At 37.3% G+C, this 57,671-nt stretch carries 50 protein-coding genes, 2 pseudogenes and 1 other annotated feature (2 of these 53 running past the window's edge); of the genes and pseudogenes, 21 read left to right on the top strand and 31 right to left on the bottom strand.

The window, feature by feature from the left end; translation table 11 throughout:
- Positions 1-915 carry the 3' portion of a DUF2252 domain-containing protein gene (locus tag CSE16_RS07560; RefSeq protein WP_099423341.1) on the top strand. It extends 375 nt beyond the left edge of the window, so only the last 915 of its 1,290 coding nucleotides appear in the window; its start codon lies off the left edge, out of view; the stop codon is at positions 913-915.
- 458 nt (positions 916-1,373) lie between these two features.
- On the opposite strand, the gene kdpC is transcribed toward CSE16_RS07560, so the two are convergent.
- The 3 genes from kdpC to kdpA are packed head-to-tail and all read right to left on the bottom strand — an operon-like array spanning position 1,374 to position 5,894.
- Positions 1,374-1,982 (bottom strand): potassium-transporting ATPase subunit KdpC, encoded by a 609-nt coding sequence (gene kdpC, locus CSE16_RS07555; RefSeq protein WP_099423340.1) that lies wholly within the window; start codon positions 1,980-1,982, stop codon positions 1,374-1,376.
- Positions 1,983-2,000: 18 nt separating this feature from the next.
- The gene (kdpB, locus tag CSE16_RS07550) at positions 2,001-4,064 is read right to left on the bottom strand and encodes a potassium-transporting ATPase subunit KdpB (RefSeq protein ID WP_099425781.1); all 2,064 of its coding nucleotides are present in this window, start codon (positions 4,062-4,064) and stop codon (positions 2,001-2,003) included.
- Positions 4,065-4,079: 15 nt separating this feature from the next.
- Positions 4,080-5,894 (bottom strand): potassium-transporting ATPase subunit KdpA, encoded by a 1,815-nt coding sequence (kdpA, locus tag CSE16_RS07545; RefSeq protein ID WP_099423339.1) that lies wholly within the window; start codon positions 5,892-5,894, stop codon positions 4,080-4,082.
- A 429-nt stretch (positions 5,895-6,323) separates the two neighbouring features.
- Between kdpA and CSE16_RS07540 the strand changes: the two genes are divergently transcribed.
- A complete protein-coding gene (locus CSE16_RS07540) occupies positions 6,324-9,020 on the top strand; it encodes a sensor histidine kinase (RefSeq protein ID WP_099423338.1) in 2,697 nt (898 codons plus the stop codon).
- On the top strand, positions 9,013-9,714 hold the full coding sequence (locus CSE16_RS07535) for a response regulator (protein WP_099423337.1): 702 nt from the start codon (positions 9,013-9,015) through the stop codon (positions 9,712-9,714). The genes CSE16_RS07540 and CSE16_RS07535 overlap by 8 nt, the downstream gene beginning before the upstream one ends.
- A gap of 183 nt (positions 9,715-9,897) precedes the next feature.
- On the opposite strand, the gene CSE16_RS07530 is transcribed toward CSE16_RS07535, so the two are convergent.
- The 6 genes from CSE16_RS07530 to CSE16_RS07505 all read right to left on the bottom strand — a co-directional run bounded on the left by CSE16_RS07530 (position 9,898) and on the right by CSE16_RS07505 (position 15,096).
- Positions 9,898-12,309 (bottom strand): heavy metal translocating P-type ATPase, encoded by a 2,412-nt coding sequence (locus CSE16_RS07530; RefSeq protein ID WP_099423336.1) that lies wholly within the window; start codon positions 12,307-12,309, stop codon positions 9,898-9,900.
- A gap of 78 nt (positions 12,310-12,387) precedes the next feature.
- Positions 12,388-12,594 carry a copper chaperone CopZ gene (gene copZ, locus CSE16_RS07525; protein WP_099423335.1) on the bottom strand — a complete coding sequence of 69 codons (207 nt, stop codon included), beginning with the start codon at positions 12,592-12,594 and terminating at the stop codon, positions 12,388-12,390.
- 97 nt (positions 12,595-12,691) lie between these two features.
- The gene (locus CSE16_RS07520) at positions 12,692-13,021 is read right to left on the bottom strand and encodes a metal-sensing transcriptional repressor (RefSeq protein WP_253896197.1); all 330 of its coding nucleotides are present in this window, start codon (positions 13,019-13,021) and stop codon (positions 12,692-12,694) included.
- A gap of 132 nt (positions 13,022-13,153) precedes the next feature.
- Positions 13,154-13,471, bottom strand: a complete 318-nt coding sequence (locus CSE16_RS07515; protein ID WP_099423334.1) for an ArsR/SmtB family transcription factor — start codon at positions 13,469-13,471, stop codon at positions 13,154-13,156.
- A gap of 236 nt (positions 13,472-13,707) precedes the next feature.
- The gene (locus CSE16_RS07510; RefSeq protein WP_305849723.1) at positions 13,708-14,040 is read right to left on the bottom strand and encodes a metal-sensitive transcriptional regulator; all 333 of its coding nucleotides are present in this window, start codon (positions 14,038-14,040) and stop codon (positions 13,708-13,710) included.
- A gap of 102 nt (positions 14,041-14,142) precedes the next feature.
- Entirely contained in the window at positions 14,143-15,096 is a 954-nt protein-coding gene (locus CSE16_RS07505) for a cation diffusion facilitator family transporter (RefSeq protein WP_099423333.1), read from the bottom strand.
- Between the two features lie 401 nt (positions 15,097-15,497).
- Between CSE16_RS07505 and CSE16_RS07500 the strand changes: the two genes are divergently transcribed.
- Both CSE16_RS07500 and CSE16_RS07495 read left to right on the top strand, forming a co-directional pair.
- Positions 15,498-15,719, top strand: a complete 222-nt coding sequence (locus CSE16_RS07500) for a heavy-metal-associated domain-containing protein (protein ID WP_099423332.1) — start codon at positions 15,498-15,500, stop codon at positions 15,717-15,719.
- 72 nt (positions 15,720-15,791) lie between these two features.
- Positions 15,792-16,418, top strand: a complete 627-nt coding sequence (locus CSE16_RS07495) for an NAD(P)/FAD-dependent oxidoreductase (RefSeq protein ID WP_099423331.1) — start codon at positions 15,792-15,794, stop codon at positions 16,416-16,418.
- 207 nt (positions 16,419-16,625) lie between these two features.
- Here CSE16_RS07495 and CSE16_RS07490 read toward each other — a convergent pair whose 3' ends face one another.
- From CSE16_RS07490 to CSE16_RS07475, 4 genes are read right to left on the bottom strand one after another with little or no spacing between them, the layout of a single operon-like run.
- On the bottom strand, positions 16,626-17,633 hold the full coding sequence (locus CSE16_RS07490) for a FecCD family ABC transporter permease (RefSeq protein WP_253896196.1): 1,008 nt from the start codon (positions 17,631-17,633) through the stop codon (positions 16,626-16,628).
- Positions 17,626-18,627, bottom strand: coding sequence for a FecCD family ABC transporter permease (locus tag CSE16_RS07485; protein ID WP_099423330.1), 1,002 nt, complete (start codon positions 18,625-18,627; stop codon positions 17,626-17,628). Before CSE16_RS07485 ends, CSE16_RS07490 begins: the two co-directional genes overlap by 8 nt.
- Before the next feature lie 24 nt (positions 18,628-18,651).
- Entirely contained in the window at positions 18,652-19,578 is a 927-nt protein-coding gene (locus CSE16_RS07480; RefSeq protein WP_099423329.1) for an iron-hydroxamate ABC transporter substrate-binding protein, read from the bottom strand.
- A 14-nt stretch (positions 19,579-19,592) separates the two neighbouring features.
- Positions 19,593-20,384, bottom strand: coding sequence for an ABC transporter ATP-binding protein (locus CSE16_RS07475; protein ID WP_099423328.1), 792 nt, complete (start codon positions 20,382-20,384; stop codon positions 19,593-19,595).
- A 146-nt stretch (positions 20,385-20,530) separates the two neighbouring features.
- On the opposite strand from CSE16_RS07475, the gene CSE16_RS07470 reads away from it, so the two are divergent.
- The 6 genes and pseudogenes from CSE16_RS07470 to CSE16_RS21775 form a co-directional block, all read left to right on the top strand.
- On the top strand, positions 20,531-21,592 hold the full coding sequence (locus CSE16_RS07470) for an NAD(P)/FAD-dependent oxidoreductase (RefSeq protein WP_099423327.1): 1,062 nt from the start codon (positions 20,531-20,533) through the stop codon (positions 21,590-21,592).
- 329 nt (positions 21,593-21,921) lie between these two features.
- Positions 21,922-22,611 carry a response regulator transcription factor gene (locus CSE16_RS07465; RefSeq protein WP_099423326.1) on the top strand — a complete coding sequence of 230 codons (690 nt, stop codon included), beginning with the start codon at positions 21,922-21,924 and terminating at the stop codon, positions 22,609-22,611.
- The gene (locus CSE16_RS07460; RefSeq protein WP_099423325.1) at positions 22,608-23,603 is read left to right on the top strand and encodes a sensor histidine kinase; all 996 of its coding nucleotides are present in this window, start codon (positions 22,608-22,610) and stop codon (positions 23,601-23,603) included. Before CSE16_RS07465 ends, CSE16_RS07460 begins: the two co-directional genes overlap by 4 nt.
- A gap of 99 nt (positions 23,604-23,702) precedes the next feature.
- A complete protein-coding gene (locus tag CSE16_RS07455; protein WP_099423324.1) occupies positions 23,703-24,464 on the top strand; it encodes an ABC transporter ATP-binding protein in 762 nt (253 codons plus the stop codon).
- Entirely contained in the window at positions 24,454-26,298 is a 1,845-nt protein-coding gene (locus CSE16_RS07450; protein ID WP_099423323.1) for an FtsX-like permease family protein, read from the top strand. The genes CSE16_RS07455 and CSE16_RS07450 overlap by 11 nt, the downstream gene beginning before the upstream one ends.
- A gap of 322 nt (positions 26,299-26,620) precedes the next feature.
- Positions 26,621-26,740, top strand: a pseudogene (locus CSE16_RS21775) (transposase); the annotation flags it as partial.
- A gap of 81 nt (positions 26,741-26,821) precedes the next feature.
- Here the strand turns inward: CSE16_RS21775 and CSE16_RS07440 are convergent.
- From CSE16_RS07440 to CSE16_RS07425, 4 genes and pseudogenes are all read right to left on the bottom strand, one after another.
- Positions 26,822-28,543 (bottom strand): FTR1 family iron permease, encoded by a 1,722-nt coding sequence (locus CSE16_RS07440; protein WP_099423321.1) that lies wholly within the window; start codon positions 28,541-28,543, stop codon positions 26,822-26,824.
- The gene (gene efeB / locus CSE16_RS07435; RefSeq protein ID WP_099423320.1) at positions 28,518-29,777 is read right to left on the bottom strand and encodes an iron uptake transporter deferrochelatase/peroxidase subunit; all 1,260 of its coding nucleotides are present in this window, start codon (positions 29,775-29,777) and stop codon (positions 28,518-28,520) included. The genes CSE16_RS07440 and efeB overlap by 26 nt, the downstream gene beginning before the upstream one ends.
- Positions 29,778-29,783: 6 nt before the next feature.
- Entirely contained in the window at positions 29,784-30,647 is an 864-nt protein-coding gene (gene efeO / locus CSE16_RS07430) for an iron uptake system protein EfeO (RefSeq protein WP_099423319.1), read from the bottom strand.
- Positions 30,648-31,095: 448 nt separating this feature from the next.
- Positions 31,096-31,388, bottom strand: a pseudogene (locus CSE16_RS07425) (alpha/beta hydrolase); the annotation flags it as partial.
- Between the two features lie 226 nt (positions 31,389-31,614).
- On the opposite strand from CSE16_RS07425, the gene CSE16_RS07420 reads away from it, so the two are divergent.
- Positions 31,615-33,216, top strand: coding sequence for a glycosyl hydrolase family 18 protein (locus CSE16_RS07420; RefSeq protein WP_099423318.1), 1,602 nt, complete (start codon positions 31,615-31,617; stop codon positions 33,214-33,216).
- A 374-nt stretch (positions 33,217-33,590) separates the two neighbouring features.
- Positions 33,591-34,757 (top strand): solute carrier family 23 protein, encoded by a 1,167-nt coding sequence (locus CSE16_RS07415; RefSeq protein WP_099423317.1) that lies wholly within the window; start codon positions 33,591-33,593, stop codon positions 34,755-34,757.
- A gap of 173 nt (positions 34,758-34,930) precedes the next feature.
- Here the strand turns inward: CSE16_RS07415 and CSE16_RS21770 are convergent, their stop codons facing one another.
- The 7 genes from CSE16_RS21770 to CSE16_RS07380 all read right to left on the bottom strand — a co-directional run bounded on the left by CSE16_RS21770 (position 34,931) and on the right by CSE16_RS07380 (position 41,404).
- Positions 34,931-35,077, bottom strand: coding sequence for a Dph6-related ATP pyrophosphatase (locus CSE16_RS21770; RefSeq protein ID WP_253896193.1), 147 nt, complete (start codon positions 35,075-35,077; stop codon positions 34,931-34,933).
- A gap of 20 nt (positions 35,078-35,097) precedes the next feature.
- On the bottom strand, positions 35,098-37,149 hold the full coding sequence (locus tag CSE16_RS07405; RefSeq protein WP_099423316.1) for a GAF domain-containing sensor histidine kinase: 2,052 nt from the start codon (positions 37,147-37,149) through the stop codon (positions 35,098-35,100).
- Between the two features lie 755 nt (positions 37,150-37,904).
- Complete coding sequence (locus tag CSE16_RS07400; RefSeq protein WP_099423315.1) at positions 37,905-38,123, bottom strand: methyl-accepting chemotaxis domain-containing protein; 219 nt, start codon at positions 38,121-38,123, stop codon at positions 37,905-37,907.
- Positions 38,080-38,610: a methyl-accepting chemotaxis protein gene (locus CSE16_RS07395; RefSeq protein ID WP_099423314.1), complete on the bottom strand. Its 531-nt coding sequence runs from the start codon at positions 38,608-38,610 to the stop codon at positions 38,080-38,082. The genes CSE16_RS07400 and CSE16_RS07395 overlap by 44 nt, the downstream gene beginning before the upstream one ends.
- A gap of 32 nt (positions 38,611-38,642) precedes the next feature.
- Complete coding sequence (locus CSE16_RS07390) at positions 38,643-38,948, bottom strand: methyl-accepting chemotaxis protein (RefSeq protein WP_099423313.1); 306 nt, start codon at positions 38,946-38,948, stop codon at positions 38,643-38,645.
- A 105-nt stretch (positions 38,949-39,053) separates the two neighbouring features.
- Positions 39,054-40,748: a methyl-accepting chemotaxis protein gene (locus CSE16_RS21765; protein WP_099423312.1), complete on the bottom strand. Its 1,695-nt coding sequence runs from the start codon at positions 40,746-40,748 to the stop codon at positions 39,054-39,056.
- Positions 40,749-41,251: 503 nt separating this feature from the next.
- On the bottom strand, positions 41,252-41,404 hold the full coding sequence (locus CSE16_RS07380) for a YpzG family protein (protein ID WP_099423311.1): 153 nt from the start codon (positions 41,402-41,404) through the stop codon (positions 41,252-41,254).
- 625 nt (positions 41,405-42,029) lie between these two features.
- Here CSE16_RS07380 and CSE16_RS07375 point away from each other — a divergent pair.
- The 7 genes from CSE16_RS07375 to CSE16_RS07345 all read left to right on the top strand — a co-directional run bounded on the left by CSE16_RS07375 (position 42,030) and on the right by CSE16_RS07345 (position 48,159).
- Positions 42,030-42,350 (top strand): PadR family transcriptional regulator, encoded by a 321-nt coding sequence (locus CSE16_RS07375; protein WP_099423310.1) that lies wholly within the window; start codon positions 42,030-42,032, stop codon positions 42,348-42,350.
- Positions 42,343-42,945, top strand: a complete 603-nt coding sequence (locus tag CSE16_RS07370) for a DUF1700 domain-containing protein (RefSeq protein ID WP_099423309.1) — start codon at positions 42,343-42,345, stop codon at positions 42,943-42,945. Before CSE16_RS07375 ends, CSE16_RS07370 begins: the two co-directional genes overlap by 8 nt.
- Complete coding sequence (locus CSE16_RS07365; RefSeq protein WP_099423308.1) at positions 42,942-43,778, top strand: DUF4097 family beta strand repeat-containing protein; 837 nt, start codon at positions 42,942-42,944, stop codon at positions 43,776-43,778. Before CSE16_RS07370 ends, CSE16_RS07365 begins: the two co-directional genes overlap by 4 nt.
- A 220-nt stretch (positions 43,779-43,998) precedes the next feature.
- Positions 43,999-44,346, top strand: a complete 348-nt coding sequence (locus CSE16_RS07360) for a PadR family transcriptional regulator (RefSeq protein ID WP_099423307.1) — start codon at positions 43,999-44,001, stop codon at positions 44,344-44,346.
- Positions 44,333-45,340 carry an HAAS signaling domain-containing protein gene (locus tag CSE16_RS07355; RefSeq protein ID WP_099423306.1) on the top strand — a complete coding sequence of 336 codons (1,008 nt, stop codon included), beginning with the start codon at positions 44,333-44,335 and terminating at the stop codon, positions 45,338-45,340. The genes CSE16_RS07360 and CSE16_RS07355 overlap by 14 nt, the downstream gene beginning before the upstream one ends.
- Positions 45,341-45,685: 345 nt before the next feature.
- Positions 45,686-46,870, top strand: coding sequence for an MFS transporter (locus tag CSE16_RS07350; RefSeq protein WP_216641142.1), 1,185 nt, complete (start codon positions 45,686-45,688; stop codon positions 46,868-46,870).
- Between the two features lie 5 nt (positions 46,871-46,875).
- A complete protein-coding gene (locus tag CSE16_RS07345) occupies positions 46,876-48,159 on the top strand; it encodes an alkaline phosphatase family protein (RefSeq protein ID WP_099423304.1) in 1,284 nt (427 codons plus the stop codon).
- A 42-nt stretch (positions 48,160-48,201) separates the two neighbouring features.
- Here the strand turns inward: CSE16_RS07345 and CSE16_RS07340 are convergent, their stop codons facing one another.
- Positions 48,202-48,744 carry an ATP-dependent exonuclease gene (locus CSE16_RS07340; RefSeq protein ID WP_099423303.1) on the bottom strand — a complete coding sequence of 181 codons (543 nt, stop codon included), beginning with the start codon at positions 48,742-48,744 and terminating at the stop codon, positions 48,202-48,204.
- Between the two features lie 55 nt (positions 48,745-48,799).
- A complete protein-coding gene (locus CSE16_RS07335; protein ID WP_157764760.1) occupies positions 48,800-49,273 on the bottom strand; it encodes a DUF3021 family protein in 474 nt (157 codons plus the stop codon).
- A 565-nt stretch (positions 49,274-49,838) separates the two neighbouring features.
- Positions 49,839-50,067: a binding site (T-box leader), on the top strand.
- 77 nt (positions 50,068-50,144) lie between these two features.
- On the opposite strand from CSE16_RS07335, the gene CSE16_RS07330 reads away from it, so the two are divergent.
- Positions 50,145-51,506, top strand: coding sequence for a sodium-dependent transporter (locus CSE16_RS07330; RefSeq protein ID WP_099425777.1), 1,362 nt, complete (start codon positions 50,145-50,147; stop codon positions 51,504-51,506).
- A gap of 82 nt (positions 51,507-51,588) precedes the next feature.
- Here the strand turns inward: CSE16_RS07330 and CSE16_RS07325 are convergent, their stop codons facing one another.
- The 5 genes from CSE16_RS07325 to CSE16_RS07305 all read right to left on the bottom strand — a co-directional run.
- Complete coding sequence (locus CSE16_RS07325; protein WP_099423301.1) at positions 51,589-52,767, bottom strand: MDR family MFS transporter; 1,179 nt, start codon at positions 52,765-52,767, stop codon at positions 51,589-51,591.
- Between the two features lie 386 nt (positions 52,768-53,153).
- On the bottom strand, positions 53,154-53,357 hold the full coding sequence (locus tag CSE16_RS07320; protein ID WP_099423300.1) for a hypothetical protein: 204 nt from the start codon (positions 53,355-53,357) through the stop codon (positions 53,154-53,156).
- Between the two features lie 17 nt (positions 53,358-53,374).
- Entirely contained in the window at positions 53,375-54,889 is a 1,515-nt protein-coding gene (locus tag CSE16_RS07315) for an NCS1 family transporter (protein WP_099423299.1), read from the bottom strand.
- A 258-nt stretch (positions 54,890-55,147) separates the two neighbouring features.
- The gene (gene preA, locus CSE16_RS07310) at positions 55,148-56,410 is read right to left on the bottom strand and encodes an NAD-dependent dihydropyrimidine dehydrogenase subunit PreA (protein ID WP_099423298.1); all 1,263 of its coding nucleotides are present in this window, start codon (positions 56,408-56,410) and stop codon (positions 55,148-55,150) included.
- Positions 56,411-56,422: 12 nt separating this feature from the next.
- A protein-coding gene (locus CSE16_RS07305; protein WP_099423297.1) for an NAD(P)-dependent oxidoreductase crosses the window boundary here: on the bottom strand, positions 56,423-57,671 show its 3' portion. The gene runs 119 nt beyond the window's last position; the window shows 1,249 of its 1,368 coding nt (coding positions 120-1,368); its start codon lies beyond the right edge, outside the window; the stop codon is at positions 56,423-56,425.

The following is a 57,671-nucleotide window of genomic DNA, read 5'->3' as shown; positions in this document are numbered from 1 at the left end:
GTCAGTATCGCGCTATATATCGAAGAACAAGGTTTACATAATGGCGCTCAAGAAATGGCCATCCATCATTTCCTGCGTAGCTATATCAGTCAGTTAACACGATTCCAACGCAAACAGGACGACCCGCTTACATTGACGTTTACGAAAAACAATACAAAAGGTCCAATAAAAAAAGTGTTGAAAAAGCTCGAAAAAAGACAGCATTCGCATCTATTACAAGATATTACGCATATCAATGAAGATGGAAATCGTGTTTTCTTATGGAATGATGAAGTGCAACCTGTATCTAATGAAGAAATTGCAGCCATCACAAAGACTTTACCAAACTATTCCATCAAAGATATCGCTATTAAATACGGTTCCGGAACAGCTTCGATTGGTTTAAAACGCTATTATATTTTAGTAGATGGTGCGACTGACGCACTTGGCGTAGGAGATTTAGTACTTGAGATGAAAGAGGTACGTACAGCTATTCCTGCATATTTCTTACCGTATCATAAAACATTTTGGACCCATTATGAGCACCAAGGCGCACGTGTTGTCGGGACGCAAAAGGCCATGCACCATTTAGAAGATCCACATTTAGCTTATGTCACAATGGATGGACAGGAATACTATATTCGAGAGCGTTCTCCATATAAGAAAAAAGTAAAGCCGAAAAACTATACGGATCTGGACGATTATTTTGTGACAACCTCGATTATGGGACAAATTGCTGCTAAAATTCATGCACGTGCAGATATCGATTATTCTGATGTATTTACTTACCATAGTGAAGATGCGATTTTAATCGCAATCGGCAAACACAAAGATTATTTTATCGAAAGCGTAACTTTACAAGCGATGCACTATAAAGAAATTGTCTACTCCGACTATGAGTTATTTAAAGAGTGGGTAAATGACACATTTAGTTAAAAAATAACAGAGTGAACATCGTTTTTCGTTCACTCTGTTTTTTTTAATCTATAGATGGAAAATTGTTTGTGCACCCCTTGCAAGATTTTTTTTGAATCACAATTGAAAAATTCAGGCTTGCTTCGCATAAAGCACACAGCTACGTCGTACAGGTTTATGCAAAAGAAGCTGTGCGCCTCATTCGCTTACCCTGCCTAACTTCCCCACACCTTATAAGAATCTTTGTTAGTAACTCTACATTGGCTTAAGCTTTTTTAGGAAATTACTTGAAGAATTTTTGCCCATTAAAAATGATGAGTAGACGCATCCACCAAATAAACCCTAAATTTATTTATTTTCATTAATTAAAGCGTTAATTATTAAATTAAACGTTTTACTAGCTTCCTTTTTCTCCTCACAATTCAATATCTGGATTTAATAACACCGAGACGAAATTTATTTATTTAATTTTCGGGTTTTTAATACTCTAGAATCCCATCTAGCATTAAATTCACTTTTAAAACATTAACAGTTACTTCACCGAAAACACCTAAAAATCGAGATTCGCTACATTGTTCAATAATGAATTTCACTTCCTCAATTGATAGATTATTATTTTTGGCTAGTCGCTCTATCTGATAATTTGCTGCAGCTACAGAAATACTTGGATCCAAGCCACTACCTGAGCTTGTAACTAAATCAACAGGAATCCGCATAGTTGCTTTTTCTGGGTGAGCTGCTTGAATTTTTGTAACTCTTTCAGCTATCAATTCTCCATATTCTTCACTCGCGGGACTTAAGTTAGCAGGAAATGCATACATTAATGGATTCCCTTCTGCGTCTTTATAGGTTGCGGTATCAATCTGCATAATACGCCCCCACATATGTGTATCCCCTGTAAATTGTTGGCCTAGTAATGCGGAGCCATAGTTCTTACCTTCCACTTCAATAATACTTCCATTCGCCTTTTCAGGAAAAACAATCTGCGCCATGCCCGTCATCGTTACTGGATAAACAACTCCACAAATAAAGGTGAAGATAAAGAAGAATACAATCGAACGGGATAAAGTACCTTTTAAAAGCTTCAATTAAAGCACTCCTTTCTTTTATATGCCCAACACTACAAGCGCAATATCAATTAACTTAATGAAAATAAATGGTGTAATAATACCCCCTAGCCCATAAATAAGTAAGTTACGAGATAACAGTTTTCCAGCAGGCACTTCACGATATTTTACACCACTTAATGCAAGGGGTATTAACGCAATAATGATGAGTGCATTGTAAATAATGGCTGATAATATGGCACTTTCTGGACTGTGCAACTGCATAATATTTAACTTACTAAGCTCTGGATATAATCCGATGAATAATGCAGGAATAATAGCAAAGTATTTCGCTAAGTCATTCGCAATTGAAAAGGTTGTTAAACTTCCTCGCGTCATAAGAAGTTGCTTACCAATACGAACAATTTCAATTAATTTCGTTGGCGAGGAATCTAGATCTACCATGTTACCTGCTTCTTTAGCTGCTTGTGTACCAGTATTCATCGCTACGGCTACATCTGCCTGGGCAAGCGCTGGAGCATCGTTTGTTCCATCTCCTGTCATCGCCACTAAGTGACCTTTCCGCTGAAATTCTCGAATTTTTTGTAATTTTGCTTCTGGTGTCGCTTCTGCCAAGAAATCATCAACGCCTGCTTCTGCTGCAATTGCGGCTGCAGTCAATGGATTATCGCCTGTAATCATAATCGTTTTGATGCCCATTTTACGTAAGTCCGCAAACTTTTCTTTCACACCTTGCTTGATAATATCCTTTAAGTAAATGACGCCTTGGACACGGTAATTTTTCGTAACAACAAGTGGCGTACCACCTTTTTTAGCGATTTTCTGTACTGTTTTTTCACAGTGTTTACTATAAGTCCCGCCATTTTGCTCCACATACGCGCGCATCACATCCGCTGCACCTTTCCGAATTTCATTGCCTTCAAAATTTACTCCACTCATCCGTGTTTTTGCTGTAAATGGAATGAAATCGAGTGGGGAGCCTTTCATCGAGCGCCCTCGAATATCGAACTCTTTTTTGGCTAAAACAACGATGCTTCTTCCTTCTGGCGTTTCATCCGCTAAAGATGAGAGCTGTGCGGAATCTGCTAACTCTTTCGCTGTTACCCCATCAACTGGGATAAATTCCGTAGCTTGTCGATTTCCGATTGTAATCGTTCCAGTTTTATCAAGCATTAATATATCTACATCGCCCGCTGCTTCAATTGCGCGCCCACTCATTGCCAATACATTCGCTTGATTTAACCGACTCATTCCCGCTATTCCAATAGCAGATAGCAAAGCACCAATCGTTGTTGGAGCTAGACAGACAAGTAATGCAACAAGTGTTGTAACAGATACCGGATTTTCTTTATTAGCCAAATTAGCTGAAAAGCCTGCAAACGCATAGAGTGATACTGTCACTAAAATAAAGATGATTGACAATGCGACAAGTAATATTTGCAGCGCTAATTCATTTGGTGTTTTTTTACGGGATGCCCCTTCGACCATGGCAATCATTTTATCTAGAAAACTCTCACCTGGAATACTTGTTACACGGATAATTAAAGCATCTGAAATAACCGTTGTACCACCTGTAACTGCACTTCTATCACCACCACTTTCTCGAATAACTGGTGCTGATTCACCTGTAATCGCACTTTCATCAACAGATGCCGCGCCTTCAATGACTTCTCCATCTGCTGGAATTTGTTCCCCAGCCTTCACAATGACAAAATCACCTTTTTGAAGTGTTGCTGATGAAACAACCGTGACATCTTCTAAATTATCTAGACTACGAATCTTGTTTGCGGGCACATCTTTCTTTGCTGCACGTAAAGAATCGGCTTGTGCTTTTCCTTTCCCTTCTGCAATTGCTTCTGCAAAGTTTGCAAAAAGAACTGTAAACCATAAAATCACCGCAATCGCAAAGGTGTATCCTGAAGAGGCATCTTGAATGCCAAACAGCGAAATCGCAAATAACGCTGATGTTAAAACTGCCGAAATATAAACTAGTAACATAACCGGATTTTCTGCTTGGTATTTGGGACTTAATTTAACAAAGGAATCTTTTATTGCTCTCATAAGCATCGTTTTATCAGTTAATGCACTTTTTGATGTGGTCATCATCTCTACTACCCCCTAGTTCACCATAATCATAAATTCAGCAATCGGTCCTAGTGCAAGGGCTGGAAAGAAGCTTAATGCACCGACTAAAATGACAACAAAAATTAATAAGAAAATAAACAATCCATTGCTCGTTGAAAGAGTTCCAGCGGTTGTCGCCATTTTTTTCTTTTGAATCAAACTTCCTGCAATTGCTAGTGTACAAAGAATTGGTACAAAGCGAGCAAATAGCATAGCTAAACCTAAACTCAAATTGATAAATGGTGTGTTCGCTGCCAAACCTGCAAAAGCTGATCCATTATTTGCCCCTGCTGAAGTAAATGCATAAAGTAATTCTGAGAAACCATGCGGTCCAACTTCATTTAGACTATTCGTAACACTTGGCACCAACGCTGCAATTCCACCACTTACTAAAATTGCAATTGGGGTTGCTAAACAGCAAAGAACAGCCCATTTCATTTCATACGGTTCGATTTTCTTTCCTAAATATTCAGGAGTTCTTCCTACCATTAACCCAGCAATAAATACGGTTAAAATTACGAACGACAACATACCGTATAGCCCACTACCGACACCTCCAAAAATTACTTCCCCGAGCTGCATTAATAGCATTGGTACCATACCGCCAAGTGGAGTCAAACTATCGTGCATTGAGTTTACAGAGCCATTTGATGCTGCGGTTGTAAATGCAGTCCATGTTGTGGAAGCTGCAATTCCAAAACGAGATTCCTTCCCTTCCATATTTCCTCCTGCTTGGGCTTCAGTTGAAAGATCGACCATTCCATCTTGAGCAAGTTGAGGTGTGCCCAATTGTTCATTAACAGCAAGCGCCGCCATTGCCAGCATTAGTATGATGAACATCGCTGAAAAAATTGCGTAACCTTGCTTTTTATCCTTTATATTTCGTCCGAAAGTAAAACATAGCGCTACTGGAATTAATAAAATAGATAACATTTCAATCAAATTTGAAAAGGCAGTTGGATTTTCGAATGGGTGGGCAGAATTTACGCCAAAGAATCCACCACCATTTGTTCCTAATTGCTTAATTGCAATCTGACTTGCTGCGGGTCCCATTGGTACAAACTGCTCCGTAACAATTTGTGCATTCGCAACCAACTCCCCATTCACAAATACTTCCTTCGATTCCACATCAATTTGTGCTGAGTCAATAATTGTTCCATCCTCAGCAATCGCAATCGGTTCGAGTAATTGTACCGTTTCTGCAGGCTTTAGATTTTGCACGACACCTTGAGACAATAAACAAAGCGTAATGACAAAACTGATTGGTATAAGTACGTATAAATTGACTCTTGTGACGTCAATCCAAAAACTGCCGAGCCCATTACTTTTCACATTGATAAATGCTCGAATAAGTGCAAATAATACAGCAATTCCGGTCGCGGCAGATACGAAGTTTTGAACCGTTAATCCCAGTGCTTGCACTAAATACGTAATTTGAGCTTCGCCTGTGTAGGACTGCCAATTTGTATTCGTAATAAAGCTAATAGCATTATTGAATGATAAATGCCAAGACATATTTGCAATCCCTTGTGGATTTCCAGTCAATGCCCCCTGCACTAATTGAAGTACGAATAAAAAAATAAAACCTATACCACTAAATAACAGAACCGAGGTGGCATATTTTTTCCACGACATTTGTTCTGAAGCTTCAATTTTCATTACTTTATATATCATTTGTTCGAGTGGCTTAAGTAAGTTCGATAGAATTACCTTTTCTCCGTTCATCACTTTCCCAATATAATGCCCTAAAGGGATTGCTAATAAGACGAGAAAGCCTAAGTACAAGCCATATTGCAAAATTAAGTTCATCAACTAACATCACCCCTTAACAAAATCACCATATAGTAAATGAGTAAAATAACAGCGATTCCCCCAATGGTACTGATAACTATTTGCATCACCATTCCTCCTTCTAATACAACAATACAAAATTTGGAATTAAAATAGTGTTAGGAAAAAGGTTTTTCCAATTAAGAAAGCATTAAGATTTGACTTGCGTCTGCAGTAGTCACAGTTTTTTAAAGGAGCTTTTCTAGCATGCTGAAAAAAATCAGGACAAGAGTTAGCGGAGGCGTAATTAAAAAAAGGAAGTAGTAATTTCAGTCAAAATAGAATAGTAGGTTCATACAAACAAAAATCTTTATACTATCTTAATGTCAGACAGATATATACTAATATTGAATGAATTTTTACTAGGCTGTGTTAATGAAAATCTTGAAATAAAAATGAGGGATAATAATGAGCTTCGAGAGAGAAGATCCTGATGCAATTTTAAAAAAAATCCAAATGATTAAAAAAGAAAAACATCAAGGTCATTTAAAAATCTTCTTTGGCTATGCAGCTGGTGTTGGTAAAACGTACGCAATGTTAAAAGCAGCCCATTTAGCAAAAGAACACGGCATTGAAGTAGTAGCAGGCTATATTGAACCCCATGCACGCCCTGAAACAATGGCGCTCTTACAAGGAATTGAGCAATTGCCTTACCTTCAAGTGCAACATAAAAATATGCTCTTGCATGAACTTGATTTAGATGCAGCTATAGTTAGAAATCCGCAGATAATTTTAGTTGATGAACTAGCCCATACGAATATAGAACAAGCAAGACATTTAAAACGCTATCAAGATATTCAAGAGCTTTTGAAGGCAGGTATCGATGTTTATACAACAATTAATGTGCAACATATCGAAAGTTTGAATGATTTAGTCGCATCGATTACAGGTGTCGTTGTTCGTGAACGCATTCCAGACTATGTATTTGATGAAGCCAATCTAGTAACACTTGTAGATATTGAGCCGGCAGATTTACTTGAACGCCTAAATGAAGGGAAAATTTATAACCATGACCAAGCAGAAAAAGCAATGAATCACTTTTTTACTTTGGAAAATTTAGTAGCATTAAGAGAAATTGCGTTAAGACGAACTGCTGACAGAGTTAATCGTGTTGCAGAAAAGAGTAATATATCGTCGAAAAGCAGTTTAAATGCAGGGGAACATATTTTAGTTTGCCTTTCTTCTTCCCCGTCAAATGCGAAAATTATTCGAACAGCTGCGAGAATGGCAAGTGCATTTAAAGGGAATTTTACTGCCTTATTTGTAGAAACAGCTTCCTTTGGTGAGTGGTCGGATATAAACAAAGCAAGACTGCAAAAAAATATGCGTCTTGCGGAACAATTAGGGGCGAATATTGAGAAAGTTTATGGCGAGGATGTTGCCTTCCAAATATCCGAGTTCGCCCGTTATATCCGTGTTACAAAGATAGTCATTGGACGCTCAAACACCAAACGAAATTTTCTTAGCATAAAAAAATCGTTTACCGAGCAATTAACAAATTTATCACCAAATCTAGATATATACGTCATTCCAGACCAACAAGCGGAACCATATAAGAAGAAAACAACTTTGAAAAAATCATCATGGTGCAGTGGAATGGACTTATTGAAAGTAGCCCTAACATTAGCAATCACAACGGCTATCGGCTTTGTATTCCAAACCTTCAATTTCAGTAACACGGACATTATCAATATGTATATACTTGGTGTACTCGTTACAGCAATCATAACAGCGAATCTCTTTTGTAGTATTTTAATGGCTACGCTTAGTGTAATTGCGTTCAATTTTTTCTTCACCTATCCGATTTTTTCACTTGAAGCCAATGATCCGAGCCATCACATCACATTTTTAATTATGTTTATTACAGCCTTTATTATTGGCACGTTAGCAAGTAAATTAAAAATCCAAGCACAACATTCCGCGGAAACGGCTTACCGAACAAAAGTGTTACTTGAAACGAATCAACTGCTTCAACAAGAAACTCAACAAGAGGGTATTTTAGCGACAACAGCTAAACAGCTTGTCAAATTACTGAATCATAGTGTCGTATTCTACCCAATTCATGAACAAAATTTAGCTCAACCAATTGTATTTTTTGAACAAGACGAAACAGACAGCACTGAATTCACTACAGACAATGAACAAGCGGTTGCTGCTTGGGTATTTAAAAATAATAAACATGCCGGTGCAACGACAAATACGCTTGGCAGTGCGAAATGTTTGTACTTAGCTATCCGAACAAATCTTCGTGTGTATGGAGTCATTGGCATTGCACTAAAAGAAAATAAAACGCTAGATACATTAGAAAATAACTTAGTTTTATCAATGCTTGGGGAATGTGCCCTCGCACTAGAAAAGGAGCACTTCATACGTAAACGCGAAGAGGCCGCAACTCAAGTTAAAAATGAACAATTAAGAGCAAATTTATTACGTGCTATATCACATGATTTACGTTCCCCACTGACTACGATTTCAGGGAATGCGCATATCTTATTGAGTAACGAATTCAGTATAGACGAAGATAAGAAAATGCGGTTATTTGAGGATATTTATAATGATGCACAGTGGTTAATTAACTTAGTTGAAAATTTACTTTCTATAACTAGTATTGAAAATGGTACTATGAATATCCAAATGGACGCTGAATTAATCGATGAGGTCATCAATGAAGCTCTTCTCCATGTGAATCGGAGGAGTCGTGACCATATCATAAAAGTCGATTATGCAGATGGTATTTTAATAGCGAAACTCGATCCACGATTAATAGTTCAAGTGCTAATTAACCTGATTGATAATGCGATAAAGTATACACCTGTTGGCTCTGAGATTACGATTTCTACGAAGAAAGAAAACGATTGGATTGTAGTTGACATCACGGATAATGGCGACGGTATTCCAGATACAGCAAAAGAGAAAATCTTTGAAATGTTTTATACAGTCCACAAAAGTGTATCAGATAGCAGGCGTGGTATAGGTATTGGTTTAGCTTTATGTAAGTCGATTATTTCTGTACACGGTGGTTCATTAACAGTACACGACCATTATCCAAAAGGAACTATTTTCCGATTTACATTACAAGCTAAAGAGGTGAAAATTTATGAGTAAACCGTTCGTCTTAGTCGTGGAAGATGATGAAGCAATCAAAAATTTAATATCAATAACTCTGGAAACTCAAGAATATAAATTTCATACTGCATCTCGTGGAAGCCAGGCAATTTTAGAAACGATTTCTCATAATCCTGATATCGTTATTTTAGATTTAGGGTTACCTGATATGGATGGCATTGAGATAATAAAAAAAATCCGTTCCTGGTCTACTATGCCTATTATCGTCGTAAGTGCTCGAAGTATGGATCAAGATAAAATTGAAGCGCTGGACGCTGGTGCAGATGACTATTTGACGAAGCCCTTTTCAATCGAAGAATTACTTGCAAGATTACGAGTGGCGATTCGTCGTATTCACTATCATAAATCAGACAGTCCACAACAAAACCTTCACTTTACAAATGGAGACTTAAAAATCGATTATGTGGCTGGATGTGCCTATTTAAAAGATATGGAACTGCATCTTACACCAATTGAATATAAACTGCTCGTGCTACTATCTAAAAATGCGGGAAAAGTACTAACTCATAACTACATTACAAAGGAAATTTGGGGTAGTACGTGGGAAAATGATGTCTCTTCTTTACGTGTCTTTATGGCAACATTACGGAAAAAAATTGAATTAAATTCAACGCAACCAAAGTATATCCAAACACATATCGGTGTTGGATATCGAATGTTAAAAAATGAATAAATCATTTCATAACAGCTTTTTATTTATTTTCCTTTCAAGAAATAGTCTCTAGTTTAAGGGGCCTTGATAGTCTAATTAAAATCTTACCTACTAATTTGAGTAAGATTCTACAAAATTACTTGAACTTGAAAACGCCGAAACATTGTTAATTCAATGTTTCGGCGTTTTGTATTTTTCACCTAATTATTTTAGCTTCACTCGTTGTAAACGAAGGGCATTTAACACGACCGATACAGAACTGAATGCCATCGCAGCACCTGCTACCCATGGTGCTAATAATCCTATTGCTGCAATCGGAATTCCCATTACATTATAGGCAAATGCCCAAAATAGATTTTGTTTAATGTTGCGCATTGTTTTACGGCTCATTAATATGGCATCCGCAATGCTGTTAAGGTCACCACGAATTAATGTAATGTCCGCAGCTTCCATCGCCACATCTGTTCCTGTTCCAATAGCCATCCCGATGTTGGCTGTCGCTAATGCTGGTGCATCATTGATTCCGTCACCAACCATCGCAACTTTTTTCCCATGTGCTTGCAGTTTTTTCACTTCTTCTGCTTTGCCCTCTGGTAATACTTCTGCAATAACCGCATTTACACCCACTTGTTTACCAATGGATTGCGCTGTACGTTCGTTATCACCTGTCATCATTATAACGTAGATGCCCATGTCTTGTAGACGACGAATTGCTTCTTTCGATGTTTCTTTCACCGTATCAGCAACCGCAACTAAACCTGCGTATTGACCATTAATCGCTGCAAGCATCGCTGTTTTCCCATTGCGTTCTAGCTCTTCCATCTGTGGTAGAACCGCTGTAATATCAATACCGTATTGTGCCATTAATTTTCGTGTACCAATGACAACACCTTGCCCTGAAACTGTTGCCTGGATTCCGTACCCTGGAATCGCTTCAAAAAATTGTACTTCGCCAAGTTCGATGCCACGATCTACAATCCCCGCCACAATCGCCTCTGCTAATGGGTGCTCAGATTGTTTTTCTGCTGCACCAATGAGTGATAAGAATTTTTCCTCTTCTCCATTTACTACAATAACATCTGTTAATACTGGTTTACCATGTGTTACAGTACCTGTTTTATCAACAACAACTGTATCGATACTTTGTGTTTGTTCTAAGTGCTCGCCACCTTTGAAAAGAATTCCAAATTCAGCTGCACGACCAGAACCTGCCATAATAGATGTTGGAGTTGCAAGACCAAGTGCACATGGACATGCAATGACTAACACGGCAATAAACACTTCAAGTGCTTTTGTAAAGTCACCTGGTGTAACCCATAAAATCCATGCTAAGAACGTAATAGCCGCAATTGCGACAACAATTGGTACGAATACGCCTGAAATTTGGTCAGCTAATCGCTGAATTGGCGCTTTAGACCCTTGTGCATCTTCTACAACTTTAATAATTTGAGCTAAAGCTGTATCGCGCCCTACTTTCGTTGCCGTCATTTTGATAAAACCATTTTTATTTATTGTTGAACCATATAAAACGTCACCCGTTACTTTATCTACCGGTAAACTTTCACCTGTTAGCATCGATTCATCAATAGCTGTTGTACCTTCTAATACTTCACCGTCTACTGGGATTTTTTCACCTGGTTTTACTAATATCGTATCACCTATAACGACTTCTTCTAGCGGAATTTCTTTTTCGATGCCATCACGCACGACAATGGCGGTTTTCGCTTGCAGTCCCATTAATTTTTTAATAGCTTCTGAAGAGCGACCTTTTGCTTTTGCTTCAAATAATTTACCTAGTAAAATTAATGTAATTAGCACCGCACTTGTTTCGAAATAAAGATGGGGTCCGTGATGTGTACCTGCTGTAATGATTGCTTGATATACACTGTAAAAATAAGCAGCCGATGTCCCCATCACAACTAAAACGTCCATATTGGCACTGCCATTTCGTAGTGCTTTATAGGCACTCACGTAAAACTGTTTCCCAATAATAAATTGCACAGGTGTTGCTAATACCATTTGTACCCAAGGATTCATTAAAAACTCTGGTACGTATAAAAATGATGTAAACGAGAAATGTCCTACCATCGTCCACAATAATGGTAATGAAAGAATCGCTGATAAAATAAATTTATTTTGCTGTTTTTTTATTGCTTGCTCACGATGGTCAGCTGTTTCTTTTTCATCTTGCTTTTGATGTGCACCGTAGCCCAATTTCTCAACCTTTGCGATAATGTCTGAAATCGTTACCTCAGAAGGATTGAACTCAATTGTTGCTTTTTCTAGGGCTAAATTTACGTTCGCAACCGCAATACCTTCCATCTTATTTAACCCTTTTTCAATACGTGTCGAACATGCTGCACACGTCATCCCCGTAATATCGAACTCTGCTTTTTGCTTTACAACACCGTAGCCTAATGCTTCAATTTTTTTCTCAAAATCCACTTCACTTAGTTTAGATGGGTCATATTTGATCGAGGATTTTTCCAGTGCTAAATTGACATTTGCCATTTCGACACCATCCATTTTATTTAAACCCTTTTCAATACGTGTTGCACAGGCCGCACATGTCATTCCGGTTATTTGTAAATTCACTTCTTTTTGTTCTGAACTCATGTTGTTATCCACCTCTCTGTATACCATATAGGGGTATATATTTTTGAAAAGAAGAGAGTGCTGCGAGAGCACCCCTTATTATTTAATATCGTAGCCTTGGTCGTCAATTGTTTCTTTAATTTGATCTAGTGATACTTGTGCTTCATCAAAAGCAACCTCCACTAATCCTTCTGCTAAATTTACTTTGACTTCGTTAACGCCTGCTAGTGCACCCACACTACCCTCTACTGATTTAACGCAATGTCCACATGACATGCCTTCAACATTTAATGTTACGTTTTGCATAATATTTTCTCCCCCTTGATTTTTTTATAAATTAATTTATACAACATAGGGGTAGTTATAATTTAAACACACCGCTATATTCTATAAGTTTTCTCCCTTATTTTTTCATCAGTTTCTGAATGGTCACCACAAATTCGTCTAATACTAAATCGTCACCTTCTGACAAACGATCGACCACGCAACCCTTTAAGTGCCCTTCAAGTAAAATTTTCGCTACACTATTTAAAGCAGACTGAGTGGCAGATAATTGAGTAATAATATCATCACAATAAACATCCTTTTCAATCATACCTTTTATACCTCGAACTTGGCCTTCAATGCGATTTAATCGATTGGATAAATCTTTTTTTACTTTTTCAGGGTGATGACTTTTTCGACATGATGCTTCTACAGCATGACAAGTAATATCTTCTAATGGATTTTTCAATTACTCGCCCCCTAACCTTGTTTTCATAATACCATACCTATGCAGGGTATGTAAAGTGGTTTTGCTTTTTTTTACAATTTTTCTAGTACGCTTTCCGAGCCTTGCTATTACTGACGACTTTAGCCATAACAATTATTCATGTTTTGCATGATCTATTGCTTGATGCAATAAGTTCATTACATGGGAATCATCACTTGAATAGTACAAAGTGGTTCCTTCACGACGAAATTTAACTAATCGTAAATTTTTTAAAAATCGAAGCTGATGGGATACGGTAGACTGTCCCAAATCCAGAGCTTCTGAAATGTCATTCACTGAATGTTCCTCACAGCATAGTAAATTTAGTATACGAATACGTGTTGGATCACTTAACGCTTTAAATGTTTGTGATACAACAAATAGTGTTTCTTCATCTAATACATGTGAAGTAGTTTGTGGTTTTTCTTTCATTTAATACGACGCCTCCAGTTATAATCATTTAATAATATGAGCATATGTTCATATAACAATCAATATAGAAACTGTACCATAGAAAGTTAAACTTAACTACTTTAACTGGTTGATTTTAAAATCAAATTAGCCTGGTATAGGAAACAAATAAAAAACAGGTGAAAAAACATTATTGTTTTCTCCCCTGTTTTGGTAGCTCTACTTATTGAATCGTTCGGCGAATCAAAAAATAGACTTCACTTTTTCATTAACTTTTGAACTGTGACAAGCAATTCATCTAACACTTCTTCATCACCTTCTGACAAACGATCAACCACACAGCCTTTTAAGTGACCTTCTAGTAAAATTTTTGCCACACTATTTAATGCCGATTGCGTTGCCGAAATTTGTGTAATAATATCGTCGCAATACACATCTTTCTCGACCATCCCTTTGATGCCACGAATTTGGCCTTCAATACGATTTAAACGCACCGTTAAATTTTTCTTCACGTGCTCTGGGTGATGACTTTTACGACACGTTACAGATTCTACTGTCGACTCATTCAATTCTTCAATATTTTTTTCCAAAACAAAAGCCCCCTCACTGACTACTAACCTTATTATACACAAATTTATTGGACAAAATAGTCACAGGCTTTAAGCTTTTTGGGAACGAAAACTGTTACCGCTTTAATGATGATGGTGTGCATGTGCATCTGGTGGGTCAGCTTTCGCAGTACATAAAATCGAATGATCATGTTGATGGGCCTCGGATTCTAGTTGAATTGTAACGTGCTGAATATTTTGATGCTGTAAATCATGTTCAATTTTACGTAGTAGTTTTTCGCCTTCTGCAATCGTTAATTGATCATCTACTACCACATGGCAAGAAAGTGCATTCAAACCACTTGTAATTGACCAAATATGCAAATCATGTAGCCCTTTAATACCGTTCGTCTGTTCAATTATTTTTACAACATCGTCTACGATTACATTTTGTGGTGTTCCTTCCATCAATACGTGTATCGAAGCTTTTGTTACATAATAGCCACTTCGTAAAACAAGAATTGCTACAATGACACTTGCCAATGGATCCGCCCAGCCCCATCCGAAAAACAGAATGAGCAAGGCTGCAAGTATGGCACCAACTGAACCCAGCATATCACTAATAACGTGAAGGTAAGCCCCACGCATATTTAAATTTTCTTCCGTATCCCCACCGCGCGTCATAATCCAAGCGACGACAATATTCACCGCTAAACCAATAGAACTAATAACAAGCATACCTGTCGTCGCAACTTCTGGTGGATTCGCAAAGCGTTCAATTGCTTCAAAGAAAATGAATAGCGCGATAAGTATAAGTGTCACACCGTTAAAAACCGCTGCTAACACTTCAAAGCGTTTATAGCCATAGGTTTTACTATAATTGGCTGCCTTTTCCCCTAATGTAAAAGCAAGTAAAGCAATTCCAAGTGAAATGGAATCACTGAGCATATGTCCTGCATCAGAAAGTAGGGCCAAACTGTTCGTCACATACCCCCCTACCGCTTCTACAACCATATAACTCGTAATGATTAAAAAAGAAATGAGTAGCACTTTTTTATTTGCACCATGTGCGTGATTATGATCATGATGACCCGACATAATTATCACTCCATCTAATTAATTTTCGTATATAACCAATATATGATTATATGTTCATATATAGATGATAAATTGGTTTTTATTTTTTGTCAACACATAAAATCCTAGGGGTATATTGTTAGTCACAATAAAATAAGGTCATCCAATAGGTAAAGACCCTTTATTAGTAGTTATTCTTAAAATAATTATTAACCCGTCATTTACATACCATACTAAGGTATAGTAATATGATTACATTAGGAGATAAGTAAAGATGTTCCATTTACATAGTAGCTAGTACACACTTTTTTGCAATGTACTATTTTTCATGCTGAATTCAACCTGTGTACTGTGTATGAATTTTTTTATCTATCTTATACCCCCTATATGTATAAAATCACAATAAAAGGAGTTTTTAAATTATGCAAAATGTAACATTTAACATACTAGGCATGTCTTGTGGTAGCTGTGGAAAGAAAATTAACAATAGTCTTCACCAAATTGATGATACGATGGCAATCGAAATCAATGTAAGAGATGGTGTTGTAAAAGTGGCGTATAACGATAACCGCGCATCAATTGAAAAAATGATCCAAGCGATTACCTCACATGGGTATACAGTTGTTGACACAAACACCTACTAGATGATATCCCACATAAAAAATAATGAAAAATACACTTAATAGTGCTTTTTCAGTAGAAAGGTAAGTATTGTTATGTCTGAAATCGAAAAAAATATAAAGTTAGCTGTAAATGGAGGCATCGGCTTTGGTTCAAAATTGAATGCAAAGCAGCTTTTATTACTTGTTGAATATTTAGGTGATGAAGAATTGGAATTGACAACGTTTCAACAGCTATACATTCAAGTAGCTGAAAATGAAGTTGAAGTCATTACGAAAAGGTTCAATGAAGTCGGATTGTCTGTTTATCCCGTCGGAAATTACGTAAAAAGTCTGCGTCACTGTAATTTTTGTAAAGGAGAAGAACAAGAAGGAATGCCCGTTGCTAAGGAAATCAATCGGCGAATTGCTGGCAGGCCTGTTCCTTTCACTCTTCGCCCTGCATACACTGGCTGCCCTGTTGGATGCGGAGAACCTCTTGTAAATGATATTGGAGTGTTAAAAGTAAAAAATGGCTATGATTTATACATTGGCGGTAGTCCTAAGGGGGCTAACGCACAAGTTGGCAAGCTCGTAAAAGCGCAATTACAGCCTGAAGAACTCTATACCCTTATTGACAAAATTATAGCTATTTATTCGGAGCATGGTAAGAAGCGTGAATCCTTTTCTAAATTCCTAAATCGATATAGTTTTGACACACTTACCGAACAGATTTTGGATTAATGAATCTAAAAGAAATGCCTACACGAGGGATGTATTTTACCTTGTGTAGACATTTTTTAATGGAGAAAGGATAGTGTACATAGCTTGCCATTATCCATCAATTTCGTTGTTCTATACACCAGTATTCCGTTTCTATCCGTCACTTAGCGAATTCTATCCACCTATTCAGCCCTTTAACTACAGAAAACGACTGAACGAAACATCCATTCAGCCGTTTTTGCGTAGTAAATATAAAAAGTAAGGTGCACCAATACATGCTACGACAATTCCTGCTGGCACCGTTGCCGTTGAAATGATAACTCTACCAATCGTATCAGCAAACATTAATAGACTCGCACCGATACATAGTGTTAACGGTAAAAAGAATTGATAGCGCGGGCCCACTAGCTGTTTTGCAATATGTGGTGCCATTAAACCGATGAAGGCAATTCCACCGGTAACTGATACGGCTGCAGCAGCAAGTGCCACAGCTACGACTAATAATTGTAGACGTTCCCGTTGAATATTCATCCCCAAACCAATTGCCGTTTGTTCGGTCATAGCTAACACATTCAAAACATTAGCCTTATAGAAAATAAACGGTATTCCCACCACTAACCATGGCAACAACGCCCATAAAAATGGCCAGTCCGTGCCCCATACACTTCCGGCAAGCCACTGAGCGATAAACTGCACATCATTTCGCTCAGCAGATGAAATTAACATCATCATTACACCCGATAATGCAGAAGCGACACCAACTCCAATTAAAATAAGCTGCACAGGCTGTACACCCTGATTTTTCTTATACGAAAAGAAGTAAATACATAATGCAGTTATCATCGCGCTGACAAAGCCGACGACAGGTAAAACATAAGCAAAATTCGGTAAATCTCCTTTTACAAATAAGTAGAACAGTGTAATCCCGACACCTGCACCAGCATTAATCCCAATAATCCCGGGATCGGCTAAGTCATTTCGTGTTACGCCTTGTAGCACAGCACCAGCAAGCGCTAATGCCATTCCAGCCGCTGCTAACACAAATAATCGAGGTAAGCGTATTGAAAATAACACGAATGATTCTTTAAAACTACCATCTCCGAGTAATATTGGTATAATTCGGTCAATTGAGATGGATGCTGCACCAAGTGAGATACCCATCACGAAAACAGCCAACGTTAACAGTATCCAAATAGCGAGCCACTTCCGTTGTTTTTTCCGCTGTCCATTAAGCAAATTGACGACCTCCCTTACGCACTAAAAGTAAGAAGAATGGAAGGCCAATAATCGAAATAATTGCCACAACCGGAGTTTCGAACGGTGCATTAATCATACGTCCCACAAAATCTGCTAACAGCATAAACCAACCACCAACTAAAGCACTCATTGGCAATACAAAACGATAATCAGTTCCTACAAAAGCTCGCACAATATGAGGTACCATTAAGCCGACAAATGCTAGATTTCCAACAAGTGCCACAGCAGCTCCTGCCAACACAACAACAGTACTCATCATAATCATTTTAATAACCGTAGTATTTTGGCCTAAGCCGACTGCCACTTCTTCGTTTAAACTTAATATTGTTAACTGACGGCTAAAAATAAATGCCACCACTAATCCAAGAACGATAAATGGCACGATAATAAGCGCATTCCATGTTGTACCAATTAAGCCACCACTTGTCCACATCGAGACATCTTTTGAAATATTAAATAAAATACCCGTCCCATCAGCAATCGCTTGTAACAAAGCAGAAACGGCTGCTCCGGCTAAAACTAGTTTTAACGGAGAAAAACCGCTCTTTGTTGAAGCACCAATGCCAAATACAATAACCATGCCTATACCCGCACCAATAAAGCATGCAAAGATAAGCATAATATACGAAGTGTTTGGCACAAATGCTAGCGTGAGGGCAAGTGCCGCATTCGCACCTGCCGTAAGCCCAAGAAGTCCTGGATCGGCTAAGGGATTCCTTGTTACCCCTTGCATAATTGCTCCCGCTACTGCTAATGCACTCCCGACAAAAATTGCTGCAATGATACGTGGAAATCGAATTTCACGTAAAATAGAATAATGCTTTCCACCACTCTGTCCAAATATTGCTTCATAGACATCTTTCATAGACGTATTTGCTGCCCCAAAACAGAGAGAAATACTAGCTGTACCAACTAATAGGATGAATACTAGTAACACTTGAAGCCAAAATGGTAACTGTCGAAACTTTGTCATTGCTTTTGCTTCCTTTTTACTCGCTTATTTTAAAAACTTTTCTTCAAAGAAATCTAGTTGATAATCTAGTGTCATTGCATCATTGAAGTAGAATACTTTTGAGTCTGCTTCGAATAATTGACCATTTTTCACCGCTTCGATTTCGTTATACCAATCCGCATTTAAGAACGCAGAATCTTGTTCTTTCGATAAACTTAAAATAACGTAGTCTCCTGTGTACTCACCTAACACTTCTTGTGAGATTGCAAAATAACCTGGCTCTAGTGCTACTTCTTTAACTTTTTCAGGCATTTTCAAGCCCATTTCTTGATATAAAATTTCTGTTCCTCGACCCCAGTTATCGCCAAATAAATAGAATTGTTTTTCATAGTTTTCCACAACGGTAACAGTTGCATCTTCACCGATTTTATCTTTAATCTTTGTGCCTAAATCAGCAGCACGTACTTTGAAATCTTTTACCCATGCTGTTGCTTCTGCTTCTTTGTTCACCACTTTACCAATTTCGATATGTTGTTGTAAGTAATCAACTTTGCCATACGTAAATAATACGGTTGGTGCGATTTCCGCTAGTTTATCTGCATTTTCAATATTATTTAAACCAATGATTAAATCAGGATTAAGTTCTATAATTTTTTCGATATCCGTATTCGCTACGATTTCAGCATCTTTAATTCCTTCTTCAAAATTCGAGTTATTGGCAGACCAAGAATCGACCCCAACCATATTCACACCAAGCTTCATTAAATCCCCTACATATGAAGACAAGACAACAACACGTTCTGGATTTGCGGGTACTTCAATAGGACCTGTTTCAGATTGATACGTAATTGTTTCGGGTGAAGGTTCTTTTCCAGCATCCTTACCTGTTTTTTCTTCACTTTTCTCGCTATTGCCGCAAGCTGCAAGCACTAATACGACCATCATAAACATTGGTAAAAGCCATTTTTTCATTTTGAGTATCCCCTTTAATTTGTTTGTAATAAGTTATATGTAATGCACATCGGCTTGTTTGTTCGTGGATCCTTACCGATCACTGCATCAATATTAAATACTTCCTGTAAAACTTCTGGCACAATCACTTCCTCAGCGGTACCAAATTTCACAAGGTGCCCTTTTGAAAGTGCCACAATGTAATCTGAGAATCGTGCTGCCTGATTTAAATCATGGAGCACCATGACAATTGTACGCCCTTCCTTTATATTGAGCTCACGCAGTAATTCTAATACTTCTAATTGATGCGCCATATCCAAATAAGTCGTCGGCTCATCTAAAAAGATAATGTCAGTTTCCTGCGCTAATGCCATAGCAATCCACACTCTCTGACGCTGTCCACCTGATAATGCATCGACTGTTTGCGACCGATACGTATCCGTTTTTGTTACATGTAAAGCCCAGTCAATGACGTCCTTATCCTTTTGTGATAAATTGCCAAAGCCCTTTTGATATGGAAATCGACCATAGGATACGAGTTCTTCCACAGATAAACCATGTGCACTTTCCGGACTTTGTGGCAGAATTGCTAATTCTTTTGCTAATTCCTTTGTTTTTAACTCTGAAATATTTTGTCCATCCAAAATAACCTGTCCGCGCTCATGCTTCAAAATTCTCGTAATCGCTTTTAACAATGTGGATTTCCCACAGCCGTTCGAGCCAATAATTGTCGTGATTTTCCCATCAGGAATTTGTAGCGATAAATCGTGCACAATGGTTTTATCGTCGTAACCAACACGAATCGATTCAATTTGTAAACGCAAAATGTATCCTCACTTTCTTTTTACATGTATCCATGTTATGATAACCCCACCAAACAGTGTTGATAATCATTATCACTAAAGTTAGTCTAGTTATCATATAAGTATTTGTCAATATATTTTTATTATTTTTTTAAAGGTGAGGGTAAAAAATGCAAGATGTTTACGATGTAACAATTATTGGTGGTGGGCCTGCTGGACTATATAGCGCTTTTTATAGTGGTTTACGAGGCTTGAAAACAAAGCTAATTGAAAGTCAAGAATCACTTGGTGGTAAGGTTTTACTTTATCCTGAAAAGTTGATTTGGGATATTGGTGGCCATCCCCCAGTATCAGGCGAGCAATTTGCAAAACAATTAATTGCTCAAGCAAAAACCTTTGATCCAACCATTTTAACGGGAACAAAAGTAGATTTTATCAATCGTGAAAATGATATTTTTGCTTTACATACAGAACAAGGAGATATTCATTATTCTAAAACAATCCTTTTAGCAGTTGGCGGTGGTATTATAAACCCTCAAAAGCTGACTTTAGAAGGTGCAGAGAAGTATGAAATGACGAATCTGCATTACACGGTACAGTCATTAAAACGTTTTTTAGGCAAAAATATCATCATTTCTGGTGGTGGGAATGCAGCAATTGACTGGGCAGTGGAGCTATCCGCAATTGCACAAAGTGTAACGGTTGTTTATCGCAATGAAACACTTTCTGCCCATGAAGCAAATATAAAAGAAGCGATGGATGCTGGCGTAACAATCGAATGTAATACATCTATTACAAAGCTGACTTCAAATGCTGATAAAACAGCCATTCAATTTGTAACATGTGAGAATTCAAAAACAAAAGAATGTTATACTCGCGATATCGACGAGGTCATCGTCAGTCACGGATATAACTGTGAGTCTTCATTAGAATTTGAACCATCCATTACGGTTCCAAAGAAAGACAATTATTATTTTGAAGGAAAATCGACTGGAGAAACTGTACAACCAGGTATTTTCGCAGCCGGTGACATTTTATCTTTTGAAGGAAAAATTAATCTTCTATTAGGAACTTTCCAAGACGCAGCAAATGCCGTCAACTCGATAAAAACATACTTAGAACCAACAGCATCGCGTTATGCAATGGTTTCTTCACATAATGAAGCTTTCAAAGAAAAGAATCGCTCTATTAATGAAAAACAGATTTATACGAAACTTCAATCATCTATTTAATAAGTCTCTGAAGGAAAAAAGGTGTAGAAATCGTTTCTACACCTTTTTTTGTATATATTACTTGCCACTTTCCTTCCAACCATATTCCAATTTGTTTTTGCTGCCACGATGTAGGTCCTTAACCATTCTGTTTCCATACGCAAGCCCCTTCTAGTTTTTATCTATTTTAACTAAATTCCCCACCTGCATGTAACCTTTTATAATAAGATACGTAAATTTGACTCTTTGAAATATCTAGATGGAATTCACTTCACATTAAATACATTTCTAAAAAGTTTATTATGGTATCATTTGAAGTGAAAGATAGTAGATAAGACAGGAGAGGCATAATGTATAAAATATTAATCGTTGAAGATGACATGGATATCGCTCAAACATTAAAAAAGCAATTAGAAAAATATAGTTATCAATGTCTAATTATTCATGACTTTGAAAGAGTACTCGACCATTTTCAAGAATTCGACCCCCACCTTGTTTTAATGGATATTAATCTCCCCGCCTTTGATGGCTATTATTGGTCGCGCAAAATAAGACAAGTCTCGAATCGACCAATTATGATTATATCTGCTCGCATGAGTGATGCAGATCAAGTTTATGGGCTTGAAAATGGTGCAGATGATTTTGTTACGAAGCCCTTTTCATTCGAGGTGGTTCTGGCAAAAATAAATGGACAAATTCGTCGGATATACGGTGAATATGCAGCCGATTCAGCTCGGATATTGAAATTAGGTAATACAATATTAAACATAGACACGGTCAGACTAAGCACACGCGAACAAGAGGAGCTCTTAACAGTAAAGGAACTTCGACTTTGTACATTGTTATTTGAAGCGTATCCAAATGTCGTAACAAGACAGCAGTTACTAACTGCCATTTGGGATGATGAAACATTTGTCGAGGAAAATACACTAACGGTCAATATTGTAAGACTTCGAAAAAAATTAGAAGCAATACAATCTTCCTTAGAAATTATCACAATTCGTGGTATAGGCTACCAATTATCGGAGAACCATACATGAAACTATTTTTACAGGATCATTTAAGTATCATTGCCCTTTACCTCTTTACATTCATTTGCCTACCTTTTGTAATTCAGCAGTTAGATGGCTTAGAAAATCATTATTCTTATTTTGTCTTTTTATCATCCTTTCTATTAGTCGCCTTGCTGTCTGTTCGTTATCTCCGTCGCAAAAAGATGTATACCCATATTGTGAAAGAAAACTTACAAATTGAAAATATTGTGATCTATCATCCAATCGCGCCAATCGAAAAAGCGTACGCAAGCCAACTACAATCGATTCAGACAATACTCCTCACACAAGAGGAAGGTTTCAAGCAATTTTCTCAAGAGCAGCAAATCATGATTTCTCATGCCGTACATCAAATGAAGACCCCTCTTTCGGTCATTCAATTGCTCATTCAATCTAATAATCAGTGGCAAGAAGAAAGTACACTAATCGGATGGCAGAAGGTGAAAACACAGTGTAACAAGCTGGATTTTTCGTTAAATCAACTGTTAACATACAGCCGTTCCACGAATTTATTGTCGGATTTGAAAATTGAATACATTCAGCTGAAACGTGTTATAAAGGAAGTTATTAATGATTTAAAAGAGTATTTTATTGAGGAAGAAGTGTACCCAAAATGCACGATGTCAGAAGATGTCCTACTATTCTCAGACCGTAAATGGTTGAAGGTTGTCATTTATCAGCTGTTAAGTAATGCAGTGAAATACGGTGAACGAAATTCTACTGTAAGAATTGATTTTGAAAAGGGTCAGTTATGGATAAAAAATAATGGCGACACGATTCCTGAAAATGAAATAAGGCGTGTTTTTGACCTCTATTTTACAGGGTCTAAGGGGCGCATGAAAGGCGAAGCGACCGGTATTGGACTTTATTTAGTGAAACGAATCCTCACAACTTTAGATCATCCATTCCAGTTACATTCAGCAAATAACGAAACAATCATCACCATTGATTTTTCTAAAAGCATGAAAAGACCAATCTGACAATTTTGTCATATTGCTGTCATGTACAGAGATGTGTTGGAATGGCCTGTGTATCTATACTTAAGGTAGAAAATGATACAAAGAGGGAGCGACGAATACATGTCCAACACAGTATTACAGGTCAATCAGCTTAAAAAGGAGTATTCCGGAGAAGTTGTATATAAAGCATTAAAAGGCATCGATTTTCATTTAGGTGAGAATGAATTTGTTGCGGTGATGGGTCCGTCTGGTAGTGGCAAAACAACGTTCCTCAACTGCATCTCTACAATTGACCGTCCAACTAGTGGCGTTATTACGATTAATTCAAAAAATCCATATGAATTAAATGACGATGAATTAGCGAAGTTTCGTCGCAATGAGCTAGGCTTTGTTTTTCAAGACTATAACCTTGTCCACACTTTGACAGTCGAAGAAAATATTTTACTGCCATTAGCACTGGACTCCGTTCAATCGAATGAAATGAACAAGCGTTTAGTAGACGTAGCTAAATTCTTGGGGATTGAAGGAATTTTAAAGAAGCGTACATTTGAAATTTCAGGTGGGCAAAAACAACGTGTGGCAATTGCACGCGCTGTTGTTCATGAACCTAGTCTCTTACTAGCCGACGAACCAACAGGTAACTTAGATTCAAAAGCTGTCAATGATGTTATGTCACTGTTTGAAAACATCAATAAAACATTAAAGACATCTATTTTAATGGTGACACATGATGCGTATGTCGCAAGCTTTGCGCAGCGTATTGTCTTTATTAAAGACGGTACTCTTTATAACGAAATACACCGAGGCAATAATAAACAGCAATTTTACCAAGAAATTATGGACACACTTACATTTTTAGGTGGTGGACAACATGAAATTTAATGATATTGTTGTTCAAAACATATTACGTGATAAGTGGACGTACATTTCTTACTTTTTAAGTAGTGTATTTTCAATCGTAGTGTTCTTCCTATTTTCGATCACAGCATTCCATCCAATGCTTGCTTTAATTGATACACAAAGTACGCTTGGAATTACGATGATGTTTGCTAGTTTCTTTATTTATATTTTCTCATTTATTTTTATCATTTACTCCATTTTTGCGTTTTTGAAAAAGAAAACAAAGAGTCTTGGTCTATTTATGATTACGGGCGCGTCCATGAAGCAAATCCGCACCATGATCTTTAGAGAAAATATGCTGATCGGTGGTGCTGCAATTGTTACAGCTATTATAATTGGACTCATTGTTTCGCCGTTATTTTTAATGGTGGCAAAACGTGTATTACAAGCGGATCTATTTGGTATGTATATACCTTACACAGCAATCATCTTAACCATTATCCTATTCACAATTTTGTTTTTTGTCGTTTCAAAATTCATGGCGCGCTTTATTAATCGAGAAGAAGCCATTCAACTTTTAAAAGCAGATGTCACGACAGAAAAAGTAATCGCATTTGCACCTATAAAATTTATGCTATCAGTCATCGTGAGTGGATTTTTAATCATTTCAGCTAAATTTGAAATGAAGTGGATATTGGCATTCGATACTTTCTATTACATGGCTCTTTTCGCTAGCTTACTATTCGCCATTTATTTTACGATTACGCAAGGAACATTATTGGGCATTCGTATTCTAGAAAAACGCCCATCTTATTTTAGAAAAACAAATATGTTGTTTGTTTCGAATATTAAGGCAAAAGGTCGTTCCCATGCGCACCTTATCTATTTACTAACTGTATTATTGCTAGGCGTATTTTTATGTACAAGCGTGCTGTATAGCTCTTACTACAGTGTGAAAGAAAAAACGGAAATCCTATATCCATATAGCTTCCAATATACTTCACTTCCAGGTAATACAACTGAAGAAAATGACATTGCCTTTATCGAAGCGACAATAGGCAAATCAGGTAAATTTGATAGCTTCTATTCAGCATTTAAAACAGATGAAAATCGAAGAATCGGTTTTATGTCGCTTTCGAATTATAATGCGCTCGGTTTACACGAAGGCATTACGTTAAATGACAATGAGTACTACGTTGCAGCTGGAAATGAAGGTATATTACCTAGCACAAATGCCATTGAAGACTATGCATTAGGTCAGCTAAAGTATGCAGGGCTTGAGAAACAAAATATATTAATGACAGGCTTCCAGAATGTGTATTATATTGTACCAGATGCAATTTATGAAACAATCGAATTACCTGTTTATAAAGTATTTGCTTATGAACTTGAAAATTGGCCTGAAAAGATTGACATCGCGGAAACTATTTTAGAAAAAATCCCCTCAGTACAAGATGCACATTTAATTTCATCTAAAATCGGTTTATACGATACAGAGAAGTTTGTAAAGAGCATCATGTTCTTTATCGGATTTATGCTCAGTCTGATTTTCTTGAGTGCAGCGATGAGTATTCTGTATTTCTATTTACAAACATCACTTGAAGCAGAAAAGGAAAAATACAGGGGCATTCGGAAAATTGGTCTTTCGGTGAAAGACTTAAGTTCTGTAGTAACTAAAGAGCTGGCAATGCTAGTGTTTATCCCTTTCAGCTTTGCGTCTATCCTTTTATTGGTTGTGATATTTGGTATGCGTAATATGATTTCAGCGTCGTTTTATCAAATGACTGCGATCGGCATTGGTGTATTTTTACTATTATTTATTTTAAGCTTTTTGATGATTCGTCGAGGGTATCTAAAAAAATTAAACCATGAATAATAAGAAAAACAGAGTTGGTGGCAACTCTGTTTTTGATTTAAAAAAGTACAAAAAACCGTCCACTATTGTAAAATGAAGTTACCACAACACCATTTACAGAGTGGACGATTTTTTATGGTAATCCTAGAACTACTAACAATAATTATAACACTGAACAAACATCACTCCACTACAGCTTTCAGAAGCAACTACCGTTCCTAAAACAGGACATTCCATCCCTACCTTTATTTCTTATAACAATAAATAAGGCATTTCCCTTTTTGATATTCAATACAACATTCCAAGTGAGTATGTATCGCGTGATCAAATCTTGTTTTCACTATACAAAGGTGGAGGTCGTAGCTCTTTCCATCCAAAAATGATGACGAAAGTGGTTTTCTACGGGTATTCACAAAAAGTGTACTCTTCTCGTGGTATTGAAAAATTACTTCATGAGAATATACCTGCGAACGATTGCCATAAACTAGTCTCACTCAAGATACATTACACAAAAAGGCTGCAGCAAAATACCACAGCCTCCTTACTATTTCTCTTGTTTCTTCTTATTAAAAATCGTCACCATAACCAGCACTAGTAATATCGCTTGTCCTATCATTGTTTCTACTGTTGGATAGAAGCCAATAAAGCTGATAACTGGTAAGCCGTCAACGATTGATGTAGGAATTTTGTTTGTTAGTTGCAATGTATGCAAGCTGACACCAATAATTTTGAATGCTAACACATAAATTAATACTGTTGCCACAGCAAAAAATTTATGAATTGGAATTTTCCCGCTTGCTTTAAATAGTACGACTGCAATCACAGCCAAAATTGCTAATGCCATAATAATGCCCAATACAAATTGAGATGTCTCCATTTTTGGTGCAATACCTGCGTAAAACACCAGCGTTTCTGCCCCTTCACGGAAAACGGATAAGAAGCTGACAGATGCCATTGCTACTACTGAGCCACTTGAAATTGCAGAACCCATTCGTTTAGAAATATAACGATTCCAGCTTGCTACACTCGATTTACTATGGAGCCAAACACCGACCCCAATCATCATCGTAGCGGCAAGTAGTCCAACATAGCCTTCCATGATTTCACGGTTCGTATCAATTGTCGCAGAATTGAATATTGTCGACATTAACACTGCTGCTAGCGCTGATAGTAAAATTCCCACAAACGCACCGACATAAATCCACTTGCGCATTTGTTTTTGACCCGCCATCTCTAAAAAGGACACTAACGCTAATATAATGAGCAAAGCCTCTAAGCCCTCACGCAATAAAATAAGCGCTGAATCCCAAAACGTATAATTACTGTCTCCTTGAATAAGCTCAATTTCTGTGCGGAAGTTATTTAACTTATCTCGCATGTAATCTACGTCAACATCCGACTTTAATAAATCACTCACAAGTATCGGCATATCACTTTCAATTTTCTTATAGAGACTATTATTACGCGTCGAAATTTCTATCTCAACACTAGGCCAAATCGTAATAAATTCACGTAGTTTATCAGATGCTGCCTTGTAATCACCTGTGTCAATGAAATCATTTGCCTCATCAATATAAGCAATTAAGGTTGCTAATGAATACTCGCCCTCCACGATTTCCGCTGTTTCCTTGCCTGCAATAAAATCCTCAATCGTTTGCTTCAATTCATCGTACTGTGCTTGCATTAATGCCAAATCTGGTGTCTCTGCTGAAATTGTGATTCGCAGGAATGCCATTTGCGTTTCGATTTGTCCGTACATCGGTATGCTTTGCTCGCGTACAGGGCGCTCGTTTTTATTCCATTTAATATTGAATTCTTTATAGGCAGCTTCGATTGCTACCATATCACCACTTGCAAGCGCATCCTCGAACTCTGCCATTATCGGCTTGAACTTCGTGCCGAATTCGGTACGTTGCGCCACTTCATCGACTGGATTCTCAAGTTTTTCTAAGGAACGTAGTGCATTGGATAAAGCAGACAAAGCTGTTAAACGCTCTTCCTTAGACGTTGCTTTCAACGCTTGTGCTAGAACTTCATCAATCTTTTCTTTCGCTTCAATTTCTTTTGTTGTTATCAAAGCCCAGTCTGTCGTAAATTGCTCCAGTGCTTGCTCTGCCTCAGCATTCTTGTCCTGCTTTGTACTCATGAGTGCATCACTAATAGAAATATACAAGTGACTGTAGGATTGAGCTGCTTGCACTGGCAAGGCTACCAGTGCGAATAGCAAGGATACAACTAAACTACAGCGTATTAAAAAGTGCTTCACCTAAATAACTCCCCTTTTGCACACCAGGGAAGCATGCAAATACCGCACTACCTCGATGGGTAATATATTCATTCATTTTATCCATTCGGCCTAAGCTATTTTGCACGGTCGTAAATTGCGCAGGATCTTTTTGGAATGATACAAATAATAAACCAGCATCATGTGCCCCTGTTTTTGTCATCACGCCTGATGCATAAGAATATGAACGTCGCAACATGCGAGCCTTAGATTTACGTGCTAGATGTACATGTGAGGTATCTGGCATAATATATGCTCCTTGTTCGTCTTTCTCCTCGACATCAAAATCATCAAATTCCTTCGTTTTACCAAATGCTGCACCACTATCACGATAACGCCCAAATGTTGCTTCTTGATCTTTTAGCGACGTACGATCCCAAGTTTCCAAATGCATTTGAATTTTGCGAGCGACTAAATATGTGCCACCTTTTAGCCAGCCTTTATCTACCCATACAACCTCATTTAAATCTTTTTTATCTGTAATTGCTGGATTCACTGTACCATCCTTAAATGCGAATAAATTACGTGGTGTACCCCCCGCTGCTGGGAACGAGTTAAAACCAGCTTGCGACCATTTAATCTCCACTTTTCCTGAAGCAGCACGAACTAAATTACGTACCGCATGGAACGCCACTTGCGGATCATCTGCACAAGCTTGTATGCAAATATCGCCACCAGTAAATTCCTCTTGCAATTGATCTTTCGGAAAGTGCGGTAAGTCGGCTAGCTCAGCAGGTTTTAAGTTTTTCATCCCTAACTTATCGAAAAGTGTGGGTCCAACACCGATTGTAATTGATAGATTCGAAGCATTCAATCCCTCCGCCTCTCCTGTATCCCCAGTTGGCACTCTCTTATTTGTCGTCAAATCTACCATTAATTCACCATTCATTAAATGTACAACAAGAGGTGTCCATTTTTTGAATAACTCTTGTAAATCATTTTTTGATGACACTAAGACATTTAATGAAGCAAAATAAATATGTGTTTGGACAGGAGTGCTAATACCCGATTGATGCTTGCCATAAAAATCTACTTTATTGATAGCTGTTTTACTATCGGCAACTGATTCGAAAACATCGTAACCCATTGCATTAATGACGCCACCGAATCCAGAAGCACCTATGGCAACACCAACTGCCCCGATGCCAGTTAGTTTCAACATTTCACGTCGATTAATTTTTTTATTAAACCATTTTTCATCATTTGACGTTGTCATTATTTATCACTCCAAAATAATTCCCATTTGACTTAATGGCTCACCCAGTTGATTTACTGCTGTTGCTAATGCTTTTGTATTTTCTTCTGTTAACTCTTCATAAGAAATGTAGCCACCCTCAGCGGTAGCATGTAGTGCTAGTAAATCATCCACTGCTTTGAAGTTTTCATCTAAAGTAGCTACTAACTCTTTATCTTTTGCTTCTAATTTCGAGCGAAGGATTTCAAAGATTTTTTCTGCTCCTTCAATATTTGCTTTAAAATCGTAAAGGTCAGTATGTGAATAAATTTCTTCTTCACCCGTAATTTTAGAAGTTGATACTTCATTTAGTAAGTCAACTGCTCCTGTAATCATCAAATCTGGCGTAACTTCTACTGTTTGAACAAGTGCATGTAATTCTTTCGCATCTGCTAATAATTGGTCAGCAATGGCTTCGTAACCAGAAGTCGTGTTTTCTTCCCAAAGTGCGAATTCTAATTTGTGATAACCCGTCCACTCTTCTTCGCCTTTACCCTCTTCTTGAATATCTGCTAAACGTCCGTCAATACGTGGGTCTAGGTCACCGAAGCTCTCAGCAATAGGCTCAGAACGTTCGAAATACATTCGTGCTGGTGCATAGGCTGCTTTTGCCCCTTCAATGTCACCTGCTTTGAAAAGATTAACAAAGTTTTCTGTTTCCATTAGGAATTGATCCATTTGCTCTAATGCGAAATCTTTATACGCTGTTAGTTCATTCGTTAAATCCACTTCCTCTAATTTTGCTTGCTCTGTTACTGGCGCCGTGTCTTTTTCTACTTTTTCTGTATTACTACAACCTGTCATTAAAATGCCACCTGCGATTAATACTGATAATAATGATTTATATTTCATGTAATATACCTACTTCCGAATTTATTTATATTGTGAATGATAATCATTATCACGAATGATTGCAATATAAATTTCTATATAAAGAGAAAAACGTCATTTCGCAGTTGAAAATTATTAACAAATAGCAGAAATGGTGTTTTTTCTACAATATAATGATTGTAATGTAAGAAATTAATGCTTGTGTCCAATTTTCTCATTTTCCATACATGTAATATTTATGTACGATTGATATTAATATAATTAAAACTATTGCAGAGAAAGTGAACAAATTCTATTTCACAAAGAATTTAAGTTCATGTTGCTAAACACAGTTCCATGATTTTATCCGTCTCTGAATGAAAATTATCGCATTAAATAGAAAAAAATTCGCCACCCTTCTGATTAAAGAAGAATGGCGATTTTTGTTACGCTTACACTTAAGTTAATACCTTTTTAATAAACGCCAAAAAATCGAAAGACCTGTGACAAAAATGGTATCGCAATGTTCCTGAAGCCATTGATAGCCCACTTCAATCGAATGAATCCAGTCCTGATAGGTTGTTTGGCCATATCCTCATAATGCGTGCTATGCCCTTTCAATAACGGACTACAGACAGAATAACCGGCTGCCTCATAAGCTTCACATAGAGGACGCATGCTTTGCGGTGATCCAGTAAAACCATGAGAAATTAAAATCCCTACATTGTTACCTTCTGCATTAAACGGTTCTGCATCTTGCAAAATTGGATATTGTTCAGCCAAAAAACTCCTCCTTCAATGGTCTGATTTATCGATTGTAAAAATACGATATTTTACTTCCATTATATAAAACTAGAGATTCAACATTCAGATAACTATCCCGTGAAGTGCTCAATATCAAATACTTACAAAATAACTCAACGAATCCATATTTTCATTATTGATATGGTCGACTCGAATAATAGATAATAAGATAGATTAAAACTCTCATAAGGAAAGAAGACTATAGATGAAAAAAAAAATAAATAAATATTTTCTCATACCCATTCTGTTCACTACATTATTCGCCGCTCCACTTAGTACGGTTGCCTCAATCGATGACGTCCATATGTCTTATTTATATGGCGCAGATTCGAATACCTCTTTAAAAAATATCGATAAAACATACGGTGCAATCAATACGGTTACGCCAGGATTCTATGAATTAAACGCTGACGGTAGTTTAAAATCTTCCATTGATAAAAGTTTCATAGATCAAGTACACAAAAGAGGGTTAAAAGTTGTTCCATTCATTTCAAACCATTGGGATCGAAATTTAGCTCAAATAGCAATGCAAAATAGAGAAAGATTAACTTCTCAAATTGCCGATTCTATTATAAAAAATAATTTAGATGGTATCGACATAGATATAGAGAATTTAAACTATACAGATAAAGATGCATTTACTGATTTCATTCGCTTATTACATGAAAAATTGCCGAATGATAAGATTATATCTATCGCAGTTGCAGCCAACCCAAATAATTATACAACAGGATGGCACGGGTCTTATGATTATGTAAAATTAAGTGAATACAGCGATTACTTAATGGTAATGGCCTATGATGAAAGCTGGAATGGCGGTCCTGAAGGTCCTGTTGCTAGCTTACCTTTTGTTGAAAAATCGATTCAATCCTTATTAAACCAAGGTGTTGATTCTAAAAAAATCGTTCTAGGCCTTCCTTTTTATGGTCGAATTTGGAACGATGCCATGACAGTCGTTGGGGATGGTGTTCCGAATAAAGCGATAGCAGGCATTGTGAATAACCATAATGGGAAATTTTATTTTGATAATGCCAAAAAATCAGCATATGCCAAATTTACTGTGAAAAGCAGTGATTCCCCCACTACTATTGGTGGAAAAAAACTAGTACCAGGGAATTACACAATTTGGTATGAAAATGATTTGTCTTTAAAATATAAATTAAGATTAGTAGAGAAGTACAATTTAAGAGGCTCTGGTAGTTGGGATTTAAATCAAGCAACAAGCGGCATTTGGAAGTTCTATTCGGCTTGGGCAAATGGAGAACATCATTTTATTGATTCAGAAAATCATTGGGCTGAAAAAGATATCATGTCTCTTTTTAATAAAGGATGGATTAACGGTAAAAACGAATACAATTTCGACCCAAATGGTAATTTAACAAGAGCACAAGCGGTTACAATTCTTATAAAAGCAATCGGTTTAGATGCCAAAAATGAAGCGATCCCTAATTATTTTACTGATGTTCCTGCAAATCACTGGGCAAAACAAGCTATTGAACTAGCAAATAAATATAATATTGTAAATGGAACAAATCCACATGTATTTGAGCCAAATACACGTATTACAAGAGCGCAATTGGCAGCAATTTTATCGAGAATAGTCGATTACCCAACTAGCAATACGATTGAGTCCCCTTTTTATGATGTACCAAAAGGACATTGGGCATATTCTGATATTTTAAAACTAAGCAGTAATGGAATTATAAAAGGTAATGAAGTCGGTGGCTTTTCACCTGATGATTTTGTACTAAGAGCGCAAATTGCAGCAATGGTGAATCGTGCAAGTGCAGATTTCAAAAACTATTAAAATAAGAAATAAGTAAAATGAAAACAGGGCTTGATCTACGAAACGTGTAGAATCAGCCCTGTTTTTTGCTAAATTTCCGCTTTAATTGAAGAACGAATGCCTATTTGTCGATCTGTTTAATCGCGCAATCGTTGGCAATAGTGTAGGTGCACAAAAAACAGCAAAGCTTGTGTATCAAGCGATTACCAGCATCCAAGCTACTCCGCATTGTATTAAAATGAGGGGTATATTTTCCTAGTAAAGATGAGGAGTTGTATTTTACCCTCCTTGCAAAATCTTCATTTACAGTAATCACAAAATATTATTCAGTTTTATTCTAAATATTGAATAGGTGAAATATCATGTATTAAAATTTGTAAATGGGAGGGACATATTTGAACGGTTTTTTGAAAGCGATACCATTATCATTACAGCATTTGTTTGCGATGTTTGGTGCGACCGTTTTAGTTCCAGCACTAACTGGTCTTGATCCAGGAAGTGCACTTGTTGCCAGTGGTGTAGGAACATTGATTTTCCATCTTATTACCCGAGGAAAGGTTCCCACTTATTTAGGCTCATCTTTCGCTTTCATTGCTCCACTAGCATTGTATGTAGGAGAGTTAAATTCCCCCGGTCAGGCGGTTGCAGGACTTATTAGTGTTTCCATTGTTTATGCCATTGTATCTATTATCATTTCATATGTAGGTTTTGAAAAAGTCCGAAAAGTAATTCCTCCAGTTGTTGTTGGACCAGTTGTAAGCATCATCGGTCTTGCACTTGCAACCACGGCGGTGACCAACATGGCTGCTGTCAATTGGGATGTAGCTATCGTCAGCCTTCTTGCAGCAATCTTTGCTACGCTTGCAGGTACTAAGATGATCCGCCTTTTCCCGCTCATCATTGGTCTTGGAGTAGGTTATATATATGCCGCGGTGCGTGGATTAGTTGATTTTGGTACCATTGCCAATGCTCCAGTGTTTGCACTTCCACAATTCGTAATGCCAGAATTCACGTGGGTCGTTATCCTCGGGATGGCGCCGATTGCCTTGGTTACAATCATCGAAGACCTTGGACATATGTTTGTACTAAAAGAGATTACAGGTAAAGACGTCACAAAGGACCCTGGGTTTTCAAGCATCCTATGGGGGAATGGTCTTGCAACATTAATCTCCGGTTTCATCGGCGGGCCTGCACAAACGACTTACGCAGAAAACCTCGGCGTTTTAGCCATCACACGCCAATTTTCCAGTAGAATCATTCAAGGTGCTGCTGTTCTTGCGATTATTCTAGGTCTGTTCGGTAAAGTTGGAGCTGCTATCCAATCCATTCCAGTTGCCGTGATGGGCGGCATCTGTATCTTGTTATTCGGTATGATCGCAGGCATGGGAATCCGTCATATCATTGAGGAAAAAGTTAATCTGGCGAATATGAAAAATTTAGTCATTGTCGCAGTTATCTTTATCATCGGAATTGGATATGCTCATGGTATCGCCTACGCGACAATTGCTGGATTGCTCATTTACTGGCTCGTACCTGATTTTACGACAAAGAATGAAAGTTAATATGAAAAGGTCGTTCCACACAACTTTTGAGTGGAACGACCTTTTATTTTAAGTATGCTATCGGGCAAAGGCAAAGCATTTAAAACCGCACTTACTTTTATTACGGTTCACCGTTCTAATGATAGATACATATAGTCCCCTTTTGACGTAGCCTTTCCATTTTTAACCTTTAACTATTGTTTAAAAAGTGGCCCACTTATAACTGTAGTATGGAACTCTCCTGCTTCACCACAAGGGTCGATACCCCTTTCTTTAAATACCTTATTAACAAAAAAGTTATGTACGTAAAAAAGGTTGCATATCTTGCTAATATTCAACACTAAAGTAGAGTTTCACTTTTTCATCTATAAGTAAATTTTATAAGAAAAGTTGTTCCTTCAGATCCTGTTTGAATTTCAATTTTTGCATTATGACGTGCAGCTATGGCATAGCATATGCCCAGCCCTAAGCCAGTGCCATTATCTTTAGTCGTATAAAATGGAGTACCCACTTTCTCTACTATTGCAGGACTGATACCTTCTCCTTCATCCCGTATTGCAAGAACTACACAATTTTCATCTTCCTTGTATGTACTGATGAATAGTACCTTACCTGTGCTCATTGCTTCTAAGCCATTACGGTATAGATTTATTATCAATTGTCGTATTTCGTTACGATTTAAAAGTAAATCTGGAATGTCTTTCAGATTAAATTGAATAAATTTGTTTTGATTAAATGTATCTATCTTTATTAAAGGAGTAATATCTCGAATAATAGAATTTAAATCTAACATCTGTAAATCGGATGTCTTTGTATTACCTATAGAAAGAAATTCAGTAATAATAGAATTGGCACGGTCAAGTTCTTCGATCATTACGCTAAAGTAATCATTATGTTTTTCGAATTCGCTCTCGTTACTTAATAGTTGCAAAAATCCTCGTACTGTTGTCATGGGATTTCGAATCTCATGGCTAATACCTGCTGCCATCTGACCTATTAAGTCTAGGTTTGATAATCTTTTCAATTCCTTCTCATATTTCTTTTTTTCGGTTATATTTTTTAATAGGCAGCAGATACCCTCATCATACGGATAAGCAACTACTTCGTAACAATAATCATTATAGGCTGAGGTCATTTCGAAATGTACTGCTATTCGCTCTGACATCGCACGATGAAATTCCTTATACATGACCGAGCCTATACATTCAGGGAAAATTCCCCATATATTCCGACCTAATACATCTTTTGCCGTTTTCCTTTGCGGCAAATATTGATATTTATTTATGTAAAGAAATTCCCACTTTTTGTTCAATGCAAAGAATCCATCCGTTATACTTTCAATAACACTTGTAACATTTTCATTAGCAGTAGCTAGTTCCCTTGTTCGCTCTTCTACCATATTTTCAAGTTGGTCCATATATAACAAGTTTGAAAACGTAGGGGCTGTGGCATCAACTATTGATTTTGCTAATTGAATTTGAGATTCATGGTAATTACAAGCTTCCCCTCCTAAATTGACAACCGTTATAACACCTAATACTTCCCCCATTGAAACCAGTGGAATCATAAGTAGACTCATACTATCTATATTTGGAGTGAGGATTATACTTTTTGTTTTAATAACCTGTTGAATCATAGCTTCGTAGCTTTGGTTTAAACTTATGCTTTTAAGATTCTCCATCCAAGTCGCTTCTGTCCACTCACAATCTTTATTTAACTTCATGTATGTGGTAGTATTTTTCGCCAACGGATCCAGGATATGCGCCGCACTTTTTTTGCTATCTAAAATCTTTCCTAGGTAGTAAAAACATTTGTCAAGACTTTCCTGCACCGAGGAACACATCGATAAATCACGTGTAACATCGAGTAACAACTGTTTTTCTGCTATAAGGTTTTCCTTTTGCATTAAATTATTTGCGTTTTGAATTGCAACTGCAGCCATATTCACATATGCTTCAACACTTTGAATTTCCGACACTGTTAAATCCATCGGCGTTCCATAATCAAATAAGAAAACTAAACCAAATATCTCTTGTTCATATAAGATAGGCAGTGCTAATAAGGATTTAATTTTGAAGGCTTCTACCGATCTCAGGTCCGGCCGATTATCCTTTGAGGTATCAGAGATATAGACAGTTTTTTTAGTTTCAATGACTTCTTTGGCAAGTAAGTCTGTTTCAAGATCAATTACCTGTGTATCGAGCGTTATGCCATTCATATCTTCTGGTTTTCCTACAAATCCCCTAAATGTGCCATCTTTTTCGGGTAAATAAATACCAACCGAGTTACATTGCACGATTTCCTCGGATATTGCCTGCGTTACACGCTGGAAAACTTCACGTATTTCTAACTTTGTATTAATTACTTTGGTTATACTCGCGAGCCTAGAATATCTCGTCTGTTCACTTAACATTCACATGGTCTCCATTCTAAGCCAACTAAAATTATAAATATATTTTTTAGCTAACAGTCTAGTTCAAGATTAGTTTACTTAATATTATTTCTATATGCTATTATACATGGAAAACCTCTAATACTTATGATGAGGTTTACCGAAACTAACACTAAATTGTGTTATTTTTTCTTCGACCATCCTAACTCTAATCTATATTTTATACAAGCACAGTATTCACAATTAATAAAACAGATTGCTTAAAGCCTTGATAAATTAGAGATAATCATTCTGGAATTACTGTGTTTACCTAGGTTGTTTTAGTTACTCTATCCTTCTTGGGTAAAGAACGTAAACTACCAAGTTGCAACTTCGCTCATATTCTGGTGTCGATGCATTACAACAAGTAAATAACACAAGCAGAAGCTATTAAATTACTGCGTGGCAACAACTTAACAATAGCCAAAACAGATGCGGAGTTCCACCAATATCACTGCGTAAACGCAGTATCGTTCTTCCATCATTATGAACAATCGGTTGGTAAGTAACAATAATAGTCTTAAATTATTTTAACCATAGGACATGCTCCATGCCTCGCCACTGGTTTTTATAAGGAGATTTCATTCTCCGCTATTGGGAGTTTATTTAATTCAATTTCCCAATTGCATGCAAGATAACATGTTCTTCCATCCCGCTACAATAAAACATTATCAATATTCTAAAAAGAGAAAAGAGTCTTCATATATGCATATGCACCTATGAAGACTTCCCTATTTCTACAACTTAAATTGTTGCAATTTGATATTTAGTTCTTCAGCCACAGTAGTTAATTGTTCCGTACTATTCGCGATTTCTTCCATTGATCCTACTGTTTCCTGGATTGTTGCCGTTGTTTGTTCGACACCGGCTGCGGATTCCTCCGTGATGGCTGCAATTTCGTCAATTGAGCGATTAATTTGCTCCGTTTTCGTGGCAATGCCTTGTAGATTTTCCATGATGCCCTTGAATATTCGAAGACATCAGATTCACAGCCATAGCGATATTCTCGAACGTTTCACCCGTATCAGTGATTTGTGCTGTTCCTTTTTTCACCTCATCATAACCTGTTTGTAGTGATGTTGTAACATTAATCGTTTCGCTTTGAATACGTGTCACAATCGAGGAAATATCTGTAACAGAAAGGGAAACTTGCTCAGCCAGTTTGCGTACTTCATCAGCTACAACCGCAAAGCCTTTCCCTTGTTGGCCTGCTCTTGCTGCTTCAATCGCTGCATTTAATGCTAGTAAATTCGTTTGGTTTGCAATACCGTCAATAACAACAACTAATTTTGAAATTTCCTGTGATTGACTATTTAATCGCTCTACCTTGGACACAGCCTCTTGTACAATTCGATCAATTGTATACATTTGCTGAGTTGATGAATTCATTAATCCTTGGCCAATATCAGTTAATTGTAAAACTTCAAGGGAATGCTTAGCCATTGTTGAACCTGCATCCGTTGCTTGTTGTACATTTACTTTAAAGTTTGTGCTAAATCACTTGCACTATTCGCCTGCGATTCTGAGCCATCTGCTAAATCCGTCATCGTTATTGCGATTTGTCCAGCGCCATCTTTCACCCCTAACGCGGATTGTGCGAGCTCTTCACTACTTGCCGCAACATTTTCAGAAACTTCATGAATCGTGCTCAATACGCTATGTAAAGTGCTATTAACAGTGTTCGTCGATTGTATAAGTAACCCAATTTCATCTCGTGTTTTTTGTTCTAATGGCGGTTGACTTAAATCACCCTTTGATCCACCCTTTCCCTGACAAGTCAAAACATAAAGTATTATTTATTCTATCACTTTTGAATATTCTAATAAATAAGAAAAAAGTCTTCACAGTGTGCAAATGCACATAACTATGAAGACTTCCTTACTTTTTTATAGCTTAAATTGTTGTACTTGCGTATTTAAACTTTCAGCAACAATCGCTAATTGCTCCGAGCTACTCGCTATTTCTTCCATTGCTCCCGCTGTTTCCTCAATCGTTGCAGTCGTTTGTTCGACTCCAGCAGCTGATTCCTGCGTAATCGCTGCAATTTCATCAATAGAGCGATTAATTTGCTCTGTTGTCGTAGCAATACCTTGCAAGTTATTTGTAATCCCTTGAATATTCGACGACATAAGATTCACAGCTGTCGCGATATTGTCGAACGTTTTACCCGTATTGGTAATTTGTAACGTTCCCTTTTTCACTTCGTCATAGCCTATTTGCAGTGAAGTTGTAACACCCGTTGTTTCACTTTGAATACGTGTCACAATAGATGAAATATCTGTAACAGAAAGCGAAACTTGCTCAGCTAACTTACGTACTTCATCAGCTACAACGGCAAATCCTTTTCCTTGTTCGCCAGCTCGTGCTGCTTCAATTGCTGCATTCAAAGCTAGTAAATTTGTTTGATTGGCAATGCCATCTATTACATCGACTAATTTTGAAATTTCTTGTGATTGACTATTTAACCCTTCGACTTTGGACACAGCTTCTTGGACAATTTGATCAATTGTGTACATTTGCTGTGTGGAAGCATTCATTAGTCCTTGTCCTGATTCTGTCAAATGTAAAACTTCTTGTGAATGCTTGGCCATTGTAGTTCCTTCATCCGTAGCTTGTTGTACATTTACTTTAAAGTGTTCCATCATATTTGCTAAATCACTTGCACTACTTGCCTGAGATTCTGAGCCGTCTGCTAAGTCCGTCATCGTAAGAGCAATTTGTTCCGAACCATCCTTCACCCCATTAGCAGATTGCGCGAGCTCCTCACTACTTGCTGCAACATTTTCAGAAACTTCATGAATCGAGCTCAATACGCCGTGTAGCTTACTATTCATACTATTTGCCGATTGCACAAGCAACCCAATTTCATCTTGTGTTTTTTGTATTAATGGAGCTTGGCTCATATCCCCGTTGGCCATCGCTATAATTTTTTGTACGACCTCTTTTATCGGATTCGTAATGATACGCGCTGTTATAATAGCGACGATAATTGCAAGGATGATAATTATCGTACCAATGAATGCTCCTACGTACATTGTTACCTTCGACTGTGTAATCATTTCATTACCGAGTACATTAATCGCTTCTTCACGTGCTAATGCAATTTCTTCGTAGCCTAGCATTACTTCCCCTGCTAGAGCATCCGCCGATTTCAAATTTTCAACGGCAAGCTCTTTATTGCCTTTATCATATTCATCAAATACTTGTGTCTGTATTATTCCTCGCCATTCTCTTGCCTTTTCAACAAGTCCCGCCAAATTTTCATCTGTCCCAAATTCGCTCAAGATGGCATTATTAGCTTCTGCAATTTCAATATATTGCTGAAATGACTCTTTATAGGCCTTATTTCCTGTTAATACATAGCTTTTCGCTGCCGATGATCGAATACTAATCGACGATGCCAATTTTTCACTAGCTATTAGCAGTTGTAATTCCTTTTGTACAATATTTTCTCCGGCAGTAATGACGCGCGTATTAGCAAAATAATTATATGTACTAAAGCCAAAAATAAAAAAGACAATGACAAAAAAGGCGCTTAATAGCTTAGCGCGAATTGTTTTGAAACGAAATGTATTGCTCATAAATATGTACCCCTCACTTTTCTCCTGCACCCATAAAATTGTAGTTATTTTATTCAAATATAGCATATACCCCAAATATAACCTATCGCTCTAATTGCGTATTTCATACTAAGTTCACATAAAAAAAGTAGACACACCATTGATCCTTGTACCTACAAAAATAGTAATTTTTACTTTATTACAAGATAGACGAGTTATATTAGTACACTTTTGTATGAAAAAGTCTATATTTTATAGCACCCTTTAACACACCTTTATACCCACCGAACTAAGCAATATCCCTATAATAGAGCCTATTTTAAAAAAGTTGTAAATAAAAATCGCCAATTCGAATTGATGCGACAATTATTATTCAATTGAATTTTTGAATGTAAAACTAAAATAAATAAAGGAATACTAAATTAATGGTTATATTGGATAAATCATAAAAAGGATAAAAAATTTCAAAACAAAAAACCCAGAAATAATTTCTGGGCTCGATGACACTTATTACTTCTAGCTGATTAAAACTGTCGGGCTTTCGCTTCGCTTCTCAAGATACGGTTATGCAGAGTAATCTCTGTTTGCCCATTTACTTGAGATTTTGCATGCTTCATCCTTGACCAGTTATGGCGGATTTTTCGAGATTTTGGGTCTAATTCTTTAGGCCTACTCATGTCGCATCCTCCTCATCAAATTAGATTTCTTAAGTGAAATCCTTATTAATATGGCTATTTCCACGATGATTATACATTTTTTTTAGTTTCATTGATCCCAGTTCCTTTGCCAAATGTTTTTCTTCAAAAAAATGGACCCAGAATAATTCTGGGTCCGAGTACACTTATTGCCTACAATTGACTATAACTGGTTTAATTCAGCTTCAAATATCAAGCAATAACTATTCAGAGAAAACTCCGGTTAACCATGCCTGTAATATAAATGAAGCTTACTCAATGTTCAGTTGTGGCGGACTGTCCTGAGATTCCTGTTCTACTGGCTTAGAATTACTCATGATGCATCCTCCTCATCAAATTAGATGAATAAGTGTTACCTAAATAAGTATGAGCTGTTTGCAATGAAACTATACATGACTATAAATTTTTTTTTTGCTGTCCAATCAAAAAAACTACGCATGGAATTTAATACAGCAGTAGTACTAAGATTCCATTTATCATTCGCCTTTTTTATGTAAAAAATTTGAAATTTATTGACAAATCAATACTATACGCCATATACTATCCATATACTATATAACGTATAATATAAAACCTTATATAGGTATAGTAATGTGAGGTGAATAAGATGACGTTTCAACTGGGCTCGTCTTTACTAGATGCTTGCGTGCTCGCTATATTAGAAAAGGAAGATGCTTACGGGTACTCTCTGACGCAAGAAGTCCAATCGGTCATGAATATTTCGGAGTCAACGCTTTATCCTGTATTGCGACGCTTGCAAAAGGCTGATTTTTTAACAACCTATGACCAGCCATTTCAAGGAAGGAACAGGCGATACTATCAGATTACGGGACTAGGGCACTTGCGTTTACTAGAACTTCTTACCGAATGGAAAATTTATAAAGAAAAAGTAGACAGTGTACTATTAGGAGGGAAATTAGATGGATAAAGCAGGTTATTTAAAAAACCTAAGGAGTAGATTACACCGACTCCCAGTGCATGAAATTGATTCTGCACTTATTTATTATGAAGAATATTTCGATGAAGCAGGAGAAGAGAACGAGCAACAAGTCATAAAACAGCTAGGACCACCTTCGCAAGTGGCTGCACAAATATTAGCCGACTTTGCGATTAAAGATTTGGACGCGACACCACCTTCAACGAAAAAGAACATGTCAGCAATTTGGCTAATCATCCTTGCTATATTATCGGCACCACTTTCGTTACCACTTCTCGCTGTGGCAGTGGCGCTCATCATTTCAGCTGGTGCAGTCGTTTTCAGCTTTGTTATTGCTATTTTAGCTATTGTAGGTGGTATTTTATTTAGTGGACTTGTCGCGCTCATATCGGGTTTTTTCATTATTATAGAACATTGGCCGACAGCACTACTATTTATTGGTTTTGGGCTTGTTACAACCGGCATTGGCCTCTTGATCTCGCCTACCATAATCCGTCTCATTAAAAGAACTGGTGTTGTCTGTGTAGAAATATTAGCTAAAATGTTTCAGAAAATCACACGGAAACGAAAGGGGGATTTCCAATGACTACTACTCGGCTTAAAATTATTGCAGGTTGTATGATTGCAATCGGCCTTGTATTCGCCATTATTGGTTTTGCATCTGGTGGACAATGGTATATTTTAAAAGACAATACAGGTTTTTACGTACCAAACGAAAAAACTTTTGTGTCCCAATCATACGAACTTGACAAATTCACAAAAATTAACATTTCAAATGAACACTCGGATATTGAAATACTTCCGTCAGATCGTTTTTCATTAGAAATAAGTGCTTTTGAAACGTCAGATGTTACGTATGTTGTAAAAGCCGATACGCTAACAGTAAAGTCTCGCAACAAAAATGAAAACGCAATGACAATCGGCCTTGGACCATTTAAATCGCCTTCTATTAAAATTTATGTCCCTAAGGATGTATTGCTCTCAAACATTACAGTAGATTCTAGCTTCGGGGATGTAAACTTGCAACAATTAAATTATGAACAGCTCAATCTGGATGTGCGCCACGGAGATATTTCATTCAATAACATTGAAGCAGGTTATACAGAAATTAATAATGCATTTGGGGATTTGACGTTACATCAATTTTCAAGTGACAGTTTAGTAATTGAAAGCGAGCATGGCGATATTGACGTCACTGGCGAGTTAAACGGAAAAACGACGATTTCTTCTAGTTTTGGAGATGTTGGCCTTAGGTTATTAAACAAAAAAAGTGATCTCGGATTTGTTTTGAGCACATTCTTTGGAGACCTCACAGTAAACGATAAAGATTCTGGAACGAAACTATCCCAACTACATGAAGGGAATAACCAGCTTGAAGTTTCTCTCTCCCATGGTGATCTCGAGTTATCATTAAAATAAACCAAAATAGATACCTATAAAAATCTTATAAGTATCAAATTCTCCATATAGCAGAGGCATCCGCAAAAAACGGATAGTCTCTTCTTTTTTTGCCTCAGAAACAACAATTAGCCCAAATAGGACTTATTCTTGAAAAAAATCATAATTTAATTTTAACGCCCATTGTTTTCATTTCCACAATAGTGTACGATATACACTATAAAGAAAACGAGGTGTTTGTGTGAATGAATTATTAAATTCACTGACGACTGAATTACGAAGAGGAACATTGACACTTGCCGTATTAAGCCAATTAAGCGAGCCACAATACGGTTATTCTTTAGTACAGTTGTTAGAAACATCGGGTATTGCTATCGACCAAAGCACACTGTATCCCCTTCTTCGCCGTTTAGAAAAACAAGAATTATTAACGAGTAGTTGGGATACAACTGAGACCCGCCCGAGAAAGTATTATGTACGAAGTGATTATGGAAAGCAGGTATTTGAGGCATTGAAAGTCGAATGGGAAAAAACATCTAATGAGTTAGCCTTATTACTTAAAGGGGATGAAAAAGATGGAACAGATTAACTTGTACATTTATGAAGTAGCAAGAAGATTACCCGAAAAATTACGTGCAGATATCGAAATGGAATTGAGGTCAACCATTTTGGATATGATTCCAGATGACTATACAGCAGATGATGTAGACACCGCGCTTACAAAACTGGGGGATCCAGCTCAATTGGCCGATCAGTACCGCGGGCAACCTAATTACCTAATTGGTCCGATGTTATTTGAATCGTATATGACGATTTTAAAAATGGCCGCATCCATTGCCGTTATCGTTCATGTTATCGTACTTACCATTCAACAAATCACGAGTTTCACACCAGATACACAGCTAATCGAATCTGGTATTGATTTGGTTATTCACTTTATAGGTGGAAGCGTAGAAGTATTAACTCAAGTATTTTTCTGGGTTACAATTATCTTTGTGATCATAGAACGTGTGACGGACGATGGTGCCAAAAAGTCGATGCTACCAAAACCTTGGACACCAAGTGATTTAAAAAACATCGTGCCAGTAGAAAAAAAGAAACGAATTTCCAAACCTGAAATATTTTTTGAACTTTTAGGTGTAATCATTTGGGCTACTGTTTACTTTAAAGCATCTGATCTTATCGGAATTTACGAACAAGGTGGGTCACATGACAAACTTCATTTTGTAGCCCCCCTTTTCAATCGAGACGTACTTTTAACTTTATGGCCAATTATAGGGTCACTAATTCTGTTTGAAATTGGTTTGATTTTATATAAGTGGATTGTTGGCAAATGGACAAATAAAATAGCTGTTTGGAATATGATTTATCACGTTGCGCTTATTATTGTGACTGTTATTTTCATCCAACAATCCAATTTATTTAATACTGAGTTCATCCGTTATACAGGGGAAGTATTTAATGCGGCAAGTGATTCAGTCATTTTGAATTGGTGGAATAGCACAATTTGGGCTGTCGTTTCGGTCATGATTATAATTTCAATTATCGATATTTTTAATGGTTTTAGAAAAGCTAAAATGTAATCTTCGTACAAATAACTGGGAATTTTGGCGATATTAACGGGGCAGAAGGATAGAAAGTTGAAGTGGCGGATAGAACAGCCATTTTGATGGATAGCCAAAATAATTCATGCAAGTAAGGGCCTAGAGGAACGATCTAGGCTCTTTTTTGACTTCAAAAGTGTGCTATTTACATTTCTTCATAAATATACATAGAAGTAAGATAGCACATTAACAATTCCGTGTTATTGTAAAATTCAGAAAGTGATATAATAATAGAATATTCAGTACATAAGGAGGGATTGTTTGAAGTTAACAAGAGAAGAAAAGTCCTGGATACTTTATGATTGTGGGAACTCTGCGTACTCAATGGCCATAACGACCGCCCTCTTCCCTATTGTCTTTGGCATGTTTGATGGTGTGAATAATATGGATCTTGGGTATTTTAATTCGCTCGCTAGTATTTTAGTCGCTTTATTAAGTCCCATTTTAGGTGCACTTGCCGATTATAAAGATAAGAAAAAGCGCTTCTTTACGTTCTTTGCTTTACTCGGAATCATCGCGACCTTATCCTTTGCATTCATTTCTCCAGCTAGTGGTCAGTGGCAATTATTAATTGTCGTCTATGTGCTCTCGTGTATCGGCTTTGCAGGGGCGAATATTTTTTATGATTCCTTTTTAGTCGACGTTACATCCGATGAACGCATGGATAAAGTATCAACAAGTGGCTTTGCATTTGGTTATATTTCAAGTGTAATCCCATTTGGCATTAGCCTTGCTGTCATTTTCTTTATGGGCATGGATTTGGCAATTGGCTATCAAATTGGATTCTTTATTACGGCATTATGGTGGGGATTATTTACCATTCCAATGATCAAAGATGTCAGGCAGCGTCATTACATCGAGCCAGAGACGAATTTAGTTGGCAATAGCTTTAAGCGGTTAGGAACGACCTTTTTACAAATTAAAAATTACAAAGTAGTGTTCATTTTCTTAATCGCTTACTTCTGCTACATTGATGGTGTTGATACGATTATTAAAATGGTCGTGCCTTATGCAACAAGTGTTTTAGGCTCGGATTCATTTAATACTTTTATGTTACTTGCGATTTTATTAGTCATTCAAATTATTGCGTTTCCTTGTGCATTACTGTATGGAACACTGGCAAAAAAATACTCCACACGCTCCATGATTATTGTAGGAATATTAACGTATATCGTGGCATGTATCGCCGCATTCTTTATTTCTGAAATGTGGCATATATTCGTTCTTGGTGCGATGATTGGTTCTGCACAAGGCGGGATTCAAGCATTAAGCCGCTCCTATTATGGCAAAATTATTCCGAAAGAGCGTTCGAATGAATTTTTCGGCTTTTATAATATATTCGGGAAATTCGCGGCCATTATCGGACCCTTTTTAATGGCATTCACAACAACGATGACCGGTGTAGCGAAATATAGTATTTTATCCATTATCCCGCTATTTATTATTGGGCTGCTCGTGTTCTTACTACTACCGAAAGATCCTGCAGCAAATATCGATGCAGTGAGGTGATTTTTATGCAGTCTAAAAATAATTATGTCATCGTCATATCCTATGATGCCTTTTCAAAAGACAATTGGGATAGTGCGAAATGTAAGCCGAATTTAGCACAGTTGATTGCACATGGTGCAGCGACGAATCGAGTAAAAAGCGTCTATCCCACACTTACTTATGTCATTCATAGCTCATATGTAACAGGGGTTTATCCGAATAAACACGGCGTTTTTCATAATAACCCGTTTCAACCTTTTGTACCTGAAAAGGAGCAAAGCTGGCATTGGTATCGAGACGATTTGAAAATGCCCACCGTTTATGAATTCGCACGGAATAAAGGCTTAAAAACGGCAGGTATTTTATGGCCCGTTACAGGAAAAGCGGCGATACATTACAATATTCCTGAAATAAAAGCAGTTAAAAATGAAAATCAAGCTTTGAAAATTATAAAAAATGGCAGTAAACTCTTTACGCTTGCGATGGAATGGAAATATGGGAAAGTACGTCAAGGAATTGCGCAGCCGTATTTAGATGATTTTATTACAAAGTGCGCGGTTGATACGATTATAAACAAAAAGCCCAATTTGTTGCTCATGCATTTAATCGATCTCGATGATTCGAAGCATTTGCATGGAACACAAGGTCCTCATATAGAAGCCGTATTGGAACGAATGGACCGTCGCATTGGCGAGCTTGTGAAAGCGGTTGAAGATGCGGGCATTCGTGACGAAACGACCTTTTTAATCGTTGGGGATCATGGACAGCTAGATGTTCGCTATAAAATTTATTTAAATCGTTTATTTTTTGATAATGAACTCATCTATGAGGAAAATGGTGAAATGAAATGGCGCGCCTATGTTCAAGGTGCAGGTGGTGCAGCGTATTTGCATGTTCAACAAGGTGATGAAGAAGCAAAAGCTACTGCAATAACCTTGCTAGAGGCATTAGCAAAAAAAGCGAAATATGGCATCGAGGCGATTTATTCCCGAAAAGAACTCGACAAATTCCACGTAGATGAGCAGTTCGAGTATATGATTGAAGCAAAAGAAGGCTATTGTTTTGAAGATGACTATACAAAAGAAGTCGTTGTTGATTTACACGCGCTCGGTCAAAAATATGCAACACATGGCTACTCCCCTGAAAAAACCGATTACACAAGTAATTTGATTATTTCAGGCAGTTCGATTAAAGCTGGATTTGATATAGGTGATGTGAGTGTTGTCGACATCGGACCAACGATTGCGCATATTTTAAAGCTCCCATTCGAGAATGTTGACGGTCGTGCTTTGATCGAGATATTCAAATAGTAAAAGAGCCCAGGACATTTATTCTCGTCCTCGGCTCTTTCTTTATTCCTTCGCTCTTTCAACGAATGGAATACTTTTTGCATTTGCTAAATTATATATATAACTCGTTACATGTGATTTGTTTTCTTTTAAGATAAATTCTTGTCCGTCCGCCATTTTAAATACATAATCCCCTAAGTCGCCGGATACATATTCCAAAGCCACTTCACTCATATCTGCCCATTCTACCGATTTCTCTGACCAAATATTTTTCACTACAATTTGTTCTGAGTCAATGACCGTATACATTTGTGACGTACTATAAAGTGTATAAATCCCCCCTAATACGATAAGTGTGCTTAGTAAAAATGTCACTTTTTCTCGTTTCCAAAATAGCAGCAAACATGCCACTGCAAATAAGACAAAGGCAAAAACAATAACTAAGGTGCTTGTCATAAAAGGATAAATATATAGCTTAGTATCATCATGCGTAAAAAATGTTTCGATCAGTATAATTGGCATAATGATTGCAAAAAATGGTGATATGATGAGCATAGCAATCGCAGCCATTGAAAAAAATAATCTTGGTGAAGTATTTTTAAACATAGCGTACCCCCTAATCTGTGTTATAATTTCAATTATATACCAAACCAAATATAAATCACCTGCTTTTTTTCGCATTCATAATCGCCGAATTAATCAAGTCCGCTTCCTTTTTCAATTTCACATAAGATACATACCAAATGATAAAGAAAATCACACTTGTAGAAATGAAATACATGAAAAGATTGATATAAGACATGGATACGAACTCTAACCAAATGGATACGAACTCTAACCAAATGGATACGAACTCTAACCAAATGGATACGACTAAAATCGCACTTATTGTTGTTGCATAATGAAGAAACACTTGAACTTTATGCTTTATGTTAAGCTGATAAATGAAGTGTCCAAAGCCTCCTCCAATAAGGGCAACTATAAAAATTTCGAGGACAATAAAGTCAAATCTCGTTTGAATTTGATTAAAGATTTCTTCCCCTCTTTCCCAATACGACACACAGAGCGATAACATAAATATCATACATCCCACTGCAAATGATTGGATCGTCGTTGAAATTGCCTTTTGCATCATGCTACACCCCCAATTTCTTCTTGAAATCTGAATCATTCTCTTCTTGATCTAAAGTTCGTTTCATATGTTTGAATCAAATATTGAAATACTAGTTCAACACTAAAATCTGCCTTGTAATACATTCGCACTTACAATACATGCCGTCTACCCCCAATTTTGCAGAATGTTTTTGTTACTTAAAAGGACCTGCTATGGGGAAATTTTAGTACGATTCCTTCTTCTCAATAGCTCCAAAAATAGGATGAATTTTTTCCGATTGAGATGAATATCTAATTAGGATTACGCCTCCTCCCACGGTAGCGGCGCAATAAATGCAGAAAGATTCGGAAGTAAAACTTTATAAAGGCTGGCCTTGCACAAAGCTGTGTGACTCATGTGCTTAGCCAGCCATACAAGCACACACTCAATAAGAATCCATAATAGAAAACTTACATCAAAGGCTATATAGAATCTTTTGTTTAACTTAATTAGATCAATAATTAGAGGCTGAGATTTCATTATTTTGATAAAAGACTTGACCAAAAGGTGTTATCATACTATAATTTCGTTTATTATTCTAAATATTTAATGAGCGATGACAAGAACATATTAAGCCAGATCTCCCTGTTGGCAGAGAATCAGTGGTTGGTGGAAACTGATACAAAGATCTGTGTGAATTTCATTCTTTGAGCTTTTTTTATACTACTTTTTTGAAATACGTGGTATGAAAACGGATTAAACCGTTACTTTTACAAGTGGGAAGCAATTTTTGTTTCCAATTAGGGTGGTACCGCGTGAATAGCCACGTCCCTATCGTTACAGATAGAGACGTGGCTATTTGTCTTTTTTTCTATCAGGGACAAGAAATAAAAAACAGATTGGATTGATTAGCATTCAAACATCACAGCAATGGTCATCAAAGATTGGTTTTATTTTATCTGCTGCTGGATCAGCTATAGGAGTAGGCGCAATTTGGAAGCTTCCTTATGTCACAGGAGTAAGTGGAGGAGGAGCATTCTTTCTTCTCTTTATTTTATTTTCATTATTCATTGGTTTCCCCCTATTATTAGCGGAGTTTATTATTGGGAGAAGCACACAAAAAGAAGCGGTTAGTGCTTACCGGAGTTTAGCGCCTAATACACAGTGGCATTGGATTGGTAAGCTCGGGGTATTTACTTGTTTCCTATTATTATCCTTCTATAGTGTAATTGGTGGATGGATTGTCATTTATTTTGTCAAAGGTTTGTTTGGAGGTATCATTAGTGAAAGTGCAAATTACGGCGCTGTCTTTAATGAAACGATTGCCAATCCCCTGTTAGTTATTGGCGCACAATTTGCCTTTTTAGCAATTACTGTGCTAGTAGTCGCAAAAGGGATTCAAAATGGGATTGAAAAAGTTAATAAAATTTTGATGCCCGCATTATTTTTACTATTTTTTGTTCTAATCATTCGCTCACTTACACTCGATAATGCAATGGAAGGAGTGAAATTCTTTCTAGCACCAGATTTCTCAAATATTACTTCACAAAGTATTCTGTTTGCGATGGGGCAAGCTTTCTTCTCTTTAAGTGTCGGTGTATCCGTAATGGTAACGTATAGTTCATATCTTTCAAAAAAAGAAAGTATAGTTCAGCCTGCTATTTCGATCGTTTCCATGAATTTATTCATCGCTTTATTAGCAGGATTAGCTATTTTCCCAGCTGTTTTCTCACTAGGTTTAGAACCAGCTGAAGGACCTGGTTTACTGTTTGTAGTATTACCAGCTGTGTTTGATCAAATTATTTTTGGTGAAGCCTTCTTATTAGGATTTTTAGCATTATTTTTATTTGCCACATTGACTTCTGCCTTTTCAATGTTAGAAATTATTGTAGCCACTTTTGTTAAAGGAAAAGAAGAAAAGCGCACAAAATATGCCTATATTATTGGTGTTTTAATTTTTGCAGTAGGTGTTCCTTCTGCATTATCTTATAGTGTTTTCTCGGATATATTAATCTTCTCGAAAAACATTTTCGACTCGGCCGATTATTTAGTAAGTAATATTTTAATGCCACTTGGTGTATTTTTAATCGCCATTTTCGTACCAATGAAAATTAAGAAAAGCACTTTACGAGAGGAACTATTACAGCATTCTCGTCTAGGGGCAACTGCCTTTAACATTTGGTTCTTCATTATGAAGTATATTATTCCTCTTGTTATTATTATCGTATTCCTTGATATTACAGGTATACTTGATAAAATTATTGCACTTTTCTAGAATAAAACACCCTACCAAATACAAAAGTGATGAACGCTTGCAGAAATTCTGCCAAACGTTCGTCACTTTTTTTATGCAATCATTAGGTTTCTTGCACATGAAGCGCTTTTCGATAGACTAAAATACTACTTAACATGACAAATGAAATCACGACATACATCCAATCAACAGTAACAACTAACATCCAGCCACCTACAACGGGACCGATAAAACCACCTAAATTTTTTAGCTGCCCTGCCCCTAAATAAATGCCCTTTTGATCAATTGGTGCAATTTCTTCAATAACGGCATTCATCATCGGGAAACAGAAAATTTCTCCGATTGAAAAAATCACCATGCTGCCAATAAACATCCACGCATTATCGGAAAATCCAAGCAATAACAAACCGACCGAAAAAATCATGACACCTATTTTTAGAGATTTGTAGATTGACATTTTCTCAATCATAATTGTCAGTGGAAGTTGTAATGCTAACACGGTAATCGAGTTCGCCACGATGACATATGAAAACAGCTTTACCCCGTCCTCTACTTTCATATCAATCAATTGCGGTAGCGTCGAATCAAATTGTGCATAACCAAATGTAATCAAGATTCCACCAGCAATAAAATATAGCAATTTTTGGTCTTTTCTCACTGCACCAATGATTGCCCCTATTCGATGACCCGCCGCTAATTTTTGTTGCTTCATTTCATAACGGTTCAGCACAATAAATAAAAATACACCGTAAATTCCATACATGATGCCTGTAATCATAAATGGTACAGACGCGCTCGACATGCTCGAAACCCAAACGCCCAACAACGGTCCCAACACCGCGGCAATATTAATCGCTGTGTAACGGACAGAAAAGAGTCTTCGTTTTTTGGCGTCCTCCGTAAAATCAATCATCAGCGCTTGTGTACCAGGCTCAAAAAATGAACGACATAGCCCATTTAACGCATTTAACATTACAAAATATATGGCAGATGGTGCTAAAGCAAAACCGAGAAATGTTAAGCTCCAAACAAATACCGTACTAATAATAACGTTTTTTCGATTAAAACGATCCGTTAAGTATCCGCCAACAAGACCACCAAACGTTGCAAAAAGTGGCGCGACCCCTACTGTTAAACCAATAAGTGAAGGAGATGCCTGAAGTTGATTATGTAAGTATAAAGCTAAAAAAGGGATGGCCATAAAACTAGCTGTTCGAGCAAAAATAGTCCCACTTAATATAATCCAAACAAGTGGATGAAAATAATTGAAGATGGATTTCACTTTATAGATCCTCTTTCATTAATTGTGACATTTTACTTGAACAATTACGCCAAGGCGTAATTGCGTCTGGAATTTGAAGTTTGCTTATGCCTGCAAAATTTGTGACATCCGCCTAGGGCTTTATCATCGAGTAATGTGTTTTTTAACATCCATTACCCGATGATAAAAACACATACTCGTCTGCCAAGAGACAAGTATGTGTTGAATATCTATCGTTCCACTAAAACTATTTCTTTTTCTGTTATATTGAGAGTAGTAATAAATTTATATGAATATCCTAAAATTGTCAATATCATTAGAAAGAGTTTCTCTAGTACGTCTTACTAGTTCACTTTTTCAATAACACATTAAGGCTGATACACAAATGTAATCTATCATCCAACTTCCTACAACACCTTTTGTTCTTGAAGCTTTGCCGCAAAATATTTACGCGCTTCTGCTGTTAAAATCGGCAAACAAACTACTTCCTGTCGCTCAAACTCGACAAACATCCCACTTAAATTTTCATACACATTGTGTACTTTAAAGCCCCTGTCAAAATACTCATCTAATTGTTCCATTTCTTCCATACTTAATAAATAATCTGACATACACACACCTCGCTTATTTATTCAGTACCTTTTATTTCGATTATTGTGTCCACCTCAGTTGACACAATTGAAAGAACTGGTACTGATTCCGGTTCCATTTCTTGTGCGATTATATCGTCCCAATCATGCCCAATTGTAATACCTAGATACTTTTCGTCACTTGGATCTATTAGTTCAGCTTGCGGGTACTTTTTAAACCACCAATATTTCGCTAACACATAATAAATGATAGCGCCGGCGAAGAAACCAATCAATGAAGAATAGGTTGGGAACATATTCGCTAAGATACCACCAATCACCCAAGCGATTAAACCCGCTAAATTAAAGCCATTCATAAACTTAAATTGACCGTCTAACTCGTAAAGTTCTTTTACGTTTACGCGACGTTTTCGGATTAAATAATAATCGGCAAATAAAATACCTACAATGGCTGTTAAAATACCGCCAATGATTAATAGTGCCTCGACCAAAACACCAAATAAGCTCCAAGGCTGTGCCAAAATCCCAATAATCCCTGCTACGATAACCCCAACCCAGAAAGGAACTTTTGGTCCACCAATGTTAGAGAAAATTGTTGCCGCAGGAATAACGTTTGCTGACGTATTCGTAGACCATTGTGCTAATACAATCATCAGTAATAAAATTCCTAAAATAAATCCACTTGCACTTTGTTGTAATGCATTTACAGGATCAGCAGATGCCACCGCCATATAACAAACGGCTCCAATTGCTACGATAAATGTATTTGTAATCGGCATCACGATTAATGAACCAACTAATTGTGTTTTATTGCGTTTGAACCAATTACGTTCATTTTTTGGCGCTTTAAAGAAACGTGATAGTGACGGCATATCAGCTGCTAATGTTGCCCAGAATCCCATGTTTGCCATAACCACAACCATGAAGGCTGTAAATGCTGTCATTCCTGTTGTTGGTGATTCTACCCATGACCAAACATCTTTTCCTTGAGTCGTTGCATTATCTGCTAGCGTAATGTACATCCAGCACGAAATTAAAATAATAATTGGTGCTGCGAAATCTGCAAAGCGCTCAATGGATTTAATGCCGAGAGATGTATTAAATAATTGCAACGCTGCAAAAATCAAGAAACATAAAAACCAATTATTAAAGCCAATTAGTAAGTTTAAAATACCATTTATTGCAAGCGCACCAAAATAGGTGTTAATCCCAAACCAACACGCAGCGGTAACGCCACGAACAAGCGACGGTATATGCGTCCCAATTGTACCAAATGGGGCACGCATATAAACTGGAAAGGATAAGCCATGCTCTATGCCGATATCACCGATTAATGTCATAAACACACCGATTAAAACTGAGCCGATAATTGTCGCTAAAATAACCATCGGCAACGACAAACTTATAATACCTGCTCCACCAATTGCAAAAGCGGCTAATACAATTGCCATCCCAACCCAAATTACTGCAAAACCAAACGTCCCGATATTCCTTTGTTGATGTGTCACTGGAAGTAAATCTGGTGATTTTAAATAATTCCCACCATTCGCCATACATGTCTCTCCCTTATTTTAGATTTCCAGTTCACGAACAAAAAGTCGATTTTTTTATAACTCTACCCCAAAGCCAATATATCATTAATGGTGGGCATCCTGCGTTAAGCTGATGGTTTTATTTGTGCTATTAGTTTCAATCACCCAAAATTAGGTATGATTTTAAAGAAAGTTCATATTAATTTTAGATTGCTCATTAATTGGAGCAAGTGAAGCGGCTTATTAGGCGCTAAGCCGCAACGGAAATCAACCCTACTTTTATTTAGCGAAATTACTAATAAGTGATTGCCGTTCATTCCACGTCATTGGCGCTATACTCGATTTTCTTTCAACCATCGAAATCGCACCATCTACGGGGCACACAATCGAGCATAAATTACATCCTACACAATCTTGTTCGCGGACTTTTAGCATCGGACGACCACTTTCTGTGTACAGATCAATACATTGATGAGACGTATCTTCACAAGCGATATGACATTTATTACAGTTAATACATACATCATTATTGATTTCAGCGACAACTTTGTAATTTAAATCTAAGTCACCCCAGTCGGAATAACGTGATACTGATTGACCTACTAAATCCATTACCGAAGCAATGCCTTTATCATCTAAATAGTTATTTAGCCCATCAATCATATCTTCTACAATACTAAAGCCATGATGCATAGCCGCTGTACAAACCTGTACGCCTGTTGCCCCCATCAATATGAATTCCGCAGCATCTTGCCAGTTTGAAATACCTCCGATGCCCGATATTGGAACATTGAAAAACGGATTACGGGCACACTCTGCGACCATATTTAGTGCAATTGGTTTTACAGCAGGGCCACAATATCCACCGTGCGCCCCTTTCCCACCAACATGCGGCACCGTATTCCATGAATCCAAATCAACACCCGCTAAGCTGTTAATGGTATTAATCATACTGATTGCATCAGCTCCACCTCGTGCTGCCGCTTCTGCTGTAATTGTAATATCTGTGATGTTCGGCGTTAACTTAACGATGACTGGCGTGCGTGCTACTTCTTTGACCCAAAACGTCTGCTTTTCCACCAATTCCGGGACTTGACCAGAGGCAGCGCCCATTCCTCGTTCGGCCATTCCATGTGGACAACCAAAGTTAAGCTCAAGACCATCGACCCCTACAGCTTCTACTTTTTTGACAATCTCATGCCATTTATCTTGCTTCGGCTCTACCATTAATGAAACAATAATTGCATGATTCGGAAACCTTTTTTTTGTTTCATAGATTTCTTGTAAATTAACCTCTAACGGGCGATCCGTAATCAGTTCAATATTATTAAAGCCTGCTACTCTCTGGCCGTTAAAACTGACAGCCGCAAAACGTGAAGAAACATTTAATATCGGTTCACCTAATGTTTTCCAAACTGCGCCACCCCAGCCCGCTTCAAATGCACGTTGTACTTGATAGCCTGAATTGGTCGGTGGTGCTGATGCTAGCCAAAATGGATTCGGTGATTTAATCCCCGCTAAGTTTATTCGTAAGTCTGCCATGCAGTGTCCCCCCTATGCAATCTCACTAGGTTTTTTTAATTGCTCATGAATGATATAAGCAGCATCTTTACCTTGTTGCGCAGCTGTTACAACCATTGCTTCCCCTTGACCGTTCCCGAACACAACATCTCCACAAGCAAATACTTTCTTATTGGATGTCTGCATTGTCGTTTTTTCAATATCTACTACACCATTTGTATGCTGTAAACCAAAAGCTTCAATGAGCGATACAAAGCGTGTTTGCCCAATTGCTTTAATGACAGCGTCCACTTCTATTACATTCTCAGATCCTTTAACTACTTCAGGTCTTTGCCTGCCGTCTGCACCCGCATCTCCAAGCTTCATTTTGACGCATTCAAGTGCAACTACTTTTCCTGCTTCGTCACCGATAATTCTCTTTGGCGCTGTCAGCCACTTAAATACAACACCATCTTGCTTAGCAAATTCATATTCAAATTGGTAGGCTGTCATCTCTTTTTGTGTTCTTCTGTAAAGAATCTCTACTTGTTCAGCACCTAATCGCACAGCACATGTCGCACCATCAATAGCTGTATTTCCAGCACCGATGACTACAACACGTTTTCCGACTAAGTCTTCAGTCAGTGAACCGATTTTCGTGTTCTTTACAAATTCAATGGCATCATGCACACCATCTAGTTCTTCACCTTCGATACCAAGATTAGGCACGCCCCCCATACCAACTGCTAAAATAACACGATCATATTGCGCTAAAATTTCATCAGCAGAAATATCCACGCCAACAGTTGTATTTGTTTTAATGTCCACACCGAGCTTTACAATTTGCTCCACTTCCCAATCTACGACTTCGTTCGGTAAACGGAATGATACGATACCGTAGCTTCCTAAACCGCCTGCTTTTTCCTCGGCTTCAAAAATTGTAACACTGTAGCCGAAACGACTTAGCTCGCGTGCTGCTGATAAACCGGCAGGACCAGATCCTACAATTGCCACCTTTTTACCATTTGTTTGACCTTTTTTAAATAGTTCCACTCCCGATTCCATCGCCCAATCTGTTGTGTAACGTTGCAAGTGTCCTATTTTAATTGGTTTTGTAGAGGCATTTAAAACACACGCCCCCTCACACAACTCCTCTGTCGGGCAAACTCTCGCACAGCTGGCACCAATGGGATTGGCATCCATAATCGTCATAGCCGAACCTTTCATATTACCTGAAGCAATTTTTTTTATAAAATTTGGAATTGGAATACTTGTCGGACAAGCTGTAATACAAGGTGCGTCA

Source organism: Solibacillus sp. R5-41, from assembly GCF_002736105.1.
GTDB lineage: Bacteria > Bacillota > Bacilli > Bacillales_A > Planococcaceae > Solibacillus.
Note: the sequence above shows the minus strand (reverse complement) of the source record. Positions and strands in the feature narration are given on the sequence as shown.

Bases quoted from the DNA above. Each gene is read 5' to 3' on its own strand.
- kdpB (WP_099425781.1), bottom strand. From the start codon at position 4,064: ATGACCACATCAAAAAGTGCATTAACTGATAAAACGATGCTTATGAGA.
- kdpA (WP_099423339.1), bottom strand. From the start codon at position 5,894: ATGAACTTAATTTTGCAATATGGCTTGTACTTAGGCTTTCTCGTCTTA.
- CSE16_RS07540 (WP_099423338.1), top strand. From the start codon at position 6,324: ATGAGCTTCGAGAGAGAAGATCCTGATGCAATTTTAAAAAAAATCCAA.
- CSE16_RS07535 (WP_099423337.1), top strand. From the start codon at position 9,013: ATGAGTAAACCGTTCGTCTTAGTCGTGGAAGATGATGAAGCAATCAAA.
- CSE16_RS07530 (WP_099423336.1), bottom strand. From the start codon at position 12,309: ATGAGTTCAGAACAAAAAGAAGTGAATTTACAAATAACCGGAATGACA.
- copZ (WP_099423335.1), bottom strand. From the start codon at position 12,594: ATGCAAAACGTAACATTAAATGTTGAAGGCATGTCATGTGGACATTGC.
- CSE16_RS07515 (WP_099423334.1), bottom strand. From the start codon at position 13,471: ATGAAAGAAAAACCACAAACTACTTCACATGTATTAGATGAAGAAACA.
- CSE16_RS07505 (WP_099423333.1), bottom strand. From the start codon at position 15,096: ATGTCGGGTCATCATGATCATAATCACGCACATGGTGCAAATAAAAAA.
- CSE16_RS07500 (WP_099423332.1), top strand. From the start codon at position 15,498: ATGCAAAATGTAACATTTAACATACTAGGCATGTCTTGTGGTAGCTGT.
- CSE16_RS07495 (WP_099423331.1), top strand. From the start codon at position 15,792: ATGTCTGAAATCGAAAAAAATATAAAGTTAGCTGTAAATGGAGGCATC.
- CSE16_RS07485 (WP_099423330.1), bottom strand. From the start codon at position 18,627: ATGACAAAGTTTCGACAGTTACCATTTTGGCTTCAAGTGTTACTAGTA.
- CSE16_RS07480 (WP_099423329.1), bottom strand. From the start codon at position 19,578: ATGAAAAAATGGCTTTTACCAATGTTTATGATGGTCGTATTAGTGCTT.
- CSE16_RS07470 (WP_099423327.1), top strand. From the start codon at position 20,531: ATGCAAGATGTTTACGATGTAACAATTATTGGTGGTGGGCCTGCTGGA.
- CSE16_RS07465 (WP_099423326.1), top strand. From the start codon at position 21,922: ATGTATAAAATATTAATCGTTGAAGATGACATGGATATCGCTCAAACA.
- CSE16_RS07460 (WP_099423325.1), top strand. From the start codon at position 22,608: ATGAAACTATTTTTACAGGATCATTTAAGTATCATTGCCCTTTACCTC.
- CSE16_RS07455 (WP_099423324.1), top strand. From the start codon at position 23,703: ATGTCCAACACAGTATTACAGGTCAATCAGCTTAAAAAGGAGTATTCC.
- CSE16_RS07450 (WP_099423323.1), top strand. From the start codon at position 24,454: ATGAAATTTAATGATATTGTTGTTCAAAACATATTACGTGATAAGTGG.
- efeB (WP_099423320.1), bottom strand. From the start codon at position 29,777: ATGACAACGTCAAATGATGAAAAATGGTTTAATAAAAAAATTAATCGA.
- efeO (WP_099423319.1), bottom strand. From the start codon at position 30,647: ATGAAATATAAATCATTATTATCAGTATTAATCGCAGGTGGCATTTTA.
- CSE16_RS07420 (WP_099423318.1), top strand. From the start codon at position 31,615: ATGAAAAAAAAAATAAATAAATATTTTCTCATACCCATTCTGTTCACT.
- CSE16_RS07405 (WP_099423316.1), bottom strand. From the start codon at position 37,149: ATGTTAAGTGAACAGACGAGATATTCTAGGCTCGCGAGTATAACCAAA.
- CSE16_RS07400 (WP_099423315.1), bottom strand. From the start codon at position 38,123: ATGGAAAATCTACAAGGCATTGCCACGAAAACGGAGCAAATTAATCGC.
- CSE16_RS07395 (WP_099423314.1), bottom strand. From the start codon at position 38,610: ATGGCTAAGCATTCCCTTGAAGTTTTACAATTAACTGATATTGGCCAA.
- CSE16_RS21765 (WP_099423312.1), bottom strand. From the start codon at position 40,748: ATGAGCAATACATTTCGTTTCAAAACAATTCGCGCTAAGCTATTAAGC.
- CSE16_RS07380 (WP_099423311.1), bottom strand. From the start codon at position 41,404: ATGAGTAGGCCTAAAGAATTAGACCCAAAATCTCGAAAAATCCGCCAT.
- CSE16_RS07375 (WP_099423310.1), top strand. From the start codon at position 42,030: ATGACGTTTCAACTGGGCTCGTCTTTACTAGATGCTTGCGTGCTCGCT.
- CSE16_RS07370 (WP_099423309.1), top strand. From the start codon at position 42,343: ATGGATAAAGCAGGTTATTTAAAAAACCTAAGGAGTAGATTACACCGA.
- CSE16_RS07365 (WP_099423308.1), top strand. From the start codon at position 42,942: ATGACTACTACTCGGCTTAAAATTATTGCAGGTTGTATGATTGCAATC.
- CSE16_RS07355 (WP_099423306.1), top strand. From the start codon at position 44,333: ATGGAACAGATTAACTTGTACATTTATGAAGTAGCAAGAAGATTACCC.
- CSE16_RS07350 (WP_216641142.1), top strand. From the start codon at position 45,686: ATGGCCATAACGACCGCCCTCTTCCCTATTGTCTTTGGCATGTTTGAT.
- CSE16_RS07345 (WP_099423304.1), top strand. From the start codon at position 46,876: ATGCAGTCTAAAAATAATTATGTCATCGTCATATCCTATGATGCCTTT.
- CSE16_RS07340 (WP_099423303.1), bottom strand. From the start codon at position 48,744: ATGTTTAAAAATACTTCACCAAGATTATTTTTTTCAATGGCTGCGATT.
- CSE16_RS07335 (WP_157764760.1), bottom strand. From the start codon at position 49,273: ATGATGCAAAAGGCAATTTCAACGACGATCCAATCATTTGCAGTGGGA.
- CSE16_RS07320 (WP_099423300.1), bottom strand. From the start codon at position 53,357: ATGTCAGATTATTTATTAAGTATGGAAGAAATGGAACAATTAGATGAG.
- CSE16_RS07315 (WP_099423299.1), bottom strand. From the start codon at position 54,889: ATGGCGAATGGTGGGAATTATTTAAAATCACCAGATTTACTTCCAGTG.
- preA (WP_099423298.1), bottom strand. From the start codon at position 56,410: ATGGCAGACTTACGAATAAACTTAGCGGGGATTAAATCACCGAATCCA.